Below are 55837 nucleotides of genomic sequence, written 5' to 3'. Positions count from 1 at the left end.
GGATGTCGCTGCAAAAGGCCTATTGGATCACCACCCTGTCCGGCACATTCCAGGCGGTGACCGTCACCTATGCCGTCACTTTGTCCTGGTTCAACACCCCCCATGTGGGCGGCACGTTCTTCACGCTGGCCTATCTGACGGGCGCTGTCATCAATGCCGGGATCGTGCTGCCCTTTCACCCGGCTGTCACCAAGGCCCGGATCGGGGTTTACACGCTCTGTGTCACCGGTCTGTTTTTGCACCGCGCGATTCTTGAACCCCCGGATCCGTTCAGCGTTATTCTCTATGATCTGCTTGGCATGATGATGATGAGCTACATGGCCTACATTTTCATTGCCTATATGGTGCGCGGTTTCGGCCGTCAGCGCCGCAACAAACGCGAAACCCTGCTACGCACCGAGGCTCTGGCCAACGCCTATTCCGAGCTGCGCGAAAAACAGATAGAATCCAGACGCTTATCCCTGGTTGCGCGTCATGCGATGGACAGTGTAATCATGTCTGATGCCGATGGGCGTATTCTCTGGGTTAACGATACGTTTACCAAGGTCACGGGGTATACCGCCCAAGAGGCCGAGGGCCGCACGCCGGGTGAACTGCTGAATGGACCAGACACCAGCCGGGCGGCCTCGGAGGGGATCGCCATCGCCATTCGCGCCGGCCAGCCGCACCGCACTGAAATCCTGAACTACCGCAAGGACGGGCAGAAAATCTGGGTGGAAACAACGCTGGTTCCGGTGCTGGATGACAAAGACCAGGTGGAAATGGTTGTCGCAATCGAACGTGACATCACCCAGGCCCGCGAACACGCTCAGCAACTGGCCGAGGCCAAGATTGCAGCCGAAGAAGGCGCGCGCGCGAAATCCCGGTTTCTGGCCACCATGAGCCATGAGATTCGCACCCCAATGAACGGCGTGATTGGCATGGCGGATCTGCTATGCGACGCAGATCTGCCGCAGGAATATCTGGGCTATGCCAAAACGATCCGCAACTCGGCCGAGGCGTTGCTGTCAATCCTGAATGACATTCTGGATCTTTCCAAGCTCGAAGCAGGGCGTGTCGAGCTGAACCCCGTCGATTTCGCCCCGGCCGCCTGTTTCGAAGGAGTGACACGCCTGCTGCGACCGCAGGCCAAAACCAAGGATTTGACGCTTGAACTCACCTTTCCGCACCCGCCCGATCTGGTCTGGGGGGATGACACCCGATTGCGACAAGTCCTTTTGAACGTCATCGGAAATGCCATAAAATTTACGGAAAATGGCGGGGTTTTTGTGGATGTTGAGGCTCAGAACTCTCCCACCGGATACCTGCTTCATATACGCATTCGGGATACGGGCATCGGCATTCCCGAGGACCGGCTGGACCATATTTTTGACCCCTTCGCCCAAGCCGATGCCGACACAACACGCCGTTTTGGAGGCACCGGGCTGGGCCTGTCGATTTCTCGCAAACTGATGGAGGCAATGGGCGGTTCAATCTCGGTCAGCTCGGCCCCAGGGCAAGGCTCCTGCTTCTGTCTGGAAATGCCGGTCGAAGCCGCAAGGCTGCTCCCCAAAGCCGGGCACAAAGCCAGAGCCCAGGACCTGACCGCAGGCCTGAAGGTTCTGGTCGCCGAGGACAACAACACCAACAGGCTGATAATTAAGAAGTTTTTTCAAAACGCACCTATTGATCTCCATTTTGCCCACGACGGGGAAGAGGCCGTGCAAAAAACCGCCGAACATAAGCCGGACATTATCTTTATGGACATGTCGATGCCTGTGATGGATGGGCTTGCGGCGACCCGGACGATCAGGGCCAGCAACGGCCCGCAACCGCAAATCGTGGCCTTGACGGCGAATGGATTCGCCAGCGACCGCCGCGCCTGCGTAGAGGCGGGAATGGATGGTTTCCTAACCAAACCCGTCAGAAAAGCCGAACTGCTGCAATGCCTGTCTGCGTTGCGCCCCGCGCTGTAGGTGAAAATACTTGGACCGGAAAATTCATTAACGTATCAACGAGAGGCAGCAAAAAAGGACACGTCTCGTGGATATCGCTACCCGAGTTTGGAACCATAAATGGAAAATTGACCCGATTGTCCGCTCGTTGATCGACACGGATTTTTACAAATTGCTGATGTGCCAATCGGTGTTTCGCAACAAACCCGATACGCAGGTCAGCTTTCGCCTGATCAACCGCAGCAGTTCGATTCGCCTGGCTGAGCTGATCGACGAGGGCGAATTGCGCGAACAACTGGATCACATTCGCTCATTATCCTTGACCCGCGGCGAATCTACCTGGCTGCGCGGCAATACTTTCTACGGAAAACGGCAAATGTTCCGCCCCGACTTTATGGAATGGTTCGAAAATCTGCGCCTGCCCGATTATCACCTGGAAAAACGCGACGGACAATTTGAGCTGACCTTCGAAGGCACCTGGCCCGAGGTGATGCTTTGGGAAATTCCCGCTCTCTCGGTTTTGATGGAATTGCGCGGCCGCGCCGTTCTGCACGAAATGGCCCGGTTCGAATTGCAGGTTCTATATGCCCGCGCAATGACCAAGCTTTGGCAGAAAGTCGAGGCTCTGCGCGAAATACCCCAGCTAAAAATCGCAGATTTCGGGACGCGGCGCCGGCATTCATTTCTGTGGCAGGACTGGTGCGTACAGGCCATGTGCGAGGGATTGGGCAAGGCCTTTGTGGGCACCTCAAACTGCCTGATCGCCAAGAACCGCGATCTTGAGGCAATCGGCACAAACGCCCACGAGTTACCGATGGTCTATGCCGCGCTGGCCGAAAACGACGCAGATCTGGCGCAATCGCCCTATCGGGTTCTGTCCGATTGGCAAGAGGAGCACGAGGGCAATCTGCGGATCATCCTGCCTGACACCTACGGCACCGAGGGTTTTCTGCAACGCGCCCCCGATTGGCTGGCCAGTTGGACCGGCATTCGCATTGACAGCGGCGACCCGGCAAGCGGGGCCGAAACCGCGATCAAATGGTGGCAGGATCGCGGCGAGGATCCAACGCAGAAAATGGTAATTTTCTCTGATGGGCTGGACGTTTCGAAAATCCGGGAATTGCAGGAACAGTTCACGGGCCGCTGCCGAATTTCCTTTGGCTGGGGCACGCTTTTGACCAATGATTTCCGAGGCTTGACAGAAGGCGACGCCCTGGCGCCATTTTCCTTGGTGTGCAAAGCCGTCAGCGCGAATGGGCGCCCCACCGTGAAACTTTCGGACAACCCCAACAAGGCGATGGGCCCGGCCTCGGAGATTCAGCGCTACAAGCGCGTCTTTGATGTGGGCACCCAAGAACGCTTCGAGATCGTGGTATAGCGGGCTTGCAATAGGCATTTTCTATGAAATCTGCTTCTTATAAAAGAAAATCATGATCCAAAAACTGGAAATGCTGATTGCCCTGGCGAAAGAGCGGCACTTTGGGCGCGCGGCAGCCAGTCTGGGCATCACGCAGCCCAGCCTGTCGGCGGGCATCAAACAACTGGAAGAACAGCTGGGCGTCAAACTGGTCCACAGGGGATCGCGCTTTGGCGGGCTGACACCCGAAGGACAACGCGCCCTGGAACTGGCGCGCGAAATCATCCGCGACACCCGCCGTCTTCAGGAAGAGATGCGCGTTTCACGCAAAGGCCTGTCCGGAACCGTGCGCCTGGCGGTGATTCCCACCGCGCTGACCTGGGCCTCGGATCTGGCGACGCGGTTCAATGCCGCCCATCCGGATGTCAGTTTCTCGATTATGTCGCGCAGTTCGACCGATATTCTAAAGATGATCGAAAACCTGGAGGCAGATGCCGGAATCTCATATCTGGATAATGAACGGGGCCGCATGGCTGCGCAGCCGCTCTATCAAGAGCATTACACGCTGGTCTGTCATCGGTCTCATCCGTTGGCCACGCGCAAATCGGTGACATGGGCGGACCTGGCCGGGCTGAAACTGTGCCTGCTGTCCCCGGACATGCAAAATCGCCAGATCATTAACCGCAACTTCGCCGAGTGCGGATTGTCTCCGATTGCCATGATCGAATCGAATTCGACCGTGGTTCTGGTCTCGAACGTGGTAAGCGGCGATTGGGTGACAATTCTGCCGGTGGATCTGGCCAATTTTCTGGCCGCAGGCCAACCGCTGACAACGATCCCGCTGACCGGCGGGGCTCCTGCCCACGGTGTCGGCCTGCTGGCCGCGTATCAAGAGCCTCAGACCCCGCTGCTGAGCGCCCTGTTTGCCCTGACGGCGACGCTTGCAGATTGATAGGCCATTCCTATTGGATAACGGAACTTCAATATTGATTGACAATCAATCAGGGCGTAGCACGGTGGCAAAGATACCGAACCGAGGCATCCATGACCCAGACTTCGCCCGCGCCCGGCAAGGACGAGATCCTTGCCATCATCGGCCGCCAGCTACATCTAGAAGGGCCCCTGCTGCCCATTTTACATGACCTGCAAAACACCTATGCGCACATTCCGGAAACGGCCGTACCGCTGATTGCGGATGCTTTGAATATCGGCCGCGCCGAGGTGCATGGGGTCATTAGTTTCTATCATGATTTTAGCGACTTACCTGCGGGCCACCATCGGGTAAAAATCTGCCGCGCCGAAGCGTGCCAAGCTGTCGGAGGTGCCGAAATCGGACAGTATGCGCTGGAAAAGCTGGGGCTTGAATGGCACGGCACCTCGGCCAATGGGCGCGTCACAATCGAGCCAGTCTACTGCCTGGGCCTGTGCGCCTGCGCCCCCGCCGCGATGGTGGACGATACCGTCGTGGGCCGCCTGGACACAGATAAGATCGACTCGATTCTGGCAGAGGTAGGCGCATGAGAATCTATGTTTCCATGGACAGCGCCGCCAAGGCGGTTGGCGCAGATGCGGTGGCGCGGGCCATCGAAATGGCGGCTGAGGCCCGCGGAATGGACGTGCAGATCGTGCGGAATGGCTCGCGCGGGATGATCTGGCTGGAACCACTGGTCGAGGTTGAAACCCCCGCCGGGCGCATCGGCTATGGCAATGTGACGGCAGCAGATGCCGCGGCGGTGCTGGAGGGCTCTTTGCCCGATCTGGGCCTGATCGAGGAAATCCCGTTTTTCGCCCGCCAAACCCGTCTGACCTTTGCCCGATGCGGCCTGACGGATCCTCTGTCGCTGGACGAATACCAGGCGCATGGCGGGCTGGCGGGGCTGCGCCGCGCCCTGGGCATGAACCAGGCCGACATGATCGAAGAGATGAAAACCTCAGGGCTGCGTGGACGCGGCGGGGCGGGGTTCCCGACCGGCATCAAATGGGACACGGTTTCCCAGGCGCAGGCGGATCAGAAATACATCGTCTGCAATGCCGACGAAGGCGATAGCGGCACCTTTGCCGACCGCATGATCATAGAGGGCGATCCCTTCTGCCTGATCGAGGGCATGACCATCGCCGGGCTGGCCACCGGGGCAACCAAGGGCTTTGTCTATCTGCGCAGCGAATACCCCGATGCGATCAAGGTCATGAACCGGGCCGTGGCGATCGCCCGCGCGCAGGGCATTCTGGGGGCCAGCGTCCTGGGCCAGGGCCCGGCTTTTGACATGGAAATCCGCGTGGGGGCCGGGGCCTATGTCTGCGGCGAGGAAACCAGCCTGCTGAACTCGCTTGAGGGTAAACGCGGCACCGTTCGGGCCAAACCGCCTCTGCCCGCGCTGGAAGGGTTTATGGGCAAACCGACGGTGGTGAATAACGTGCTGTCGCTGGCAACCGTGCCGGTGATCTTTGAAAAAGGCGCTGAACATTACGCGGGCTTCGGGCTGGGGCGTTCACGCGGGACGATGCCGATTCAACTGGCCGGAAACATCAAACATGGCGGGCTGTTTGAAACCGCTTTTGGCCTGCCCTTGGGGGATCTGGTGAATGACATCGGAGGCGGCACGGCCTCGGGGCTGCCGGTAAAGGCGGTGCAGGTGGGTGGGCCTTTGGGGGCCTATCTGCCGCCCGATCAGTTCGATACGCCGTTTGGCTATGAAGAGTTCGACGGTCAGGGCGCGCTGATCGGCCACGCGGGTGTGGTGGTCTTCGATGACAGCGCGGACATGCTGAAAATGGCCCGTTTCGCGATGGAGTTCTGCGCGGTGGAAAGCTGCGGGAAATGCACGCCCTGCCGGATCGGCGCGGTGCGCGGGATGGAAACGCTGGACCGGATCGGCCAGGGCGATGCCAGCGCCGTCGAGCTGCTGACCGACCTGTGCGAAACGATGAAAGAGGGCTCGCTCTGTGCGTTGGGGGGCTTCACGCCCTATCCGGTGATGTCCGCACTGACCCATTTCCCCGATGATTTCCCTGTGATGCAGGAGGCCGCAGAATGAAGGACTTGATTATCCCCTGGGATGACCGCGACATGGGCACCCCCGCCAAATCTGGCGCTCCGGTCACGCTGAACATCGACGGGTTCGAGGTCACGGTGCCCGAGGGCACATCCGTCATGCGCGCCGCGGCTGAGGCCGGGATTTCCGTGCCGAAGCTCTGCGCCACGGATTCGATCGAGGCCTTCGGTTCATGCCGCCTGTGTGTGGTGGAAATCGAGGGCCGGCGCGGCACGCCCGCGTCCTGCACCACGCCCGTTTCGCCGGGGATGGTGGTGCACACACAGTCCTCGAAGGTACGCAAAATCCGCAAAGGCGTGATGGAGCTGTATATCAGCGACCACCCGCTGGATTGCCTGACCTGCGCGGCCAATGGCGATTGCGAATTGCAGGATATGGCCGGGGCCGTCGGGCTGCGCGATGTGCGCTATACACCGGGCGAAAACCACTTTGAAACCCGCGCCGGGGACGCCCCGAATGCGCGCTACATCCCCAAGGACGAAAGCAACCCGTATTTCACCTATGATCCGCAGAAATGTATCGCATGTTCGCGCTGTGTGCGCGCCTGCGAAGAGGTCCAGGGCACCTTTGCCCTGACAATGGAAGGCCGCGGCTTTGACAGCCGGATCAGCGCCGGGGCCTCGTTCGATGATTTCCTGTCCTCGGATTGCGTCAGCTGCGGCGCCTGTGTGCAGGCTTGCCCCACGGCGACCTTGCAGGAAAAATCCGTGATCGAAATGGGCGTGCCGGATCGGTCCATCGTGACCACCTGCGCCTATTGCGGTGTGGGCTGTTCCTTCAAGGCCGAGATGCAGGGCGATCAGCTGGTGCGCATGGTTCCGCATAAACAGGGTAAGGCAAACCGCGGTCATTCCTGCGTGAAGGGGCGCTTTGCCTTTGGCTATGCCACCCACAAAGAGCGCATCCTGAACCCGATGATCCGCGACAGTATCGACCAGCCCTGGCAACAGGTCAGCTGGGACGAGGCGCTGGAATTCGCTGCGGCCCGGATGCGCAAGATTCAGGAAAAACACGGTCGGCGCTCGGTCGGGGTGATTACATCCAGCCGCTGCACGAACGAGGAAACCTTTCTGGTGCAGAAACTGACCCGCGCGGTTTTTGGCAATAACAACACCGATACCTGCGCGCGGGTGTGTCATTCGCCCACGGGCTATGGGCTGGGGCAGACCTTTGGCACCAGCGCGGGCACGCAGGATTTCGACAGTGTCGAGCATACGGATGTGGTGATCATCATCGGGGCAAACCCAACCGATGGGCATCCGGTCTTTGCCTCGCGTTTGAAAAAGCGCCTGCGGGCGGGGGCCAAGCTGATCGTCGTGGATCCGCGCCGCACGGATATGGTGAAATCGAACCACATTCAGGCGCAGCATCACCTGGCGCTGCGCCCCGGCACCAACGTCGCCGTGGTGACTGCTCTGGCGCATGTGATCGTCACCGAGGGGCTGTATAACGAGGCGTTCATCCGCGCGCGCTGCGATTGGGACGAATTCCAGGAATATGCCGAGTTTGCCAGCGATCCGCGCCATTCCCCCGAATCTGTCGAGGACCTGACCGGCGTCCCCGCAGACGAGCTGCGCGCCGCCGCGCGTCTGTTCGCCACCGGCGGGAACGGCGCGATTTACTATGGTCTGGGCGTGACCGAACACAGCCAAGGCTCGACCACCGTGATCGGGATTGCGAATCTGGCGATGCTGACCGGCAATATCGGCCGCACCGGCGTGGGCGTGAATCCCCTGCGCGGACAGAATAACGTGCAGGGATCGTGCGATATGGGCAGCTTCCCGCATGAATTGCCCGGCTATCGCCATGTCAAACTGCCCGAGGTTCGCGCCATTTTCGAGGACGCCTGGGGCGTTCAGATTGACCCCGAACCGGGCCTGCGCATCCCCAACATGCTGGACGCCGCCGTGGAGGGCACATTCAAAGGGCTGTATTGTCAGGGCGAGGACATCCTGCAATCGGACCCTGACACCAAACACGTTGCCGCCGGGCTGGCTGCGATGGAATGCGTCATCGTGCATGACCTGTTCCTGAACGAGACCGCGAACTATGCGCATGTGTTCCTGCCTGGCTCGTCCTTTTTGGAAAAGAACGGCACCTTCACCAATGCCGAGCGCCGTATCAACATGGTCCGCAAGGTGATGGCTCCGCTCAATGGCTATGAGGACTGGCAGGTCACGCAGATGCTGGCCAATGCCATGGGCGCGGATTGGAAGTATGAGCATCCCTCTGAAATCATGGCGGAAATCTCGGCCACTACGCCGTCTTTTGCCGGGGTGACCTATGACCGTCTGGAGCAAATGGGCAGCATCCAATGGCCCTGTAATGATGACAACCCGGATGGCACTCCGCTGATGCATGTGGATGGGTTCGTGCGCGGCAAGGGGCGGTTCATCCACACCGAATACGTGGCCACGGATGAACGCACCGGCCCGCGTTTCCCGCTGCTGCTGACCACGGGCCGCGTGCTGTCGCAATATAACGTCGGCGCGCAAACCAGGCGGACGGAAAACGTGGTCTGGCATGATCAGGATCGGCTGGAAATCCACCCTCATGACGCGGAAAACCGGGGTATCAAGGACGGGGATTTCGTGAAACTGGCCTCGCGCTCGGGCGAGATCACGCTGCGGGCGCAGATCACCGATCGCGTCAATCCCGGCGTGGTCTATACCACCTTCCACCACCCCGATACGCAGGCGAATGTTGTCACCACCGATTACAGCGACTGGGCCACGAACTGCCCCGAATATAAGGTGACGGCGGTACAGGTCAGCCCCTCGAACGGGCCAACCGACTGGCAAGAGGATTACGCCGCCCAGGCCGCCCTGTCGCGCCGGATCGAGGCCGCGGAATGAGGCCCCCGGCCCTCTCTCTGCCCGGTCTGTCGGTGCAGCGCGACGGCCAGCGCCGCATCGCGCGCTCTTTACCGCAGGAAGTGCCCGTTGTGCTGGTTTTCAACGGCGAAACGCAGGCTGTCATGATGGCCACCCCCGCCGATCTGGATGATTTCGCCGTCGGCTTTGCAATCGGCGAAGGGATCGTCACCACCCCGGCACAAATCGACAGCTTCGAGATCGTCGAACACGCGCAGGGGATCGAGGCCCGCCTGTTGCTGAAGGACAAGGCCTCCAAGGCCCTGCGCGCCCGTCGCCGTGCCATGACCGGGCCGGTGGGCTGCGGGCTGTGTGGCATCGACAGTCTGGATCAGGCCCAGCAAGATCTGCCGCCCGTTGTCTCGGCCCTGCGCCTGCCGCGTGATCTGGTAGCCCGCGCCAGTGACGCGCTGCGCCAGCATCAGCCGCTGCATGACCAGACGCACGCCGTCCATGCGGCGGGGTTTCTGACCCCCGATCGGGGCCTGATCGCCACCCGCGAAGACGTGGGACGCCACAATGCGCTGGATAAGCTGATCGGCCATCTGGTGCAGACAGGTATCGCCCCCGGCACAGGTGCCATTGTCCTGACCAGTCGCCTGTCCGTTGAATTGGTGCAAAAGGCCGCTCTGGCGGGCTGCCCTGTGCTGATCGCGGTGTCCGCCCCAACCGCGCTGGCCGTGCGCACCGCTGAAACTGCGGGGATTACGCTTGCCGCCTTTGCCCGTGGTGGCGGGTTTGACTTGTATTCTCACCCCGAACGCATCGAAACCGGAGCCTCAGATGTCGCCTGAAAAGATGGTCATGATGGCCAACCAGATCGCCACGTTTTTCAAAACCCAGCCGGGTGACGATCAGGCCGCGCGTGTCGCCGACCACCTGACCGATTTCTGGGAACCTCGGATGCGGGCGCAGCTGCTAAGCTATGTCGAAGCGGGCGGCGCAGGCCTGGAGCCGCTGGTACTGCAAGCCGCTCTGGCGATCAAAGCCAGCGCCTAGGGCGCCGCATATCCCAGCGTCTGCACATCGCGGGCATAGCGGTGGCGCACGATCTCGATCATCTGCGGAGTCCAGTGCGGCCCGGCACCGGGTCTTTGCGGACGGCGCAGATGATTCAGCGGCTGCGCGATGCCCAGCTGCTGAAACAGGGTGTGAACGTCCTGTTCCAACGTCTCGAACCGGCCCAGGAAATGCAGGCAATGGGCGCTGTCTCGGGGCAGGGAAATCCAATCCATCTGCGCCCGGAAATGCGGATAGAGCCGAATAGAATTCCAAATCCGATCAGACTCTAACGCCATGACAAAGCTGGTGAAATCCGGATACTGCGCCAAATTATCAGTCGCCCACCGGACATCCGGCGAGGCATTGATCCCGATCGCGCTATGCAGATAGTGGAAGGCCGAGGCCAGACGCGTCCAGGGGTTACGGACAAACCCCACGCGCAGCGCCCGATCAAACCGCACAGGATCAGCGATCCGATACCGCGAGGCCGGCACATGGCCGTATTTCCATCCCAGCGCCTCGGCCAGGGATGTCCCTGCGGCCTTGGGGACATGCAGGAAAATCAGGGGCTGCGCCCGGTCCGGTGCCAGGTCAAATCGGTAGGGATCGGGCAATCTGGCGGTCAGCCACGCCCGCGCCCAATCCGGCATCGGGCGATGCTCTAGATCGCGCAGCCGCAGCCTGATCCGTTCACGAGGAGTATAGAGTGCCATCGTCCTGCCCTGATCTGCGTACCGCGCAAACGCCCACTGGCGATCCCGGCAGGATTCGAACCTGCAACCTGCCCCTTAGGAGGGGGCTGCTCTATCCAGTTGAGCCACGGGACCGCACCCTTGCGTCTTAGCCCGATGCAAACGCTTGAACAAGTGTCGGGGTTCGCGCTAACACTTATGAACCCGCAATTATCAGGACCCGTGATTTGAACCAAGCCACCAGCCGCCCCCTTACCCTGCGCGACGTGTCCGAGGCCTCGGGCGTGTCTGAAATGACGGTCAGCCGCGTGTTGCGAAACCGCAGCGATGTCAGTGCAGCCACACGGGAAAAGGTGCTGAAAGCCGCGAAACAGCTGGGCTATGTGCCGAATAAGATTGCCGGGGCGCTGGCCAGTCAGCGGGTCAATCTGGTGGCCGTGATCATTCCGTCCCTGTCCAACATGGTGTTCCCCGAGGTCATGGCCGGCATCAGCCGCACGCTGGAAGATACCGGCCTGCAACCCGTTGTAGGGGTCACCGATTACAGCCCCGAAAAAGAGGAAAAGGTTCTCTATGAGATGCTGTCCTGGCGGCCTTCGGGGGTGATCATCGCCGGGCTGGAACATTCCGATGCGGCCCGCGCCATGCTGCGCGCGGCGGGAATTCCGGTGGTTGAAATCATGGACGTTGATGGCGAACCCGTGGACACCTGCGTTGGCATCTCGCATCGCCGCGCGGGCCGCCAGATGGCCGAGGCGATTTTGCAGGCAGGCTATAAACGCATCGGGTTCCTGGGCACGAAGATGCCTTTGGATCACCGCGCGCGCAAACGGTTCGAAGGCTTCACCCAGGCGCTGGCCCGTGGCGGGGTCGAAGTAACCGATCAGGAGTTTTACTCGGGTGGGTCGGCGCTGGCCAAGGGCCGCGAGATGACCGCCGCCATGCTGGAACGCACGCCGGATCTGGATTTTCTCTATTATTCGAATGACATGATCGGCGCGGGCGGGCTGCTGTATCTGATCGAGAAAGGCTATGACGTGCCCGGCCGGATCGGTCTGGCGGGCTTTAACGGGGTCGAGTTGCTGCAAGGTCTGCCCAAACAACTGGCTACGATGGATGCCTGTCGGTCTGAAATCGGGCGCAAAGCCGCCAAGGTGATTCTGAACCGGATCGAAAACCCCGAGCAAGGCTCGCCCAGCCATATCGAGCTGACCCCCACAATCACCCGCGGCGACAGCCTGCGCTAGATCATGCGGATCACGTCCTTATCGACGGCCAGCATGTAACCTTTGCGCGCGATGTTTTTCACCAGCAGCTCGGAAATCATCTGATTGCCCAGCGTGTCGCGCAGGCGCTTGATCCGGGTGGCGCCGGCGGCCTCTTCGCAATCGGCGGCATCACGGCCCGAAACCATCGCCTCGATCTCGGAGCCGGACAGCACATCCTCATCCATCCGGGCCTCGGCCAGAACCGATAGGGTCTCCATCGCTGCGCCGGTCAGCTTGAAGCCCATATTGTTCAGATAAACCGTGTTTTCATCGCGGGAAATCAGCAACGAGGACACCTGAATCCCCGCTTGTTCAATCTGCGCCATGCGGCGGTTCAGCGTCACCAGCATCACCAGGAACACCAGCGCCGCCACCAGCAGCGCGGTGGCAAACACCAGCAGCACGAAAATCACCACCCGGTAGCTGGCCAGCGTGTCGGAAAAGGCCGTGCCGGACTGGGCCAGAATTTCCAGCAGCTTGATTTCCGCCTGGCCGGTCAGCAGGTCGCTCTCGACGAAAATCCGTTCGACCCGCGCGTTAAACGCGTTGGCATCGGGCAGCGTCAGGAACAGCACCACAGCCGCCACCAGCAGAATCGCGACAATCGCCACGATCCCGAACACCACGATCCGCCCGCCCGAACGGCGCATTTCAGAAGCGGAGGTAATACCGTCCTGCACTGTCTTTCCTTTCGCTTAGCCCGTCCCGATCAAAGACAGACAACACGTTCAACAGCACCCACCCTTCGCGGGACAGACGCGCGGCGACCTCGGACCGGGCCGAGGACCGATCACAGGCACCATCCAGTTTCATGACACCGTAGTGCAGACGCAAAGGGCTGTCCTGCTTGGCCTTGTAATCGGCATAACATGGCCCGTCCGCCAAGGCGACGACAGGCAGCAAAACCAGTGCAGACAGCAATATGGCAAAGATCTGTTTCATGGTCTCAGAATGCGCGGGCCGGCGTAGTTATTCAATAACCAAAAGGGTTTGCATCCAATGTTATCCGATAACCGAAGGGCGTTATTGAGCGACTCTGCCCCCCTGGACCAGGGTGATTCCATCACAGCCCGTCTGCACCGCATCGGGCAAATCGGAAGACCAACCCGAACACAGGAGGACACCCATGTCCCGCAAATTTATCGCTTCTGTTCTGGCTGCATCGCTGGCCATCACCTCAATCTCGGCGGCGCCGGCCCGCGCTGACGGTGACGATCTGATGAAATTCCTGGCCGGGGCCACCGCGCTGGTGATCATCGGCAAAGCGCTGGAGGACGATAAGAAAAGCACGCGCGAGGTCTCGCGTCATGATCGTGATCGGTATTACCGGGACGGGCAGCACCGGGACCGCTGGAATGATCATGGGCGCTATGGGCGGGACACGCCTCCGCGTGTTTATTTCGACCGCCGTCATGCCCCCCGCGCCACGCGGGATGCCGAGCGCCGCTACCGTAAAAACGTGCTGCCCGCCCAATGCCGCAGCAGTTTCTGGACACCAGAGGGCCGCCAGAAATACATGGATAACCGTTGCCTGAAGCGGAACTACTCGTTCGCGCATGAGCTGCCGAAAAAATGCAAGATCATGTTCTACGACCGCAATCAGAAAAAACGCGGCTATTCGATCAATTGCCTGAAAGACCGCGGGTATCGCCTGGAACGCGGCTAAGGGCTTGATCCGCCCCTCCGGTTCGGCTTCAACACAGGAATGAGCACACCGGATTATACCTTCGAGCAGTCGGCCCACGCGCAGGGATACCTGCGCGTGGCGGGCGTTGATGAGGTCGGGCGCGGGCCGCTGGCCGGCCCCGTCACCGCCGCCGCCGTCATCCTGGACCCGAATCGCATTCCCGCCGGGCTGAACGATTCCAAAAAACTGTCAGCCAAGAAACGCGCCGCCGTGCTGGAGGAGTTGCTGGACGTCGCGCAGATTTCCGTGGCCCATGCCAGCGTTCAGGAAATCGACACCCATAACATCCTGCGCGCCAGTCATATCGCCATGGTTCGCGCCATTCAGGGCCTGCCGCAACAGCCGGATTTCGCGCTGATCGACGGCAATATGATCCCGCGCGATCTGGCCATTCCGTCTCAGGCCGTGATCAAGGGCGATGGGCTGTCAGTGTCGATTGCGGCGGCCTCGATTGTGGCCAAAATAAGGCGCGATCAACTGATGGTGGAGTTAGCGCAACAGTTCCCCGGCTATGGCTGGGAGAAAAACGCCGGTTATCCGTCCCCCCAACACCGCGAAGCGCTGCAAAACCTTGGTGTGACCCCACACCATAGACGTTCGTTCAAACCCGTCCACAATATCTTGTATCAACAGAAAAATGTAAGTGACTGATTCAAAAAAGAAATTGACGCAGAATCCCATTTGACTCATCTTTGTCTCAAACCAAAGAGCGCAAAAGCGCCGTGGATTTTGAGGCAGAGAATGAACAAGACACACACCAAAAAGGGCGCGCCTGCGCTCCCTCTAAACACGATTCTTGCTGGGGACTGCATCGAAATGATGAACAGTCTGCCCGAGAACTCGATCGATCTGATTTTCGCGGACCCGCCCTATAACCTTCAACTGAAGGGCGATCTGCACCGACCGGACAACTCCAAGGTGGACGCCGTGGATGATGCCTGGGACCAGTTTTCCTCGTTTGCGGCCTATGACAGATTTACCCAAGACTGGCTGGCCGCAGCCCGCCGATTGCTCAAACCCAATGGGGCTATTTGGGTGATCGGCTCTTATCACAACATCTTTCGTGTCGGCGCCGCGATGCAAAACGCGGGCTATTGGATTTTGAACGATGTCGTTTGGCGCAAGTCGAACCCGATGCCGAATTTCCGCGGCAAACGCTTTACCAACGCCCATGAAACCATGATCTGGGCCAGCAAATCCGAGGGTGCGAAATACACCTTCAACTATGAGGCGCTGAAGGCCCTGAACGAGGGCATCCAGATGCGCTCGGACTGGGTGCTGCCAATCTGCAATGGCGGCGAGCGCCTGAAAGACGACAACGGCGAAAAAGCCCACCCCACGCAAAAACCCGAAAGCCTGCTGCACCGTGTGCTGGTCGGATCCACGAACCCTGGCGATGTGGTGCTGGATCCGTTCTTTGGCACCGGCACCACCGGCGCTGTGGCCAAACGCCTGGGCCGCGATTTCATCGGTATCGAACGCGAGGAAGCCTACCGCAAGGTTGCGCAGAAACGCCTGGACAGCGTGCGCAAATTCGACCGCGAGGCCCTGATGGTCAGCGCCTCGAAACGCGCCGCGCCACGTGTGCCCTTTGGCCAGCTGGTCGAGCGCGGAATGCTGCGTCCCGGTCAGGTGCTGACGAACGCCCGCGGCCAGATCGCCAAGGTCCGCGCCGACGGGTCTTTGGTGGCCGATGGGGTGAAGGGCTCGATCCATCAGGTTGGCGCCGCATTGGAAGGCGCGCCCAGCTGCAACGGCTGGACCTACTGGAGCACCCAAAGCGAGGGCAAAACCGTCCCGATTGACGTGTTCCGCCAGCAGATTCGCGCAGAGATGGCGAACTAAGACATATCAAACACCGCCGGTGCCTGTGGCCTGACACGGCACCTGACTTCCCCGCTGGTTCGTCCAGCGGGGCTTTTTGGTTTCACACATGCCGAGGCAGCGGGTTCGTGCCGGCCTTATAGGCGCTCCAATCCTCGATTTCGGGGTAATATTGCCGCCGCCAGGCGCGCACACGCGGGTTCATCATCCGCCGCCAGACCGGCGGGATCGTCGCCAGCGCCGCCATCAGAGGATAGCCATAGGGCAGCTGCGGGGCCTCGGTTTCATCATAGGTTTGCAGCAGCGGAAACCGCCGGTCAGGTTTATAGTGATGATCCGAATGGCGCTGCAAATTGATCAGCAACCAGTTCGTCGCGGTATGCGAGGCATTCCAGCTGTGGTGCGGTTTGACATGTTCGTATTTGCCGTCCCCCAGGTGTTTGCGGGTCAGGCCGTAATGTTCCACATAGTTGGTCAGCTCCAACTGCCAAATCGCGCTGATCGCCTGTAGCAGAAACAAAGCCAGCCCCTGCCAGCCGCCCAGAACGACAGCCAGAACAATCGCGGCCAGTTGCAACGCCCCATAGCGCCAGAACGGATTGCGCAGGCTGGTGACAGGCAGTTTACGGCGGGCCAGCATGATGCGTTCGGCCTGCCAGGCGGATCGGGGGCATTCTTGTAGAACACGCAGGAAAAAGCGGTGGAAATTCTCATTATAGCGCGCCGTCACCGCATCGCGCGGCGTCCCCACATGGCGGTGATGCACCAGCAGGTGCTCGGTCCGGAAATGAGAATAGAGCACCATTGCCAGCAGCAGATCGCCCAGCCAGCGCTCGGACATGTTGGATTGGTGCAGCAGTTCATGCGCATAGACGATGCCGATGGTGCCCGTCAGCACCCCCACGCCAAAGAACAGAACGATCTGTTCCCAGGCCGCCAGATGGCCGGTATGCGTGACATACCAGATCAGCCCGAACACGGTAATCGCCTGCACCGGGAACCACATCATGGTGATCACGCGATACCAGAACAGCTGCGCCTCTTCGGTGTTTGGATCGGGGTTTTCCGTGTTCAGCCCCAGCGCGGCATCCAGTCCGGTGAACACCCACCAGCCCAGCAAAGGCAGCAAGAACACCGTCCAGCCGCCAAAGACGGCTCCGATCCAGGCCAGAGGCACCAGCCCCAGCGACATCCAGAAAGGCGCGGCACGGCGAAACGAGGCAATGGGAACGATAGACATGGGAAGCTCCGGGTAGGGGCGCGTTCAGGGGGTATTGTCGAACTCGGGCCGGGCCAGGTCAAATGCCTTTCGCATCACGGTGGGCAAATCTGACGGGCGAAATGTCGCGAGAGGCCGGAACGCGCCAACCTGTGGGCGCGTATCAGGCGCGGCACGGGCGATCATCACAGTCAGGCGCAAGTGGAAATGGGTAAAGGTGTGGCGCGCCTCGGCCGGGATTTGCTGCCAATCGGCCTGGAAAGGAGGCGCAGGCTGGGGCGCCGCGCTCCAATCCGAACCGGGCCAGCCCAGCATCCCGCCCAGCAGGCCTTTGTCCGGGCGGCGTTCCAGCAGATAGGCCCCATCCGTGCGCTGCGCGATATAGGCAATGCCCAACCGGGTGGGTTTGGGTTTCTTCGGCTCTTTCTTGGGCAGTTCGGCGGCAGTGCCGCGCTGACGGGCCAGACAAGGCGCGCGCCATGGGCAAATCCCGCAGGCCGGATTGCGCGGGGTGCAGATCGTCGCGCCCAGATCCATCACCGCCTGCGCGTAATCCCCCGGACGCTGCGGCGGGGTCAGGGCCTCGGCCAGCGCGGTCAGTTCGGGCTTGGCGCGGGGCAGAGGCGTATGAACATCGTAAACCCGCGCCATGACACGCTCGACATTGCCATCCACCACGGTTTCCGCACGGTCAAACGCGATCGAGGAAATGGCCGCCGCCGTATAGGGCCCGATGCCTGGCAGTTTCAACAGGGCCTCACGCGTGTCGGGAAATATGCCGCCCAAATCGCCAGCCACCACACGGGCGCATTTCAGCAGGTTGCGCGCGCGGGCGTAGTATCCCAAACCCGCCCATTCGGCCATCACGTCCTCATCCGCGGCAGCCGCCAGATCGGCCACCGTGGGCCAACGGGTGGTAAAACGGAGGAAATACTCTTTCACCGCCGCCACGGTTGTCTGCTGCAACATGACCTCGGACAGCCAGACGCGATAGGGATCGGGGCGCTGGCCGGCCTGCCGATCCTGCGGCCCCACACGCCAAGGCATCACCCGCGCGCTCACATCATACCATTCCAGCAAGTCACTGGTCTGATCCATTTTCACGTCACGCAATCTTTATCCCCTGTCAGGTCGTAATCTGCTGGTGTCTTTTCGTCTGGCTACTAGAATAGCGCCAGTCAGAAGGATGCAAGTCATGGCCGCGCGCTATAGCACAACCAAAGGGTTTGCCCGCACCTCGGCCTTGTTGCAATCACGCATTCGCAAGGCCGGAGAATCGCGTGGATTCGCCGTTACCCGCCTGCTGACCCACTGGCCCGAGGTTGTCGGCGAGGATATCGCCGCCATCGCCCGGCCCGTGGATGTGAAATACGGGCGCAGCGGGGGGTTTGGTGCCACGCTGACCTTGCTGACCACCGGCGCGCAGGCTCCGATGCTGGAAATGCAGAAGGATCAGATCCGCCAGAAGGTGAACGGAGTCTACGGCTATAACGCCATCGCACGGATCCGCATCACACAGACCGCGCCCACCGGATTTTCCGAGGGACAGGCCAGTTTCGCCTACCGGCAGAAACCCAAACCAAAGGCCCCCGATCCGGAAATCACCAGCCAGGCCCGCCAGATGGCCGAAGGCGCAACAGATGAAAACCTGCGCCAGGCACTGGAAGCCCTGGCCAGAAATGTTCTATCCAAATCGAAACACTAAGAAAGGTTTTGCAGATGGACCGCAGATATGCACTGGGTGTGATTGGCGCCGCCGCCGTCATCGGAGGCGCCCTGACCCTGACCAAACGCAGCGACGGCCTGCCGCCGATGGCTGCCCTGGCCGAAGGGGAAGGAGTGGACACGTCCTCGGTGGTTGAGATGGCTCTGGGCGCCGAAGACGCCAAGGTGACACTGATCGAGTACGCCTCGTATACCTGCCCGCATTGCGCCACGTTCCACAATGGCCCGCTGAAGAAAATCAAAGAGGAATATGTCGAGACCGGCAAAGTCCGCTTTATCTATCGCGATGTGTATTTCGACCGCCCCGGCCTGTGGGCCGCGCTGGTGGCACGCTGCGATCCGTCCAAATTCTTTGGCATCTCGGACCTGCTGTATGGCGATCAGAAGGCGTGGGTCGGATCGGGCGATCCGGCCGGTATCGTCGAAAACCTGCGCAAGATCGGCCGCATCGCTGGCCTGACCGAGGAACAGCTGGACACCTGCCTAAGCGACGGCACCCGCGCGCAGACCCTGTACACCTGGTTCCAGGATAACGCCAAGGCCGACGACATCGACAGCACGCCCTCGTTGATCCTGAACGGTAAAAAACATTCGAACATGTCGTATACCGATCTGAAAACCTTGCTGGACGAAGCTCTGGAGGCCTGATGACCACCCCACTGGAAGGCGTCAAAGTCGTTGAACTGGCACGGATTCTGGCGGGCCCCTGGGCCGGCCAGGCCCTGTCGGATCTGGGAGCCGAGGTCATCAAAGTCGAGAGCCCGGCTGGCGATGACACCCGCCAATGGGGCCCTCCGTTCATCGAGCGCGAAAACGACAAGACCGCCGCCTATTTCCATGCGTGCAATCGGGGGAAGCGCTCGGTCACCGTGGATTTTCGCACCGCCGAGGGCCAGGAAAAAATCCGTGAACTGGTGCGCGACGCCGACATTCTGATCGAGAATTTCAAGCTGGGCGGGCTGGCCAAATACGGGCTGGATTACGATTCGCTGCGGCAGGTGAATCCGCGGCTGATCTATTGCTCGATCACCGGGTTCGGCCAAACCGGGCCCTATGCGCATCGCGCGGGCTATGACTATATCATTCAGGGCATGTCCGGGCTGATGTCGATTACGGGCGATCCGGATGGACAGCCCCAGCGCGCGGGCGTGGCCATTACCGATGTGTTTACGGGCATGTATTCCGTCACGGGGATTCTGGCCGCGCTTTATCAGCGCGAACGCACCGGAACCGGCCAGCATATCGACATGGCCCTGCTGGATTGCGCGGTGGCCGTGACCGCAAACCAGGCGATGAATTACCTGAGCACCGGGACGCCTCCGGGGCGGACGGGGAACTATCACCCCAATCTTGCGCCCTATCAGGTGTTCGACTGCAAGGACGGGTTCATTATCATCGCCACCGGAAATGACCCGCAATATCAACGACTTTGTAAGCTGTTAGGCCTGGATTGGATGGCCGAGGCCCCCGAGTTCCTGAAGAATGCAGACCGGATTGCCAATCGCGACCGGATGATCGACCTGTTGATGGAAGCGACGCGCGGCTGGACCAAGGCCGAGCTGCTGGATGGCTGCGAGGCGCAGGGAATTCCCGCCGGACCGATCAACGATATGGCCGAAGTGTTCGACGACCCTCAGGTGCAGGCGCGTGGGATGCGGATCGACCTGGACGGTGTGCCGGGGGTGCGGATGCCGATCGTATTCTCGGAGGCTGAACTGAACTTGCAGCGCCCCTCGCCCAGGCTGGGAGAGGACGGGTAAGGGGGGCTTTGCCCCCGCGCCTGGCGGCGCTCCCCCAGAGTATTGGCTAGAGCAAAGAAGGGGTTAGCCGTAGTCGCGGGCCCCGAAAATGGCGGAGCCGACGCGCACATGGGTGGCGCCTTGGGCGATGGCCTTTTCGAAATCATCCGACATGCCCATCGAGAGCTGATCGAGCCCATTGCGGGCGGCGATTTTCTGTAGCAGGGCGAAGTGGAGGCTGGATTCTTCGTCCACGGGGGGGATGCACATCAGCCCCCGAACCGGCAGATCCAGCGCGCGGCATTCAGCGATGAAGCTGTCGGCATCGGCGGGCAGGACGCCTGCCTTTTGTGGCTCTTCGCCGGTGTTGACCTGGATGAACAGATCGGGGCAGTGGCCCAGTTCCTGGGTCAGACGGGCCAGGGTATTGGCCAGTTTGGGACGGTCCAGAGTGTGGATGGCCTCGAAGAGGTGCATGGCCTGGCGCGCTTTGTTGGTTTGCAGCGGACCGATCATGTGGACCTTTACGTCTTTGTACTGAGAGCGGAAATCGGGCCATTTGGCGGCGGCTTCCTGAACCTTGTTTTCCCCAAAGAGGCGGTGACCTTCGTCCAGAACGGCCTGAACCCGCGCATTGGGCTGCACCTTGGAGACAGCAATCAGCTGCACGCTGCCAGCGGGGCGGCCTGCGGCCTGCTCGGCCTTGGCGATACGGGTCTGGATTTCGGGCAGGGACATGGGGCCTCCGGCAATTTTGACAGGGTCATGAAACATGTTTTCCGCAGACAGTCAAAACCCGGCTGCGCAAAAGAAAAGAGCGGGCGCAAGGCCCGCTCTTCCCTATAAGGATCTTCTGGTTCGATTAGAACGCGAAGAAGAAACCAGCCGACAGCAGGGTCACGTCGGTGATGTCGTTCTGGGTCAGGCCAGCTTCGATCGACGCGCCGCCCAGATCGTGGCTGACGCCCAGACCGTAGGTTTCGCCAGCACCGTCTTCCGACGACACCATGCCGTACAGGTAGGTGGCTGCGCCAACATTTGCGCCGCCCGAGATCGACCACTTGTCGACGCCTTCGTTGTCAGCGTAACCGATCTGGAAGTCAGCTGCGCCGATGTTGCCGCCGAAGGTCACAACGGTTTTGTCGCCGATGGTCGACGAGTCTTGCACGGCGATGGCTGCGGTGTAGTCACCGAAGGTGTAGGCCAGAGCCAGAGCGTCCGAGCTGTCCGACGACGACAGGTGAGCGGTGAAGCCGTTTGCCGAGTAGATCACTTCGACGCCGTTCACAACACCGGTGCCGCCCGAGGAGTATGCGTCCCAGGTCCAGAAGCCAGCGCCGTAGGTGTTGGTCACCAGCGAGGTGAAGCCGTTACCTTCCAGGCCCATGCCTGCGGACTTGGTGCCCATGTACAGGTTCGGCATGGCTTCGATGGCGCCCAGGATGTTACCTGCAGCAACGGTCAGGCCGCCGGTGGTCAGGTAGAAGCGTGCGCCGTTACCTGCGCCCATGCCGTTTTCTTCGGTCTGGATACGCTGACGTGCACCGAATTTGATGCCCGACTGGGTTTCAGCCGACACGTCGATCTGGATGCGCAGACGCGAGATGAAGTTGGTGTCATCGGTTGCGTCGTTGTACAGAGCGCCGAAACGGCCGTAGCCCGACAGGTTGATGTCTGCAGCTGCCATGCCAGCGGTGGCGATCAGGGCAGTCGTTGCGAAGAGAACTTTTTTCATAGTTTTTCCCTCGGTTTTCCAATCATGCGCCCCAAAACGGGGAATCCGTATTGGGTATGGCGGTTGTGTCGCTCTTTTCGGGGGTCGTTTGCAAGCGAACCGACATGCCGATGTCACATTGCCCCCGCAGATGGTGCAGCTTTGCCACAGTCCGTCAGGGCCCATTCCGTTCGCGCCCATAGGCCGACCTTTGCGCGCCTCTGGACCGGACGGGACTAAGACCTTGCCCAGACACGGGCGGTTGGATAGGAAGGTTTCCATAATTCTTAAGGGAACTGGGCTTGGCTATGACGTTCACAGGCATCAAAACGAAAGCGGTGGCGCTGGCGGCCGTTCTGGCCCTGGCGGGCTGCGCTGGCGGACCCCCGACCGAAGAGGCCGACGCCTCGAACCTGACCCCGCGCGATCGCGCCTTCCGCACCGAGGGCACCAGCATCTGGGATGCCTTCCGCAAGAAGAACTCGGATGTGAACGTGGCGGTGAACCGCTTTATCTGGAACGCCTCGCTGGAGGTGCTGAACTTTCTGCCGGTCGAATCGGTGGATCCGTTCACGGGCGTGATTGTCATGGGGTATGGCACGCCTCCGGGTGGGGGGCGCGCCTATCGCGCGACGGTTCATGTAAAAGACCCCGCGCTAGAGGCGCGCTCGCTGGTCGTCGCGATGCAGGACAAGGCCGGCCGCCCGATCAGCGCCAGCACCCAGCGCGCGGTTGAAGATGCGATTCTGTCACGCGCCCGTCAGCTGCGGATTTCGGCACGGCGCTTCTGATCGGCGCAATCCCGATGTAAACGCCCCCCCCGAGCGCCCGGCGCCGGGGGTTTTCTTTGGGGCCTTCATTACCGGCATTTTGCCCGTGTGCGCCGATTGTGGCGGGCTATTTCCGCCCCACAGAGCCGCCCGGCACTGCAATTGCGGACCGATCCACCAGAGACCACGGCAACCCCGCGCTGCGAAAAAGGCGTTTGTCCTTGTTCGGGTAATCGCACACGTCATGGGGCAGCCGCTGGCCGATCACCAGACAGCGCAGAGCCGTCTGGCCCGTGTTCACAATCGTATGCGCCAGCCCGCCCTTGCGATAGCCCAGAAAGTCGCCGGGCCCGATAGCGTGTTCCTGATCGCCAATCACAGCGGTCCCGGTGCCGGACAGGATATAGACGCATTCATCCTCGTGGTGGTGCAGGTGAAGTTCGGTGGTTTCATGGCCCGGTTGCACCTCGATCAGATGCACGCCCAGCCCCGTCAGCCCCGTTGCATCGCCCAGAGATTTGTTCAGACGCTGCGCATTCGGGTTCAGGAAATGGGTTTTCCGGGCCCCGTCCATGGCGTCGATCTCTGCGGCGCGCAGCAGGTATGTCTCATTCGTCATGTGTCCCTCCTAACCGGCCACCGCACCCGGAGCCATCTGATACAGACGTTCAATCCAGTCCAACTGCCGGGGCAGGCAGACGGTTTTCAGGTCGTAATTCCGCACGATCAGATCCCGCGCCGCAGCCCCCAGCCGAGCGCGCGCCGCAGGGTCGTCCAGCAGGCCAGAAATTTCACTCACCAGCGCATCCTTGTCAAAGAAATCCACCAGACGGCCGTTCACATCGTGGGTGATGGCCTCGGCCACGGGGGCGGTATCGCTGGCGACGATGGCGGCCTGAGTGGACATGGCCTCGAACAGGGACCAGGACAGCACGAAGGGATAGGTCAGGTAGACATGCACGCGGCTGACCTGCAACAGGCTGATGAACTGATCATAGGGGATGCGGCCTAGAAAATGCACACGGTCCCAATCGGGGGTGGGAATACGGCCGCGCACCTCATCTATGAAAATCTGTTTCCAGGTCTGCCCCTTGGGCGGACGCGCGCCATAGCTGACCTCATCCCCGCCAACGATCAGAACCCGCGCGTTGGGGCGCTCCTTCAGCAGGCGCGGCAGCGCGCGCATGAAGATATGATAGCCCCGATAAGGTTCCAGGTTTCGGTTGACGAAGGTGATCACCTCATCCTCGCGCGTTACGACCGACCCATCGGGCAAAGTCAGCCGCGCACCGGGGTTCTGCACCAGATGATCGGTGTCGATGCCATCATGAATGACGCTGATCTTGTCCTGCCAGTCAGCCGGAAAAGTGCTGGCCTGGAACCTTGTCGGCGACAGCCCCGCATCCGCCACATCAAAATGCATCCGGTTATTGAGGTTCTTGAGCCGTATCCGCATGGGTTCGGCCGGGCCTGTCTTTGACTGAAACTCGGGATCAAAGCCCACATGATCGGGACCGGACAGGTGATACAGCTCGCAATAGAGCCCGATCCGCGCCGAGGGCCACACATCGCGCAGGAACATCGTTTCACCCCAGCCGGGGTGACCGACGATGATATCGGGGGTAAACCCCTGATCGCGCAGCTTGAGCGCGGCGGCGAAACAGGCCTCGGCCCGGATGACCTTGGTGTCGAAATCCTGCACCCAAGGATGAATGCCCGTCCCCTGTTTGCGCGTCAGCCGGTAGGGCAGAACACGCACCCCCTGCCAGGTGCCCGGCTCTTTCACGCGCAGGGTCAGCGCGACGCATTGATGCCCCTGCGCAGCCAAGGCCGGAGCCAGATGTTTGAACTGGCCGGGGAAATTCTGATGGATAAAAAGGATTTTCATGGACGGGCCTGTATGGGTTTTCTTCTTTATACCCCGCAAAACTGCCTCGAACAGGGCTGGTTTTCACGACTTCCCCCTAGACCAGCGGCCCACACATGCCTATCACCCGTTCCGACACGCGACTAAGGAAAGGTCCGCCCGATATGACGCGCTATTCTGCCGGCGAAATCGAAGCCAAGTGGCAAGAAGCCTGGGACAAGGCTGAAACCTTCAAGGCCGTCCGCAGCGACGACAAACCGAAATACTATGTGCTAGAGATGTTCCCCTATCCCTCGGGACGCATCCATATCGGGCACGTGCGCAACTACACCATGGGCGACGTTATCGCGCGCTATAAGATGTCCACCGGGCATAACGTGCTGCACCCGATGGGGTTTGACGCCTTCGGGATGCCGGCTGAAAACGCGGCTATGGCCTCGGGCGGGCACCCCAAGGATTGGACCTACGACAATATCGACACGATGGTCGGCCAGATGAAGCCGCTGGGCTTTGCGCTGGACTGGACCCGGATGTTTGCCACTTGCGATCCGGAATATTACGGCCAGCAGCAGTCGATGTTCATCGACTTCATCGAGAAGGGGCTGGTTTACCGCAAAAACGCCGTGGTGAACTGGGATCCGGTGGATATGACCGTTCTGGCCAACGAACAGGTGATCGACGGCAAGGGCTGGCGTTCCGGCGCGGATGTGGAACGGCGCGAGCTGACGCAGTGGTTCTTCAAGATCTCGGATTTCTCGGGCGAATTGCTGGATGCGCTGGACGGGCTGGATGACTGGCCCGCCAAGGTCAAACTGATGCAGGCCAACTGGATCGGTAAATCGCGCGGGTTGCAATTCAGCTTTGAACGCACCGACGGGGGCGAGATCGAGGTGTACACCACCCGTCCCGACACGCTGATGGGCGCGTCCTTTGTGGGCATCTCGCCCGATCATCCGCTGGCCAAGGAACTGGAGGCTCAGCGCCCCGAGGTCGCGGAATTCTGCGCCGAGGCCCGCAAGGGCGGCACCACCGCCGAGGCCATCGAAACCGCCGAAAAGCTGGGCTTTGACACCGGGCTGACCGTCAAACACCCGCTGGATCCGAATTGGGAACTGCCCGTCTGGATCGCCAACTTCATCCTGATGGATTACGGCACCGGCGCGGTCTTTGCCTGCCCGGCCCATGACGAACGTGACCATGAGTTCGCCACCAAATACGGCCTGCCGATCATCCCGACTTTTGAACCGCTCGAAGGGGATTACCCGGAAAACGCCCCCTATGTGCCGGTAAAATCGGAAAAAGTCCGCTATGTGAAGGGCTTCGCCGGGGCCGAGCTCCAAACCGGGGACGAGGCCGTCGCCGCCGCCGTGGATCATTGCGAATCCAATGGCATCGGCCAGGGCGTGACGAAATTCCGCCTGCGTGACTGGGGCCTTTCGCGTCAGCGTTATTGGGGCTGTCCGATTCCCGTGGTGCATTGCGACACCTGCGGCGTGGTGCCCGAGAAAAAGGAAAACCTGCCGGTCAAACTGCCCGATGATGTCTCGTTCGATATTCCCGGCAACCCGCTGGACCGTCACCCGACCTGGCGGAACTGCACCTGCCCCAAATGCGGTAAGCCTGCGCAGCGCGAAACCGACACGATGGACACGTTTGTGGACAGCAGCTGGTATTTCGCCCGCTTCACCGCCCCGCGCGCCGACACGCCCACCGATCTGGCCGAGGCCGAATACTGGATGAACGTGGATCAGTATATCGGTGGCATTGAACATGCGATTTTGCACCTGCTCTATTCGCGCTTCTTTGCCCGCGCGATGAACATCTGCGGCCACCTGCCCGAGAAATCCAAGGAACCGTTCAACGCCCTGTTCACCCAGGGCATGGTGACTCACGCGATTTACAAAACCACCGGCACCGATGGCCGGCCCGTCTACCACTACCCCGAGGAAGTGACGCTGCGCGACGGCAAGGGTTTCCTGAAGGACGGGACCGAGGTAACCATCGTGCCCTCGGCCAAGATGTCCAAGTCGAAAAACAACGTCGTGGACCCGGTGCAGATCATCCAGCAATACGGCGCCGATACCGCGCGCTGGTTCGTGCTGAGCGACTCGCCCCCCGAACGGGATGTGGAATGGACCGCCGCTGGCGCCGAGGCAGCCGCCAAGCACCTGGCGCGCGTCTACCGCATCGCCAATGACATCGCGGGCATGGATGCCGCCGAGAACCCCAGCGAAGATAAGGCCCTGCTGCGCGCGATGCACAAATGTATCCATGACGTGACCGGCGGGATCGAAAGCTTTGGCTTCAACGCCTCGATTGCGAAGCTCTATGGGTTCACCAACACGCTGGCGAAATCCAAGGCCGGGAAGGGCGCAAAAACCCAGGCCGCGCAGGTTCTGGCGCAGCTGATGTCGCCCATGACCCCCCACCTGTCCGAGGAAATCTGGCAACTGCTGGGCGGCGAAGGCCTGATTGCCACCGCCACCTGGCCCGTCGCGGATGAGGCAATGCTGGTGGACGATGCCGTCACCCTGCCGATCCAGATCAACGGCAAACGCCGCGCGGAAATCAGCGTGCCCAAGGATATGCCCAAGGAAGAGGTTGAAAAGCTGGCGCTGGCGCAGGATGCTGTGATCAAGGCTCTGGATGGGGCCACCCCGAAGAAGCTGATTGTAGTGCCCGGACGCATCGTGAATGTGGTTATTTAACCGTAGAACCCTGATCATCGGACTGACCGTGGCCCTGACGGGCTGCGGCTTTGCCCCTGCTTACGGGCCATCGGGCCCGGCCACGCAGCTGCAATCGGCAATCGCCGTAGATGCGCCGGACACGCGGGACGAACAATTGCTGGTGCAACGGCTGGAAACCCGGCTGGGACGCACCGCGCAGGAACGCTATCAGCTGGGCTATCAGCTGACCTTTGTCGAGGAACGCATGGCCGTATCCGCCGACAACATCACCACGCGGTTCAACATCGTCGGCAGCGCCGCCTACGCGCTGCGCGATGCCGATACCGGCACGGTTCTGACCAGCGGTAAGGTCAACAGCTTTACCGGCTATTCGACGACCTCCAGCACGGTGGCCACCCTGGCCTCAGAGCGCGATGCCCGCGAACGGCTGGCGGTGATCCTGGCCGATCAGATCGTCACGCGGCTGATCGCGGCCTCGCCGGGGCTGGCGGAATGAAGCTCCCCCCGCGCGAGGCGTCCCGCTATTTCGCGAAGCCCGATCCGGCGAAGGCCGGGCTGCTGATTTTCGGCAAGGATGCCATGCGCGTGGCCCTGAAACGCCAAGAGGCCATCGCCGCCCTGATCGGCCCCAATGGCGAAGAGGAAATGCGCCTGACCCGCATTCCCGGCGCCGATCTGCGCAAAGATCCCGCGCAATTGCTGGATGCGGTCAAGGCGATCAGCTTTTTCCCCGGCCAGCGCGTCGCCTTTGTCGAGGATGCAAACGAGACCGCCGCCCCCGCGATTCTGAATGCTCTGACCGATTGGGCCCAGGGCGATGCGCAGATCGTGGTGACGGCGGGCGATCTGAAACCTACCTCGAAGCTGCGCAAAGCGTTCGAGGCGCATCCAAACGCCTTTGCCGCCGCGCTTTATGACGATCCGATGACGCGGGACGAGATCGAGGCCGAGCTGGCCCGTTCCGGCCTGACCCGGCTGGCTGACGGGGCCATGCAGGACCTGACCGCCCTGGCGCGCGATCTGCAACCCGGCGATTTCCGGCAGACGCTGGAAAAACTGGCGCTGTATAAACGCAGCGAGGACACCCCCGTCACCAGCGCCGATATTCAGGCCTGCGCCCCTGCCTCGACCGAGGCGGCGCTGGACGATCTGCTGAATGTCGTGGCCGAGGGGCGTGACAGCGAACTGGACCCGATGCTGAAGAAAATGCAGGCGCAGGGGGCCAATCCCGTCACCCTGTGCATCGGCGCAACCCGGCATTTCCGAACGCTCTATACCATCGCGGCCAATCCCGGTGGGCGCGTGTTCATCCCCGGCAATTTCAAACAAAAAGAGCGCAGCACCCGGCAGGCCCAAACCCTGGGCTCCGAGCGGCTGGAACGCGCGCTGGCCCATATCACCGACACCGATCTGCAACTGCGCTCGGCCGGGCAGAATGCCCCGGCGATGGCTCTGGTGGAACGGATGCTGATCCGCATCGCCCGGATGAACCGGCGCTAAGTTACGCCGTTAGGTTACTCTGGCCTTCTTATGGAATCTGCGCTTTGTTCCCAGCAGGAGACCCCGCAACACGCGGGCGAACAGGGAGAAGATTTTATGTACCAAGTCATTGGCGACACCCAAAGCCGCGCCTTTCGCGTCACCTGGATGCTAGAGGAACTGGGCCAGCCCTATGAGCAGATCAAGGCCAAGCCGCACTCGAAAGAGGCCTATGCCTGCAATGCCTCGGGGAAGATTCCCGCGCTGAAAGAAGGCGACACGATCCTGACGGATTCAACCGCGATCATGACCTATCTGGCCGATAAACACGGCGGGCTGACCTATCCGGCCGGCACGATCGAGCGCGCCCGGCAAGACGGGCTGACCAATATGATCCTGGATGAAATGGATGCGGTGCTGTGGGCTGGCGCGCGGCATGGCTTTATCCTGCCCGAGGACAAACGCGTCCCCGAGGTGAAAACCAGCCTGAAGTGGGAATTCGCACGCAACGCCGAGCGAATCGCCAAATGTCTGGAAGGCCCGTTTCTGATGGGCGAGAAGATGACGATTCCCGACATCATTGCGACTCATTGCCTGAACTGGGCTTATGCCGCGAAATTCCCGTTCGAGAACGAAGCGCTGCTGGCCTATGCCAAGGCGATGCGCGGGCGGGATGCGTTTAAGCGGGCAGTTGCCAACTGAGGCATCTGGGGGCGCTGCCCCCTGTGCCTGCGGCACATTCCCCCGGAGTATTGTCAGAGCAAAGAAGAGGCCAGGAAGCGGGCGGCATTTTCGCCCGCCCATTTGCCCGTGGCCAGGCAGCCGGTGAGCAGATAGCCGCCGGTTGGGGCCTCCCAGTCGAGCATTTCTCCGGCGGCGAAGATGCCGGGGTGTGATTGCAGCATCAGCCCGTCTGTGAGAGCGGTGAAGCGCAGGCCGCCTGCGGTGGAGATTGCCTCGTCCATGGGGAAGGGGGCGGTGACCGGCAGGGGCAGGTTTTTCAATAGTGGCGCGATGTCATTGGGCAGGGGGCGGGCGCATTCGAGCACAAGCGCTTGTTTGACCGGGTCGCGCAGCAGGCGGCGCAGGCGGTTCGGGAGGGATTGTTTGGTGTTCGACAGGCGCGCGCGGATGGTTTCGGTGGGCAGATCCGGCAACAAGTCCAGCGTCAGGGGAGCACCCTGGCGCAAGGGGCGGGAGACGGCGTAGATGCCGCCGCCCTCGACCCCGCGGCGGGTGAGGACAAACTCGGCGCGTATGTGGGTGGGGCCGGCTTTGAGCAGGGTGTTCTTCACCGGCTGGCCGAAGTGTTTTTCCATATGGGGAGACCAGTCCACGTAAAAGCCCATATTGGCGGGCTGGAACGGGGCCAGATCCCTGACCGGCAGGTGGCGCACCCAGTCCGCATCAGAGCCTAACCTGGCCCAGCTGGCACCGCCGCAGGCGAGGATAAGCGCCGCAGGGGTCAGAGTTTGCGGGCCATCGGGCGTATCGAACACCGGATTGCGCAGGCCGGATGTCCAGCGCCAGCGGGTGCGGATTTCGACGCCTTGATCCGAAAGCCGACGCAGCCAGGCACGCAGCAAAGGAGAGGCCTTCATCGCCTTGGGAAACACCCGCCCGGAGGAGCCGGTGAAGATCTCCTGGTCCAGCGCTCTGGCCCAGTCCTGCACCTGAGCGGGGCCGAAAGCGGCCAGCATAGGGCGCAGGGTCGGCGCGGCCTGAAAGAAGTGCGAAACAAAGCGATCCGTGGGTTCGTCTTTTGTCAGGTTCAGGCCGGATTTGCCCGCCATCAGGAATTTGCGCGCCGGTGAGGGCTTGGCCTCGGCCACGATCACCCGGTGACCCGCCGAAGACAGCGCGTCGGCCGCCATCAACCCAGCCGGGCCTGCGCCGATGACCAGTGCATAGCTCATCCCGGCAGGCCGTTCTTGAACTCGATCACACGATGCGGATAGGGGATTTCGATTCCGGATTCTTTCAGCGCATTCCAGACCGCAAACAACACCTGAGAGCTATATTTGTTGCGCCCGTCATCAATGCCATTCACCCAGAATTCCACACAGAAATCTATGCCGGAATCGCCAAAGCCGCGCAGCTCGCAATCGGGGCCTTCGGGGTCATCCAGAACAAAGGGCAGCCTGGCCACAGCCGCCTGAATGACATCGGGCACCTGGTTAATATCCGTGTCATAGCTGACCGAGAAAGCGGCCTCGTATCGGTTGGCGCTGCCCTGATCCGAATAGTTCACAACGCGGGTGGTGATGAAATCCTCGTTCGGCACCACGATCCAGCGCCCATCGAAAGTTTCCAAAATCGCGGCGCGAGCGGTCATTTTCACGATGGTGCCGGCCTCACCGCCATCCAGTTCCACGTAATCGCCAACGGTGGCCTGCCCCTCGACCAGCAGGATCACGCCAGAGATGAAATTCGACGCGATTTTCTGCAAGCCAAAGCCCAGCCCCACGCCAATCGCCCCCGTCAGCACCGCCAAAGAGGTCAGCGGAATCCCCATGATGTTCATGAAAACCAGAAACGCGACGCCGAAAATCCCGATCTCGGCCACTTTGACCGCCAATTGCCGGGTCGCGGGGCGCATGGCCTCTTGTTTCTGGATCAAGGTCGAAGATTGATCGTTCGACCACCGCCCCAGCCAGAAAATCACGCCGCCCACAATCACAAACCGGATCAGATCCAGCATCGAAAACGACAGGTTGCCCAGCGGCACCACTGTTTCTTCCAGCTTGGCCGTCACAAAATCCAGCAGACCCAGCGCATAAACCGCCGCAAGAGGCAGCATCACATAGCGCCCCAGCAGCTTGAAAAACGGATCCTTGATGATCTCGCGGACCAGCAGACGCACGGCCACGAACAGAAAAACCCGCTTGCCAAAGGCAATCACCGCCCCGGAATCAAAGATCGAGCGCACCACGCCTTCGCCGATCCCGGTGAACAGCCAGGCCAGCAGCGGCAGCAAAAGCGGCAGAAATTGCCTCACGAACAGACGCGCCCGCGCGGTATAGCCCGTGTCCTCTTCTGGGGTCAGAAACCGCAGCAGAAAGGGCTGCAACCGCTTGGAGGCAATAACGGCCACGAACCAGGCCACCAGCAGCAGCCCGAACTGAGACCACGCCTGCGGGCTCAGCAGCCACGATTGCGCCAGCTCCCAGATCTGCAAAGCATAGCCCGCCGCCTGCTGTACGATCTCGGGCTGCTCCGATAGATCAAAATCCATTCGCCTGCTCCTTGCGTTCTGGCCCGTTCCGGCCACACTCTACCTGCCGCGCCGGGCCCAATGACACAAGCCACAATACGCCCCGGTCCGATCTGCCCCTCTGCCTCGGTGAAATCCACGCCTCTTTCAGCGCATCCGAACGAGCGCGGGATTTCCAGACGCAACGCTTGCACCAGGCGCCCCCCCGAGGAGAAGGCCAAAGGCCGCCGACGAGACATCCTGCGCGTGCGTCAGAACGCCCCTTCGGATCACGCCCACCTCAGGCGCACAGGGCCTTGATCCCCACCGCGATTTCCGGCTTCGCACCCAGCGTGTCGGCGGCAATCTCTTTCGCAGCCGCCACCACATCGCCGTCAATCAGCCGATCCACCAGGCCAAAGCTCAGCGCCTCATCTGACAGGATTTTCTGCCCGCCCATCAGGATCAGCTTGGTCCGCGATGGCCCGATCAAAGCCGCCATCCGCCCCGGATCCGAAGGCTGCGGCAAATATCCCAGCTTCATCACCGGATAGAAAAACTTCGCCCCCGGCACGGCCAGGCGAATATCACAGGCCAGCACCATCCCGTTCGCACCGCCGGCCAGCGTGCCGTTCAGCGCGGCGATCGTCAGCCCCGGACAGGCGGCCACCGCCCCCGAAAGACGCTCCCACAGACCCGAGGTCGCCAGCCCCGCCCGCGCCTCGTCCAGATCGGCACCGGCGCTGAACACTTTGCCCGCCCCGGTCAGGATCACCACCCGCGCGTCACCGGCGCTTTCATAGATCTCGCACAGGCGTTCCAGCATTCCGGATGTCAAGGAATTCGCCTTGTCGGGCCGGTTGATCGTTACCACCCACAGCCCGTTGTCCTTTTGCAGCTCGATCATGTCAGGCCCACCTCTTTGCGAATATCCTCATTGCGCAGCGATATTTCCTGGCCGCACAGATCATCGCCCGCCGGCCCGCACATCCACATCAGGCAGCGCGCGGGCCATTCGGGGGGGATGTGATCCTCCCATTCCAGCTGCGCGACGGGGTTGATGCCGCTGACCTTGATTTCCTTCTGCATCTGGGTGGCCACGGTGCCGGGCGACAGCCCCATGATCCGCAGGCCCCGCCCGCGTAGTTCCAGATCGGCGTTCCGGGTCAGCATCGCCGCCCCCGCCTTGGAGCTGCAATAGTGGCTCCAGCCCTCCAGCGCGTTATGCGCCGCACCCGAGCTGATGGTAATCACCGTTCCGCCTCCGGCTGCCACCATCACCGGCGCGGCCGCGCGCAGGCCGTAAAAAACGCCCTTAAGGTTAATGTCGATCGCCGCGCCCCAGCCCTCGGGGTCGGCGTCAATCAAGGGCGAGATCGGCTCGATCACACCAGCGTTGTTGATCAGAATATCCAGCCCGCCGAACCGATCCACGGCCAGCTGCACCGCCGCCTGCACATCGGCCCATTTGCTGACATCACCGGGAACGGCCAGAGCCTGCGCCCCGATCTGCTCCGCGATCTGCGCAATCCGCCCTTCAGAGCGGGCCATCAGCACCACATTCGCCCCGGCCTGCGCGAACAGCCGGGCTGCCGATTCACCGATGCCACGGCTGGCGCCGGTGATCATCACTGTTTTTCCAAGAAACTCTGTCATCCTGCCGCCTGCGTTCCTATCTGTTGTGCCTGCATGTGGTAAACCGCCTCTGCCCTCGGGTCCAGTCGCTTGGGCCTTGACCACGCCGGCCAATGAACGGAAGCTACGGCGAAATTATAAGGAAGGTTTGATTATGAAACATTGGACTTTGTTGAATACCAGCGCGGCCACCGCGCTTTGTTTGACGGGATCGGCCGCATTTGCCGACGTGACCGCGCAGGATGTCTGGGGCTCTTGGAAAGAGCAGATGGAGCAATTTGGCTATTCCGTCTCAGCCGACGAATCGATGTCGGGCGGAACCCTGACCCTGTCGAATATCGTGATGAACGTCGTGATACCCGAGGACGAGGGCAAGGTGACCCTCGAACTGGGCACCATGTCCTTTGCCGAAAACGGGGACGGCACGGTTGATATGATCATCCCGGCTGCCTTGCCTATGAAAGCCAAGGTGGATGTCGAAAATGACGACGACGTCGAATTCATCCTGAACCTGACCAGCGCGGGCATGAAGAACACGATTTCGGGCACGCCGGACAACATGACCTTTACCTACAAGGCCGACTCTCTGGGCGTTGAGATGACCAATCTGACCGTCGAGGGTGAGGCCATCGATCTGGGCGCCGCCAAGTTGGAGATGACCGGCGTCAGCGGGCTGTCCAACACCGTTGAAGGCGCGGTGAAAACCGCCAAGCAGTCCTTTGCCGCGCAATCGCTGAACTACCTGCTGGATATGGCTGATCCCGACGGCAAAGAAGGCCGCGTTTTCCTGAAGGGTGCCCTGAGCGGGCTAAGCAGTGACGGCGCGTCCTCGATGCCCGAGGGCGTGGATATGCAGGACATGAACGCCGCGCTGAAGGCCGGTTTCGGGTTCAACGGCGGGTTCACCCATACCGGCGGTCAGACCGAGTTCACCTTTACCAGCCCCGAAGATCAATTCTCGGGCAGCACCAGCACCACGGGCGGCGCGTTTGGCATCGCCATGGATGCGGGGCAGCTGGTATACGAGCTGGCCTCGCAGGGGCTGGCGGTAGATATGTCAGGCTCGGATATTCCGCTGCCGGTCTCGTTCCGGATGCAGCAGGCCGCGATGAAGCTGATGATGCCGCTGGCCAAGTCCGACGCGCTACAGGATTACCAGATTTCACTGACGCTAGGCGATTTCACCATGGCGGATCTGCTGTGGGGCATCTTTGACCCCACGCAGCAACTGCCGCGCGATCCGGCCACCATTGACGTGGACCTGACCGGCCAGGTCAAACTGACCCACGATCTGATGGACGAAAAGGCGATGGCACAGCTGGGCGGCACCCCTCCGGGTGAGCTGCACGCCACGAACATCAACACGCTGACCGTGCGCGCCGCCGGGGCCGAACTGACCGGCAATGGCGGGTTCACCTTCGATAACACGGACCTGACCTCGTTCGACGGGATGCCCCGGCCCGAAGGCACGCTGAACCTGAAACTGATCGGCGGCAACGGGCTGCTGGATAAACTGGTCGCCATGGGCTTTGTCCCCGAAGATCAGGCCATGGGCGCGCGCATGATGATGGGCCTGTTCGCCGTCCCCGGCGCGGGCGAGGACACCCTGACCTCGACAATCGAGGTGAACGAGCAGGGCCACGTTCTGGCCAACGGCCAGCGCCTGAAATAACCCGAACTTAGGCACTCGGGGCCGCGGGCAGCCTTGTCCGCGGCCTTTTCACGCCCGCCGCTTGCGCATTCACCCCGCTGCGTTTACCTGACGACAAACATCAGAACACGGACCTGCATGACACAATCCCTGCCCGACCTGACCCAAGCCCTGCTGGACGCCGCCAAAACCGCCGGCGCCGATGCCGCCGATGCGATTGCCGTCACCGGCACCTCAGTTTCGATTGATGTGCGCGCGGGCAAACTGGAACAGGCCGAACGGTCCGAGGGCACGGATATCGGCCTGCGGGTTCTGGTGGGGCAGCGCCAGGCGAACGTCTCTGCCTCGGACACCCGGCCCGAGACATTGCGCGCGATGGCCGAACGCGCCGTCGCCATGGCCAAAGAGGCCCCCGAGGATCCCTATATCGGCCTGGCCGCGCCGGATCAGCTGGCGACAGGCTGGGATATTGACGCGCTGGAACTGTGCGACCCGGCAGCGGAACCCGACCCCGCCGCCCTGCAATCGGACGCCCAGACCGCCGAGGCCGCCGCGCTGGCCGTCAAGGGCGTGACTCAGGTCAGCGGCGCAACTACGGCCTATGGAAAACGGCAATATCACATGGCCGCCTCGAACGGGTTTGCGGGGGGCTATGACCGGACGGATCGCGCCGTCAGCTGCGTGGCCATCGCAGGCAGCGGCACCGGGATGGAGCGTGACTATGACGGGGATTCGCGCATCTTTCAGGCCGATCTGCGCACGCCCCAGGATGTGGGCCAAACCGCTGGCGAACGCGCCGTTGCCCGCATGGGCGCATCCAAGCCCAAGACCGGCACCTATCCGGTGCTGTTCGATGAACGGGTGTCCTCTTCCTTGATCGGGCATCTGCTGGCGGCGGTGAATGGCAGCGCGATTGCGCGGGGGTCATCGTGGCTGCTGAACGCAAAGGGCAGCCAGGTTCTGCCCGACACGCTGTCGCTGATCGAAGACCCGCACCGCCCGCGCGTCGGGGCCTCGCGCCCTTTCGATGCCGAAGGCCTGCCGACACAGAAACGCACCATCGTCGAGAACGGCACCCTGACCGGCTGGACCCTGGATCTGGCCAGCGGGCGCAAACTGGGGATGCCCTCCACCGCGAACGCGGCCAGCGGCGTGTCGGCCCCGCCTGCGCCCTCGATCTGGAATGTGTCACTGACACAGGGCGATCAGACCCGTGACGACCTGATCCGCGATATGGGCACCGGGCTGCTGGTAAGCTCGATGATCGGCGCGACGATCAACCCCAACACAGGGGATTATTCGCGCGGTGCCGCCGGGTTCTGGGTGGAAAACGGCCAGATCACCCATGCGGTGAATGAGTGCACCATCGCGGGCAATCTGCGCGATATGCTGCTGCGCCTGATCCCGGCCAATGACGCGCGCACGCATCTGTCACGCGTCGTGCCCTCTGTGCTGATCGAGGGGATGACCCTTGCCGGCGACTGATCTGGACCTGTTGATCGAGGCCGCGCGGGAATCGGGCCGGATTGCCACGCGATACTCGGGCAAGACCGCAAAGACATGGCACAAACCCGACGATCAGGGCCCCGTGACCGAGGCCGACCTGGCCGTGAACGAGATGCTGCAACGCGAGCTGCCCGCCGCCCGTCCCGATTACGGCTGGCTGTCCGAAGAAACCGAGGACACCCAGGCCCGGCTGGCGCAGGAAAAGGTCTTTATCATCGACCCGATTGACGGCACCCGCAGCTTTATCGAAGGCGCGGACACCTGGGCGCATTCCCTGGCGATCGCTACGAACGGGCAGGTCACGGCCGCGGCGATCTACCTGCCGCTTCTGGATAAGCTCTATGCCGCCAGCGCCGGACAGGGGGCCACGCTGAACGGGGTGCCGATCCGGGCCTCGGACAGGACGCAGCTGACCGGCGCCAGCATGATCGCGGCCAAGCCGAACCTACATCCGCATAACTGGCGCGGCCAGAAAGTGCCCGAGATCAAACGCGCCTATCGGCCCTCGCTGGCCTACAGGCTGTCCTTGGTCGCCGAGGGACGCTTTGACGCGATGCTGACCCTGCGCGACAGCTGGGAATGGGACATCGCCGCCGGCGATCTGATCCTGCGCGAGGCCGGGGCAATAACCACCGACAAACGCGGCCAGCCGCTGCGCTTTAACAACCCGCATCCGCAGGTCAAAGGCGTGGTGGCCGCCGCCCCTGCCCTGCACTCGGATCTGGCCGGCCGTCTGGCGCAATGGCCCGAGTGACCGGCCGCATTAATCAACGCTTGGATTCGCCCCACCATCTGCCTAGCCTGCCCCAAGGCACACCATAAGGTAAAACCAAGGGGATCATCATGGCTCTGGGCTACAAAGACCTGCTGGCGCGCGCCGATGCGGCCGTCAAATCCTACGAAACCGCAGACGCGCCCGCGCTGATTGAAAACCCCGACGTGGTGCTGGTGGACATCCGCGACCCGCGCGAGCTGGACCGCGAGGGGCTGATCCCTTCGGCCCGTCACGCGCCGCGCGGGATGCTGGAATTCTGGATCGACCCCGAAAGCCCCTATCACAAACCCTATTTCGCCCAGGATAAGGAATTCGTGTTCTATTGCGCCTCGGGATGGCGATCCCTGCTGGCGGCCCAGATCGCGCAAGAAATGGGGCTGCGCAGCGCCAGCCTGCGCGGCGGAATCGGCGATTACAAACGTGCCGGCCACCCGATTGCCGAGCGCGACCGCCACCCCGGCTGAGCCCTCGCCGCCTTGCAGCATCGCGGGCCGCGCAGTAGGGTGCCCCCAGCCTGAAAGGAACCTGACATGACCCAACGCCTGCACCTGGTTTTCGGTGGCGAACTGGTAGACCCCAGTGGAACCGAATTCAAAGACGTCAACGACATTCACCTGGTCGGGATGTATTCCGATTACGCCTCGGCGCGCGACGCATGGAAGGCCGAGGCCCAGCGCACCGTGGACAATGCCCATATGCGCTATTTCGTGGCCCATGTGCACCGCCTGCTGGAAGAGGAACAGGAAGGGTCGGAAACCCAGAAACTGGGTTAACGCCTGCGAATGGCGCGCTCGCTTAGCCTGACGGCCTATCTGGCCCTGACCCGGCGCGCGCCCCGCGCGGTGGCGCAGTTTCCGTGCGAACGTCCGGCGGGCGATCTTCTGTGGGGCCACGCCACCAGCCTCGGCAAAGCCGCCGCGCTACTGCAACTGGCCCAACGCTTGCGGGCGCAGGGCACCAAAGTGACCCTGCTGCTGACAACACCGCGTGAACTGCCGCAGCCGGATCATCTGAAACCCGATGTGATCTGGCAGCCCATCCCCGAGGAATCCGCCAGCGAAATCCGCCGGTTTCTGAAACACTGGTCGCCCGATTTGCTGCTGTGGACGGGGGGGCACCTACAGCCTGCCCTGCTGCACGAGGCCTCTCGGACCGGGGTGCCCATGTTCCTGATCGATGCCGAGGAAACCGGCTTTGATGTGCACAGGTTTCAGTGGCTGCCGGATCTGAGCCGCCAAATTCTGGGCCTGTTCGATCAGATCATGGCCAGCGATACGGCGGCCATCCGCAGATTGGGGCGCCTGGGCATTCCCACCGCTCAGGTCGAAGAAACCGGCCGCCTGCAAGAGGCCGCAACCGCCCTGCCCTGCGATGCGCAGACACGCGACGATCTGGCCGAAGCTCTGGCCGGGCGGGCCGTCTGGCTGGCCGCCATGATGCAACCCGAGGAACTGGATACAATCTTGCAAGCGCACCGCGCGACTTTGCGCTATTCGCATCGGCAACTGTTGATCCTGGTCCCCGATGACGAATCCCGCGGCCCCAATTTTCAGGCCCGGCTGGAGGACGAAGGCTGGCGGGTTGCCACCTGGTCGCATGGCGATCAGCCCGAAGAAGCCACGCAGATTTTGCTGGCCGATACGCGGGGTGAAATGGGATTGTGGTATCGTCTGGCGCCGATCACCTTTATGGGGTCTTCGCTGATTTCCGGCCATGGAGGCCGAGACCCCTTCGAACCCGCCGCCCTGGGGTCGGCAATCCTGTATGGCCCGAATGTCAGCCGCTACTTGCCCGCCTATTCCCGTCTGGCCAGCGCCGGAGCCGCGCGGATCGTGCGCGATGCCGAAACTCTGGCCGGGGCAATCACCCGGCTGTCCGCCCCCGATCAGGCCGCCCTGATGGCCCATGCCGCGTGGGAGGTCAGCTCGGACGGGGCCGAGGCGACAGACCGGCTGATGAATCTGGTTCAGGACGTTCTGGACCTGAAGGAGGCGCTCTGATGCAACCCCCTCGATTCTGGTATCGCCCTGCTGCATGGCAAGCGGTTCTGCTGGCACCTTTGGGCGCGCTCTATGCGGCTCTGACACGCCGCAGATTGGCCAAGGGCACCCCTTACCGCGCGAAAATTCCGGTGATCTGCGTGGGCAATCTGAATGCTGGCGGCACGGGCAAAACCCCCACCACCATCGAAATCGTCCAGCGGTTACAGGCCATGGGGGTGGTGGCTTGTGTCGTGTCACGCGGGTATGGCGGGCGTCTGGAGGGACCGATCGAGGTAGACCCGCGCCAGCACCACGCCGATGATGTCGGAGACGAGCCCCTGCTGATGGCCGCCTTCGGGCCGGTCATCGTCGCCAAGGACCGCGCCGCCGGGGCCCGTCTGGCCGAACAGAAGGGCGCGGATGTCATCGTGATGGATGACGGGTTTCAGAACCCTACTTTGCACAAGGATCTTTCGATCGTCGTGGTGGATGCCGCAAAAGGGTTCGGCAATGGGCGCTGTATGCCTGCGGGCCCCCTGCGTGAACCTGTCCGGCAGGGGCTGCAACGCGCCGACATGGTGCTGTCTATCGGGGATGAGCAGGCTCAGGCAGAGTTTGCCGATACCTGGCGGGACTGGCTGAGCCTGCCTCATCTGACCGGCCACCTGGCCCCTCTGGAAACCGGGATGGACTGGACGGATACGCCGTTTCTGGCCTTTGCCGGGATCGGCCATCCTGAAAAATTCTTTCGGACTCTGCGCGGGCTGGGCGCGCAGGTGATCCGGGCCGAGGCCCTGGACGATCATCAGACCCTGACCCCTGCGTTGATGACCCGCCTGGAGAACGAAGCCAAACTGCGCCGCGCCCAGCTGGTAACGACCGAGAAGGATGCGGTGCGTCTGCCAGGTGATTTCCAGCAAAAAGTGATCACGCTGCCTGTCCGGTTGCAGGTGGATCAGGGGGATTTGTTGGCTCGGGCGTTGCGGGCTTTGTTCTAGGGGGTATGGGGGCGCTGCCCCCGGCCTTGCGGCCTCCCCCGGAGTATTTGAGGAACAAAGAAGCGGGTCAGCGGATGATCAGGCGGCTGTGTGGCCGCAGGTTTTGCGCGATGAAACGCAGGTGCGGGCGGGCGAAGGCCACGCAGCCAGCGGTCGGGCGGCCGGGGCGACGCCATTGGTGCAAGAAGATGGCCGAGCCTTTGTGTGGGGTCGTGTTGGGGTAGTTCCAGTCGGTCACGAGGATCAGATCATACATCGGGTCAGCCCGGCGCATCTGTTCGTGGCTATGCGGATAGGGCGCCTGAACGCGGCTGTTATAGGCCGGATCGGTAGGCGCATCGGACCAGAGATCGCGGGGGCCGATGGGTTTGGCATTGGGGGTTGGGGCTGTGAGGCGGTCAGCGCGGTAGAAGATGTCTACGATACGGTGTGTGCCGCGGGGGGTGGCCCCGTCGCCTTCGGATTTGTCGGAGGTCAGGCCGCCTTGGCCGATGGTACAGGGAAAGCGGCGGTTCAGGAATCGGATATGGGTCGGGGTGAGGACAAGATCGTGAGCATTCATGCCCGCAGTATTGCCGAGGCGCGCGCCCAGGCGCAATCGGGTACAGGCTGATCACGGTGATCCGAGCGGTTTGTAGGTGGATGTCCTGGCGCAGGTGCAGCGGGTCAGCCGGAGCCTAGAGTAAATGGCCCGACTTGGCCGCTTTGGTGGCTAGGTAACCGCGATTGAAATGGGTCTCGCCCACCTTTAGCGGAACGCGGTCTGCCACGGCGATGCCGTTCTTTTCCATCATCGCGATCTTGCGGGGGTTGTTTGTCAGCAGGCGCACGGCGCTGAATCCCATGGATTTAAGGATCTGCGCCCCCAGTTTGAAATCGCGCTCGTCATCCTCAAAGCCCAGGCGGTGGTTTGCCTCGACCGTATCGAACCCCTGATCCTGTAGCGAATAGGCGCGCATTTTATTGGCCAGGCCGATGCCGCGCCCTTCCTGATTCAGATAGAGCAGAACGCCCGCGCCTTCGGTGCCCATCTGATCCAGAGCGGCGTGCAGTTGCGGGCCGCAATCGCATTTCAGGCTGCCCATCACATCGCCGGTAAAACAGGCCGAGTGCAGACGCGCCAGAACAGGTTTGTCCCGCGCAGGCGCACCGATTTCAAAGGCGTAATGTTCCTCGCCGCCGTCCTCGGGGCGGAAGATATGCAGGCGGCCTTGCTCATGCGCCTCGACGGGCAGGCGGGCGCTGACCACCGGATGCGGAACGGGCGAGGCCGCCAGAAGAGGCTCGGCCTGCGTGGTCTGGATCAGCGTCAGCGCATTTTGCGCGGCAAACGCATCGGGATCGGCCAAGGGCAGCATCACCACCGCCGGCAGCAGCAGCGCCGATTTCGCCAGGTTGATGGCCAGACGATGGGGGCGCACCTCGCCGCCGCGCTGGGTGAACAAAGGCCCCTTCATCGGCATCATCAGGTCATCGGCTGGATCGGCCACGCCGGTAATCCAGCCCAGACCCGCATCGGGCGGCAGAATGACCCGCGCCAGATCCACGTCATAGCAGCGCGCCTTCAGGGTTTCGGCGCGGCGGGCGGTGATGGCCAGCACCGGGTCGCCACCCAATGCGCGCAGATCCGCCAGCCGCTGCGCCGACAGGGTTTCGGCCGCGATCACCAGCATCCCCGGCGCGCCGGACAGCACAACAGGCACCCCCATCCGCAGATCGGCGCGGGCGCGAGCCAGGATTTCTGTTACATCTGGGGCAAAACTCATGGGGGCTTTCCGTCAATTTCCCCGAACATGTACGTCTTTTTCATGCGATTTGAAACATTTCGCAGCGGATTCACACGAGCCCGTGAGAGTTTTGCAGCATAACTTGTCGGAACAATCGCGTGACCTCATGTTTTTAGCATGAACCAAGGAGGGTCCGAACATGGGACAACTCAAGAAAATCCTGCTTGTCGATGATGACGAGGATCTGCGCGAGGCGCTAAGCGAACAGCTGATCATGACCGAGGACTTCGACGTCTTCGAAGCAGGCGACGGCACAGGCGCCATGCAGAAAACCAAAGAAGGCCTGTATGACCTGATCATTCTGGACGTCGGCCTGCCCGACACCGACGGGCGCGAGCTGTGTCGCCTGATGCGCAAACAGGGCGTGAAGGCCCCCGTGCTGATGCTGACCGGCCATGACAGCGATGCCGATACCATCCTGGGCCTGGACGCCGGCGCGAATGATTACGTGACCAAACCGTTCAAGTTCCCCGTCCTGCTGGCCCGTATCCGCGCTCAGCTGCGCCAGCACGAACAGTCCGAGGACGCCGTGTTCCAGCTGGGGCCGTACAGTTTCCGCCCGTCGATGAAACTGCTGGTCACCGAGGACGAAAAGAAAATCCGCCTGACCGAGAAGGAAACCAATATCCTCAAGTTCCTGTACCGCTCGACCGAGGGCGTTGTCCCGCGCGATGTGCTGCTGCACGAGGTCTGGGGCTATAACGCCGGTGTCACCACCCACACGCTGGAAACCCACATCTACCGCCTGCGCCAGAAGATCGAGCCTGATCCCTCGAATGCGCGGCTGCTGGTGACGGAATCGGGCGGCTATAAGCTGGTCGCCTGACGACAAAGCCTGAGGTTGAGCCAGATCAAAGAGGCACGCCTGGGCTTTGGCTATCAATCATGCATCCCGTCGCATATGCGGGTGATCATATGCACCTCCCTGTTGGACTGACCCGGGTTTTCGCCCGGGTCTTTTTTTTGTGCGGAATTCCACGCGACGCGGCCTTTCCCCTGCCCGCGCACTGTTCTACCCTGCCCGCAATCGCGAACTCAGGAGACCCCCATGCCCTTCACGCTTGCCACCTGGAACATCAACTCGGTCCGCCTGCGCGAGCCCATCGTCTGCCAGCTGATGGAGCAGGAAATGCCCGATGCCCTGTGCCTTCAGGAATGCAAAAGCCCGGTGGAAAAAATCCCGCTCGAACGGTTCCACGCGCTTGGCTACACCCACATGGTGGCGCGCGGGCAGAAGGGATACAACGGCGTCGCGATCCTGTCCAAACTGCCGATCGAGGATGCCGGGGATCAGGATTTCGCCAGCCTGGGCCATGCGCGCCACGTGGCCGGACGGCTGGAAAACGGAGTGACGATCCACAATTTCTATGTCCCCGCCGGCGGCGACAAACCCGACCGTGAAATCAATGAAAAATTCGGCCAGAAACTGGACTACCTGACCGAGATGCGCGACTGGTTCCATTCGGACGCCCCTGAAAAATCCATCCTGGTGGGCGACCTGAACATCGCCCCGCGCGAAGATGACGTCTGGAACCACAAACAACTGCTGAAAATCGTGTCTCACACGCCCATTGAGGTGAACCACCTGACCGACGTGATGGAGGCCGGCAAATGGGTGGACATCACCCGCCAGGACATCCCCGCCGGGCAGCTGTATTCGTGGTGGTCCTACCGCGCCAAGGACTGGGACGCCGCCGACAAGGGCCGCCGTCTGGATCACATCTGGGCCACCCCCGACATCTCCAACGCCGCCCACGCCAGCCGGGTGCTGCGCGACGCCCGCGGCTGGGAAAAACCCTCGGACCACGCGCCGGTGTTTGCCACGTTCGATCTGTAAGTCTTCGCCCATCGTTGCGTGGCCGACCTCGCCTCACTATTCTTCCCTCAACCAGAGGCGAGAGTAATGAGTGACTTCAACGGAACCGATGCCGCAAACGAACGCTTAGTAGAAGAGGCCATCAAGCATGAATGGCAGCATCTGGATCTTAGCCATCGAAAAATGTCCTGTTTGCCGCCGAACATAGTTGAGGCACACAGCTTACGCCATCTCGATATATCTTTTAATCACTTGGAGGATCTTACTCCGCTGACCGGGCTGAAAAATCTGACAAATCTGTCACTTTACTGCCTCAAATCATTAGAAGATATTTCACCTTTGGCGAAACTGACTTCGCTGCATCATCTAAAACTCGGCGCTACGCGAGTGTCGAACCTTTCCGCATTGGAAGCTCTTAAAAATCTAAACGTATTAGAGCTATTCTATGAACCTGTTAGCGATTTGTCACCGCTGTCCGATCTTACATCTTTGTGGCGACTTCAGCTTTTCGATACGAAAGTAGCTGACATTTCACCCCTCAAGAGACTGAAACGTATAAGAAACCTGAGTATTGAGGCCACTGATGTGGAAAACCTGCGTCCACTTCGCCATCTCTCACTACTCGCCGCTGCTCCAGGAGAGGAGGGCTTGCGATTTCGAGGCTGTCGAGCAGCGCGCCAAGACCCAGAAATCGCACGGATTGCAAAGATCAGAGACCCAGAAGAACGCGCCCAGACCCTGTTTGACTACCTGGAAAACTGGAAGCCGCCCAAGAACACCAAATCTCCGTCATCAACTGGCCAATCGGTTACCTCAGCAGCGAACGCCATCTCTGCCGCGCAACTCCGCGCGCAGTTCCAAGACGATCGCCCGGAATTCTCGTCCCGCCTCGAACATCTCATGGTGCTGGTTCAGCAAGAACAGGCGGTACACAAGCTGATCCCCATCCCCAATGGCGAAGACGCCAAGGCCGAATACGATGCCAAGGCCAGCTTTCTGAACGTGATGGAGGCCGAGTTGATCGCCTTGCAGGATGAACTGCCAGAAAATCACAACCGCCCCCTGACTGAGGCCGAGGCCAAGGGGCTGAAAGACAGGCTCCTTCAACTGGCGAAACTGACTGACAGGTGCATCAAATATCTGGACCACGACCACGGCACCTATGGGGGCCTCTACAAGATCGGACTGATCTCGGCCGTTGGCGGCCTGTTGTCATTGATCCCAGGTCTGAACATCGTTGCCACTACGGGATTGGCAGGCCTGACTTTTGGGGCACAAACTGTTCGCCTGCATATCAGCAAAGACAAAGATTGACGGGTTGTTCCCGGCCCGTGCAGGCCTCATATATGACGCAACGCAATCCGTAAGGACGATCTGACATGCTGGAACTTGGACAAAACGCTGCCCCTGCGGGCGATCTGATCAAGGACGTCACCGAAGAGAACTTCATGGTCGATGTTGTCGAGGCCTCGAATGAGGTGCCGGTGATCGTGGATTTCTGGGCCACCTGGTGCGGGCCGTGCAAAACGCTGGGCCCGATGCTGGAGGACGCGGTGACCCGCGCCAAGGGCGCTGTGAAAATGGCCAAGATCGACGTGGATCAGAACCAGCGGCTGGCGCAGGCTCTGGCCCAACAGGGGCTGCCGCTGCAATCCATTCCCACCGTCGTTGCCTTTGTCAAAGGCCGGCCCACCGATATGTTCCAGGGCGCCGTTCCCACATCCGAGATTGACGCTTTCATCAAACGCGCAATCGAAGCGGCCGGCGGCGATGCCAGCGGTGGGCTGGACGATGCGCTGGCCGCAGCCGAGGAAATGCTGACCGAGGGCGCGCTGGACGATGCCGCTCAGGTTTTCGCGGCCGTTCTGCAAGAAGACGCCGAAAACGCCGAAGCCTTTGCCGGGCTGATCCGGTGCCATCTGGCTGCGGGCGAACTGGACCAGGCCGAGGTTGCCCTGAACGGCGTGCCCGCCACCCTGGCCGCCTCAGCCCCGATCGAGGCCGCCCGCGCGCAACTGGAACTGGCCCGTCAGGCCGCCAACTCCGGCCCTCTGGATGAGCTGCGCACCGCGCTAGAGGCGGACCCGGCCAACCATCAGGCGCGGCTTGATCTGGCGCAGGCGCTGCACGCGAACGGCCAGATCGAGGACGCCGTGGACCAGCTGCTGGAACTGTTCCGCCGGGATCGCGAGTGGAATGACGGTGCCGCCAAGGCCCAGCTGTTCACGATTTTCGAGGCATTGAAACCCAATGACCCCATTGTTTTGAACGGCCGTCGCAAACTTAGCTCGATGATATTTGCCTGATGGCCTTTGCGGGCTACCTTCGTGCACCATGGCACTGAAATTCGACCTTCCTGATATCCTGCCGGTCTTTCCGTTGACCGGGGCGCTGCTGCTGCCCCGCGCGCGCCTGCCGCTGCATATCTTCGAGCCCCGCTATCTGGCAATGCTGGATGACGCGCTGAAAACGCCGGGGCGGCTGATCGGGATGGTTCAGCCCTGCGGCGCCAAAGAGCGGCTGCACCAGATCGGCTGCGCGGGGCGGGTCTCGCAGTTTTCCGAAACCGAGGATGGGCGCTATATGATCACGCTCAGCGGCATTTCCCGGTTCCGGATTCTGAACGAGATCGAGGGATTCACCCCCTATCGCCGGTGTCAGGTATCCTGGCAGGGGTTCAGCCGCGATCTGGGCCCCGAGGAACAGGACGAACGCTTTGACCGGCCCGAGTTCCTGAATGCCTTGTGCAACTATTTCACCCAGCGCGGGCTGGAAACCGATTGGGAAACGCTGGAAGGCGCGGATGACGAATTCCTGATCAACTCTTTGTCTATGCTGCTGGATCTGGATCCCGAGGACAAACAGGCCCTGCTTGAGGCCCCCTGCCTGTGCACCCGCCGCGAAACGCTTGTCACCCTGATCGAATATGCGCTACGCGGCGGCGACGCCGAGGAACCGATACAATGACCGACACACCTGCCTTTGACCGCCGTATGCTTGAGGCGCTGATCTGCCCGCTGACACAGGGCCCGCTGGACTATGACGCCGACGCCCAGGAACTGATCAGCAAATCCGCCAAACTGGCCTTTCCCATCCGCAATGGCATCCCGGTGATGCTGGTGGATGAAGCCCGGACGTTGGACTAACCCAGGTAATCCCGCAGCGCTTTTGGTGGATCAGCAAAGGTCTGCTGTGTGTCCAGCGGCCCCTGCGCCGCACCATCGGCCACCAGAATTGTCTGAGGCGCGATACGCTTGGCATCCTCGGGGTCATGGGTCACCAACAACAAAGTCGCGCCGGTTTCCCCCAAAAGCTGTTGTAGCAGATCCAGCATTTCGGCCTTCATCGCGGGGCCCAGGGCGGAAAACGGCTCGTCCAGCAGCACCAGAGGCCGATCCTGCACCAGCACCCGCGCCAACGCGACGCGGCTTTGCTGTCCTCCGGACAATTGCGCCGGTTTGCGCGCCTCAAGCCCTTGCAGGCCAACGCGCTGCAGCGCCTGATGCACTTGCGTCTTCTGCGCCGCGGTCAGGCGCAGGTCAGGCCGCAGCCCCAGCCCCACATTCTGCGCCGCCGTCAGATGCGGGAACAGGTTGTTATCCTGAAACAACACCGACAGAGGCCGCCGCCCCGGAGGCACTTTCGTCACCTCCTGCCCAGCCAGAAAAATACGCCCCGCAGAGGCCGCCTGAAACCCGGCGATCACGTTCAGCAGCGTGGATTTCCCAGCGCCTGACGGCCCGATCACAGCCACGCGGGCCCCGTCGGGCACCTCCATGTCTGCCCACAGCTGGAACCCGTCATGCTCAACGACGATCCCTTCAAGCTTCAGCATTTCCGCGTCCTCCCTGATCCATGATCCAGAACAGCGACAGGCTGGCCGCCAGCAACAAAAGCGCCGCGCCAGCCGCTGCCTCCATCTGATAGGCGCCCATCAGCCGGTACATCTGCAAGGGCAAAGTCGCCTGCGTCGGATCCGCAAACAGGGCAATCACCCCCAGATCCCCCATCGACATCGCCGCCGCCAGCCCCGCCGCAAACCCGATGGACCGGCGCACGCGCGGCAGGATCAGAAACCGGAACCGCGCCCAGCCACGCATATCCAGACTGTCAGCCAGATTGCCGAAATCGTGCTCGATGCTCTGCAAGGCCGGGCTCAGGACGCGCAGCGCAAAAGGCAGCACCATCACCGCATTCACCAGTGCCGTCACCACAAAAGCCAGCGCCGAGGGGCTGGCCCACGGGGTGATGATCAAAAACAGCCCGGTGCCCAGAACCAAAGGCGATGCCGCAAAGCCCATCATTCCCAGCACATCCGCCCAGCCAACCCGCACCGCCGCCGTTGCGATGGTCAGCGCCAGCCCCACACCCAGACTGGTCGAGGCCACCGTGACCATCAGCGAATTGCCCAATGCCCCCCAGACCGAAACCGGCATGACCGCCAGTCCGGGCACGCCCTTCACCACGATCACCCCCAACGGCACCAGCAAAAACCCCGAGGCCAGCAGCAACACCAGCCCATCCTGCACCCGCAGCCACACCCCATCGCCAGAGCTTAGCCCGATGACCCGATCCAGCCCGACAGTATCCGCCTCGTGCCGGCTGATGCGCAGGCCGACCCACACGACCGAGCCCACCAAAGCCGCCTGAATAGCGGCCAGCGTCGCGGCCCGGCCCAGGTCGAAATCAAAACGAAAGGCCTGATAGATCGCCAGCTCCAGCGTGGTGGCTTTGGGGCCTCCGCCCAGCATCAGCACCACGGCAAAACTGCTAAGACACAGGCCGAAAACCGTCAGCAGGGCACTGGGCAGAACCCGGCGCAACATCGGCCATTCCAGAAAGCGCAGCACCTGCCCCGGCCCCATGCCCAGGGTCGCCGCCAGGCGGAAACGCTCGGCCGGGATGTCCTGCCAGCCTTGCAGGATCAGACGCGTCGCCAAAGGCAGGTTGAAAAAGACATGGGCCAGCAACACCCCATGCAGCCCATAGATGGACAGCGGCGGCAGCCCCACCACCCCAAGCAGATTGGACAGCACTCCATTGCGGCCGAACACCGCCAGCAGCCCCAGAACGGCCACAATCACCGGCAGAATGAACGGCGCCCCCAGCAGCGTTATCAACACAGAGCGCCCCGGAAATGCCCGCCGCGCCAGAGCGCGCGCCACCGGAATGGCCAGCCCGACGCTGCACAACGCGGACAAAGCCGCCTGCATCACGGTGAACCGCAGCGCGGCCCAATCGCCAGGGCCGGGCATTCCACCGCCCCCTGCGAACCACAGCACCGCTCCGACTGCGCACAGCACGAAGGCCGCGACAGAAATCGCGGCCAACACTCCGGGCAGAACCCGGCTTATTTCGACAGGGCGCGCAGCCATTCCTCAAGCGCCTGATCGCGCACGGTATCGGCCATATCCGCCGGAACGATCAGGGCCTTTTCCGGCTGGATCAGGGTCTCGAATCCCTTGGGCAGGCCCGCTGCGGGCGTCACCGCCGGGTACATCCAGTTCGTCGTCGGAATGATAGATTGGAAAGCGTCCGAAACCATGAAGGCCAGGAACTGATCCGCCAGCTCTTGCTGATCCGAGGCAGCCAGTTTCGCGGCCACCTCGATCTGCATGTAGTGCCCCTCGTCAAAGCGGGCCGCAGCCTTCGAGCCATCCTCTTCGGCGATCAGGTGATAGGCCGGCGAGGTGGTGTAGGACAGGACCATATCGGCCTCGCCTTCCAGAAACAGGCCATAGGCCTCGGACCAGCCCTTGGTGACGGTGACGATATTGTCCGACAGGCCTTCCCAGATCGCGGGGGCCTCGTCGCCATAGGCGGTTTTTACCCACATCAGCAGGCCCAGACCGGGGGTCGAGCTGCGCGGATCCTGAATGACAATCTTCAGATCGCTGTCAGCCAAGGCCAGAAAATTCGCGGGCCCGTCCTGATCCGCGTTCTTGACGAAAGCGAAATAACCCCAATCGTAGGGCACGAAATGCGCGTCCTCCCAGGTGATGGGCAGATCATAGTCCACGCTGACGCCATGTGCGGCAAACAGCCCCGTCGCCGCCGCATCCGCCGTCAGCGAGGTATCCAGCCCCAGCACGATGTCGGCCTTTGTCCGCGCGCCTTCCAGTTTCAGCCGTCCCAGCAGCGCCGCGCCATCGCCCGCGCCCACGAATTGCAGATCGCAGCCGCATTCGGACTCGAACGCCTTTTCCACGGCCGGGCCGGGGCCCCAGTCCGACACAAAGCTGTCATAGGTATAAATCGTCAGAACGGGTGTTTCGGCCACAGCAGCGGTGGCGGCAAACAATCCCGAGGCAAGCGCAAGATACTTCATCGTATCCTCCTCATTGCGACGGGCGGAGCAGTCGGGAAATGATCCAAACCTTCCCTCCGCCGGTCTTAACCGGGTCAGGTTCAACGGGTTCGCATCACGCATCTCAGCCCACCGTTGCTTGCGCCGGGCACCCCGAGGTGATGTCACAGCTAGCGCCTTGCCCCCTTGCCTTCAAGGCAAAACCGCTTGTTCTGCGCGCCCGGCCCCGGTATTCCACCCCCAAAGGAGCGCCCCATGAGCATGAATTCTTTCGGTCATCTTTTCCGCGTCACCACCTGGGGCGAAAGCCACGGGCCGGCCCTGGGGGCCACTGTGGACGGGTGTCCTCCGGGGGTGGCGCTGACGGCTGACATGCTGCAACACTGGCTGGATCTGCGCAAACCGGGCACCAGTAAATACACCACCCAACGACGCGAGCCCGATCAGGTGAAAATCCTGTCCGGCATGTTCGAAGGCCAGACCACCGGCACTCCGATCCAGCTGATGATCGAAAACACCGATCAGCGATCCAAGGATTACGGCGACATCGCGGAAAAGTTCCGCCCCGGCCATGCCGACATCACCTATTGGCAGAAATACGGCATCCGCGATTATCGCGGCGGGGGTCGGTCCTCGGCCCGTGAAACCGCGGCGCGCGTGGCCGCCGGTGGCGTCGCCCGCGAGGCAATCAAGACCCTGGTGCCGGGTGTGGAAATCACCGGCTACATGACCCAGATCGGCCCGCATAAAATTGACCGTTCCCGCTTCGATTGGGATCAGATCGACCAGAACCCGTTCTGGTGTCCCGATGCCACCGCCGCAGCCGACTGGGCCGATTACATGGACGCGCTGCGCAAATCGGGCAATTCTGTCGGGGCCGTGGTGGAAATCGTCGCCAAGGGCGTCCCCGCCGGCCTGGGGGCCCCCGTCTATGGCAAAATCGACACCGATCTGGCCGCCGCGATGATGTCCATCAACGCAGTCAAGGGCGTGGAAATCGGCGAAGGCATGAACGCCGCCTGCCTGACCGGCGAGGAAAACGCCGATGAGATTTTCATGGGCAATGACGGCCAGCCTGTCTATTCGTCAAACCACGCGGGCGGCATTCTGGGCGGCATTTCCACCGGGCAGGATCTGGTCGTACGCTTCGCGGTGAAACCGACTTCCTCAATCCTGAAAACCCGCCAGACCATCACCAAATCCGGTGAGGCCGCCGAGATCATCACCAAAGGCCGCCACGACCCCTGCGTCGGCATCCGCGCCGTTCCCGTGGGCGAGGCAATGATGGCCTGCGTGATCCTGGACCATCTGCTGCTGCATCGCGGGCAGATCGGGGAAAACCGGGGCAAAATCGGGTGAGCACCCCCCTGCGCCACAAGCTCCGCCAGATCGCGGCCGAGGAAATGGCGCAGGACGCAGCCCATGATCTGGCGCATCTGGATCGGGTGTGGCTGACCTGCGTGGATATCGCCCAGACGCTGCCGGTCGACACTGTGCCCCTGATGGCAGCCGCTTACCTGCATGATCTGGTGAACCTGCCCAAGGACGCCCCGAACCGCGCGCAGGCCTCGGCCCTGTCCGCCAGGGCCGCGCAGCCGCATCTGCGCGCGCTTGGCCTGTCCAGTGCGCAGATCGCACAGGCCTGTCACGCCATCACGGCACATAGCTTTTCCGCTGGAATAGAGCCTGAATCAGACACTGCGCGCATCCTGCGTGATGCTGACCGGCTGGACGCTTTGGGGGCAATCGGCATAGCCCGCAGTTTTGCTGTCTCGGGGCAGTTGGGGCGGAGCTTCTATGACCCCCAGGATCCGTTTGCCACGACGCGCGATCCGGACGACACGCTATTCGCGCTGGATCACTGGCCGATAAAACTGCTGCGCCTGCCCGACGGAATGCTGACAGATCGCGGACGCGCAATTGCGCAGGAACGCGTCTTGCGTATGCGCGATTTTCTGGCCCATTTCGCATCAGAAATCGGCGCGCCCCCGCCCACCCACTGGAGCTGACATGCTGGATATCCTGACCATCACCTTTCCCATTTTCGCGGCCATCGGGCTGGGCTATGCGGCGGTGAAATACCGTGTTTTCGCCCAATCCGAGATGCGCACCCTGGGCAAATACGTCTTGAACGTAGCCTTGCCCGCGCTGCTGTTCAGCGCAGTGGGGCGCCGCGATCTGTCCGAGGTTCTGAACTTCAGCTACATGACTGTCTTTCTGTTTGGCGGGCTGGCCACAATTGCCCTGACCTATACGATCCTGTGGGTCCAAGGCGTGGGGCCTGCGCGGCGCGGCATCGGGGCCATGGGCGCCTCGAGTCCCAATTCGGGCTATGTGGGCTATCCGGTGATGCTGTTGCTGTTCCCGGATCAGGCGGGTGTCATCCTGGCGCTGAACTTCGTGATCGAGAACTTCTTTATCATCCCCATCTGTCTGGTCCTGCTGGAACTGTCCCGCAAAGAAGAGCACGCCTCGGTGGGCCGTATGCTGGGGAACCTGTTCCTGTCGGTGATCAAACGGCCGATGGTGCTGGGGCTGCTGGGCGGCTTTGCGCTGATGCTGTCTGGGATCGAGCTGCCCTCGGGGGCGGATCGGTTGCTGGATATGCTGGCGGCCTCGGCCTCGGCGCTGGCGCTGTTCGTGATCGGAGGCTCGCTGGTGGGCCTGCCCATGCGCGGCAATACCGGGCTGGCCGCTCAGATCATGGTGGGCAAGCTGATCCTCCACCCCGCGATGGTGTTTGCCGCCGCAATGCTGGTTCCGTTGCTGGGCCTGCCCACGCTGGGGGCTGATATGCAAACCGCCGTTATCCTGTCAGCGGCCATGCCGATGTTTGGCATCTACACGGTGCTGGCGCAGGAATACGGGCACGAGGGCGTGGCCTCGATCGCGCTGCTGGGGGCCACGTTCGGCGCGTTCTTTACCCTGTCAGCCCTGTTGGCCATTCTTTAGGCGGGGCGCTGTTTGGATAGCTGAACCGCCAGAATCCCCAACGCAATGGCCGCAACGCCAACCACGTCCAGCAGCCCCAGGCTTTCGCCCAGCAGCAGCGCCGCAATGGCCACCCCAAAGAACGGGTTCAGGAAATGGAAGGTCGAGGCCTTCACCGCCCCCACATGATTCACCAGCCAGAACCACACCCAGGTTGCCGTCAGGCCCGGCACCAGCGTGGTATAGAAAAATGCGACAACCAGCTGCCAGTTCAGCGTCACTGTCATATCCTCCAGCAGCGCGGCCGGCACCGCCAGGATCGCCGAACCCACCAGCATCTGTAGCCCGACAATCATCATCACATTCCCCCCCGAGGACGCCCCGCGCACCGAAAGCGTGGCGATGGTCAGGGCAACCGCACCGATAAAGCACAGCGACAGACCGAAACGGTCCACTTCGGCCTCAAGCCGGGCCCCCATGATGATCACCACGCCGATGACCCCCAGCAGCAGCCCCAGAACACCGATTTTCGGCAAGCGATCCTTGAAAATCACCCAGCCGGCCAGCGCCACCATCAGCGGCATGGTCGAGGCAACAATCGAGGCCAGGCTGGCCTCAATCGTTTGCATCGCGACAAAGTTCAGCCCCAGATACAGCGCATTCTGACACAGGCCGAACAGGATCGTCGCCCGCCATTGGGCGCGCGTCAGGCGAAAGCTCTGCCCCAGCGCCAGCGCAATCGCCACGCCAATCAGACCCGACAGAAGGAACCGCAAAGACAAGGACGCCATGGGCGGCGCATATTGCACGATCACCCGCGCCGAGGTGAAGGCCGAGGACCACATAAGCGCAAAGGCCATGCCCATGCCGATTGCCTTGATATCCACCCGATGACTCCTGCAAATGAAAAGGGCCGCCCCAATGGGACGACCCTTTCCGAAACTTTGATCAAATGCAAGATCAGGCGTTCACGCTGTCCTTCAGCGCTTTGGCGATGGTCATTTTGACCACCTTGTCGGCCTCTTTCTTGATCTGCTCGTTGGTGGCGGGGTTACGCACCATACGCTCGGGGCGTTCGCGGCAGTAGATCTTGCCGACGCCGGGCAGGGTCACGGCACCGCCGCCGGACACTTCGCGGGTGATGATGGTGGTCACAGCTTCCAGAGCAGCGGCAGCAGCTTTTTTCTCGGCGCCCATTTCCTCGGCCAGTGCGGCAACCAGTTGAGTCTTGGTCAACGGTTTGGTCATTTTTTTGTTCTCCTTCATTTGCCCGATTGCTTGGGCCTCATTGCGCGGTATTTAACTGTATGTCGTGGGGGAACACAATAAATTGTGGGCCTGACCCCTTAAAAACATGCAGTTTGCGGGGCCTGACCCAAGGTCAGAGAAACGCAGTTTCATCAAAACTACGCAGTTTCCGACTGTGGATCCGCTCCAGAGGCATGTCTCTTAACCGCTCCATCGCCCGAATGCCAATCAGCAAATGCCGCGAAACCTGGGTTTTGTAAAAATCGCTGGCCATGCCCGGAAGTTTCAGTTCGCCATGCAGCGGTTTATCGCTGATGCACAAGAGCGTGCCATAGGGAACACGGAACCGGAACCCGTTCGCGGCGATGGTGGCGCTTTCCATATCCAGGGCCACCGCGCGGGACTGGGAAAGCCGCTGCACCGGGCCAGTATGATCGCGCAGCTCCCAGTTTCGATTGTCCAGGCTGGCGACGGTCCCCGTGCGCATCACCCGTTTCAGATCATATCCTTCCAGCGCGGTTTCATCGGCCACGGCGCTTTCCAGCGCGATCTGGATCTCGGCCAGCGCGGGCACGGGCACCCAGACGGGCAGATCATCGTCCAGCACCTTATCCTCGCGCAGATAGGCATGGGCCAGCACGAAATCCCCCAGGCTCTGCGAGGACCGCAGCCCCGCACAATGCCCCACCATGATCCACGCATGAGGCCGCAGCACCGCGATGTGATCCGTCGCGGTTTTCGCATTCGACGGCCCCACCCCGATATTCACCAGCGTAATCCCGGCGCCGTGTTTGCGCTTCAGGTGATAGGCCGGCATCTGAGGCATCTTGTCGTTGGGCGGCAGCGGATCGTCGGGGCCGGTGATCTCTGTATTGCCGGTGCTGACAAAAGACGTATAGCCGCTGCCCGGATCGGCCAGCATCCGGCGGGCGTAGGCTTCGAATTCGCTGACATAGAACTGGTAGTTGGTGAACAGCACATGATTCTGGAAATGCGCGGGGTCGGTGGCCGTGTAATGCGACAACCGGGCCAGGGAATAATCCACCCGTTGCGCGGTGAACGGTGCCAGCGGACGAGTGCCATCGGCGGGCAGGCCATAGGTGCCATTCACGATG

At 61.7% G+C, this 55837-nt stretch carries 57 protein-coding genes, 1 tRNA gene and 1 riboswitch (2 of these 59 only partly in view); of the genes, 36 read left to right on the top strand and 22 right to left on the bottom strand.

Annotated elements, in window-relative coordinates:
• The 8 genes from ACP15O_RS10430 to ACP15O_RS10395 form a co-directional block, all read left to right on the top strand.
• Positions 1 to 1955, top strand: partial view of a PAS domain-containing hybrid sensor histidine kinase/response regulator gene (locus ACP15O_RS10430; protein WP_425096036.1) — the 3' portion only. Its footprint begins 250 nt before the window's first position; only the last 1955 of its 2205 coding nucleotides appear in the window; the start codon falls outside the window, past its left edge; the stop codon is at positions 1953 to 1955.
• A gap of 67 nt (positions 1956 to 2022) precedes the next feature.
• A complete protein-coding gene (gene pncB, locus ACP15O_RS10425; RefSeq protein WP_425096035.1) occupies positions 2023 to 3312 on the top strand; it encodes a nicotinate phosphoribosyltransferase in 1290 nt (429 codons plus the stop codon).
• Positions 3313 to 3364: 52 nt separating this feature from the next.
• Positions 3365 to 4243: a LysR family transcriptional regulator gene (locus ACP15O_RS10420; RefSeq protein WP_425096034.1), complete on the top strand. Its 879-nt coding sequence runs from the start codon at positions 3365 to 3367 to the stop codon at positions 4241 to 4243.
• A gap of 92 nt (positions 4244 to 4335) precedes the next feature.
• Positions 4336 to 4812 carry a formate dehydrogenase subunit gamma gene (locus ACP15O_RS10415; protein WP_425096033.1) on the top strand — a complete coding sequence of 159 codons (477 nt, stop codon included), beginning with the start codon at positions 4336 to 4338 and terminating at the stop codon, positions 4810 to 4812.
• Positions 4809 to 6326, top strand: a complete 1518-nt coding sequence (locus ACP15O_RS10410) for a formate dehydrogenase beta subunit (RefSeq protein ID WP_425096032.1) — start codon at positions 4809 to 4811, stop codon at positions 6324 to 6326. The genes ACP15O_RS10415 and ACP15O_RS10410 overlap by 4 nt, the downstream gene beginning before the upstream one ends.
• The gene (gene fdhF, locus ACP15O_RS10405) at positions 6323 to 9199 is read left to right on the top strand and encodes a formate dehydrogenase subunit alpha (protein ID WP_425096031.1); all 2877 of its coding nucleotides are present in this window, start codon (positions 6323 to 6325) and stop codon (positions 9197 to 9199) included. The genes ACP15O_RS10410 and fdhF overlap by 4 nt, the downstream gene beginning before the upstream one ends.
• The gene (gene fdhD / locus ACP15O_RS10400) at positions 9196 to 10011 is read left to right on the top strand and encodes a formate dehydrogenase accessory sulfurtransferase FdhD (protein ID WP_425096030.1); all 816 of its coding nucleotides are present in this window, start codon (positions 9196 to 9198) and stop codon (positions 10009 to 10011) included. Before fdhF ends, fdhD begins: the two co-directional genes overlap by 4 nt.
• Positions 10001 to 10216: a formate dehydrogenase subunit delta gene (locus ACP15O_RS10395; RefSeq protein WP_425096029.1), complete on the top strand. Its 216-nt coding sequence runs from the start codon at positions 10001 to 10003 to the stop codon at positions 10214 to 10216. The genes fdhD and ACP15O_RS10395 overlap by 11 nt, the downstream gene beginning before the upstream one ends.
• On the opposite strand, the gene ACP15O_RS10390 is transcribed toward ACP15O_RS10395, so the two are convergent.
• Entirely contained in the window at positions 10213 to 10932 is a 720-nt protein-coding gene (locus ACP15O_RS10390; protein ID WP_425096028.1) for a sulfotransferase family 2 domain-containing protein, read from the bottom strand. The two genes, ACP15O_RS10395 and ACP15O_RS10390, sit on opposite strands and share 4 nt — an antisense overlap.
• A gap of 37 nt (positions 10933 to 10969) precedes the next feature.
• Positions 10970 to 11046: transfer RNA gene (locus tag ACP15O_RS10385), tRNA-Arg, on the bottom strand.
• 92 nt (positions 11047 to 11138) lie between these two features.
• On the opposite strand from ACP15O_RS10385, the gene ACP15O_RS10380 reads away from it, so the two are divergent.
• On the top strand, positions 11139 to 12158 hold the full coding sequence (locus ACP15O_RS10380) for a LacI family DNA-binding transcriptional regulator (RefSeq protein ID WP_425096027.1): 1020 nt from the start codon (positions 11139 to 11141) through the stop codon (positions 12156 to 12158).
• On the opposite strand, the gene ACP15O_RS10375 is transcribed toward ACP15O_RS10380, so the two are convergent.
• Together ACP15O_RS10375 and ACP15O_RS10370 are read right to left on the bottom strand one after the other, a co-directional pair.
• Positions 12155 to 12829, bottom strand: coding sequence for a winged helix-turn-helix domain-containing protein (locus ACP15O_RS10375; protein WP_425096285.1), 675 nt, complete (start codon positions 12827 to 12829; stop codon positions 12155 to 12157). The genes ACP15O_RS10380 and ACP15O_RS10375 overlap by 4 nt on opposite strands.
• A 1-nt stretch (position 12830) precedes the next feature.
• Positions 12831 to 13121, bottom strand: a complete 291-nt coding sequence (locus ACP15O_RS10370; protein WP_425096026.1) for a hypothetical protein — start codon at positions 13119 to 13121, stop codon at positions 12831 to 12833.
• A gap of 184 nt (positions 13122 to 13305) precedes the next feature.
• Here ACP15O_RS10370 and ACP15O_RS10365 point away from each other — a divergent pair, with 184 nt between their 5' ends.
• The 3 genes from ACP15O_RS10365 to ACP15O_RS10355 all read left to right on the top strand — a co-directional run bounded on the left by ACP15O_RS10365 (position 13306) and on the right by ACP15O_RS10355 (position 15711).
• Positions 13306 to 13845, top strand: a complete 540-nt coding sequence (locus ACP15O_RS10365; protein ID WP_425096025.1) for a hypothetical protein — start codon at positions 13306 to 13308, stop codon at positions 13843 to 13845.
• 39 nt (positions 13846 to 13884) lie between these two features.
• A complete protein-coding gene (locus ACP15O_RS10360; RefSeq protein WP_425096024.1) occupies positions 13885 to 14517 on the top strand; it encodes a ribonuclease HII in 633 nt (210 codons plus the stop codon).
• Between the two features lie 90 nt (positions 14518 to 14607).
• Positions 14608 to 15711, top strand: a complete 1104-nt coding sequence (locus ACP15O_RS10355) for a site-specific DNA-methyltransferase (protein ID WP_425096023.1) — start codon at positions 14608 to 14610, stop codon at positions 15709 to 15711.
• An 82-nt stretch (positions 15712 to 15793) separates the two neighbouring features.
• Here the strand turns inward: ACP15O_RS10355 and ACP15O_RS10350 are convergent, their stop codons facing one another.
• On the bottom strand, positions 15794 to 16930 hold the full coding sequence (locus tag ACP15O_RS10350) for an alkane 1-monooxygenase (RefSeq protein ID WP_425096022.1): 1137 nt from the start codon (positions 16928 to 16930) through the stop codon (positions 15794 to 15796).
• A gap of 24 nt (positions 16931 to 16954) precedes the next feature.
• Positions 16955 to 18007: an A/G-specific adenine glycosylase gene (gene mutY, locus ACP15O_RS10345; protein ID WP_425096283.1), complete on the bottom strand. Its 1053-nt coding sequence runs from the start codon at positions 18005 to 18007 to the stop codon at positions 16955 to 16957.
• Between the two features lie 97 nt (positions 18008 to 18104).
• On the opposite strand from mutY, the gene ACP15O_RS10340 reads away from it, so the two are divergent.
• From ACP15O_RS10340 to ACP15O_RS10330, 3 genes are read left to right on the top strand one after another with little or no spacing between them, the layout of a single operon-like run.
• Positions 18105 to 18614: a DUF721 domain-containing protein gene (locus ACP15O_RS10340; protein WP_425096021.1), complete on the top strand. Its 510-nt coding sequence runs from the start codon at positions 18105 to 18107 to the stop codon at positions 18612 to 18614.
• 14 nt (positions 18615 to 18628) lie between these two features.
• Positions 18629 to 19282, top strand: a complete 654-nt coding sequence (locus ACP15O_RS10335; protein WP_425096020.1) for a DsbA family protein — start codon at positions 18629 to 18631, stop codon at positions 19280 to 19282.
• Positions 19282 to 20394, top strand: a complete 1113-nt coding sequence (locus ACP15O_RS10330; protein ID WP_425096019.1) for a CaiB/BaiF CoA transferase family protein — start codon at positions 19282 to 19284, stop codon at positions 20392 to 20394. The genes ACP15O_RS10335 and ACP15O_RS10330 overlap by 1 nt, the downstream gene beginning before the upstream one ends.
• A 63-nt stretch (positions 20395 to 20457) precedes the next feature.
• Here ACP15O_RS10330 and ACP15O_RS10325 read toward each other — a convergent pair whose 3' ends face one another.
• The gene (locus ACP15O_RS10325; RefSeq protein WP_425096018.1) at positions 20458 to 21111 is read right to left on the bottom strand and encodes a YggS family pyridoxal phosphate-dependent enzyme; all 654 of its coding nucleotides are present in this window, start codon (positions 21109 to 21111) and stop codon (positions 20458 to 20460) included.
• A gap of 124 nt (positions 21112 to 21235) precedes the next feature.
• Complete coding sequence (locus tag ACP15O_RS10320; protein ID WP_425096017.1) at positions 21236 to 22108, bottom strand: porin; 873 nt, start codon at positions 22106 to 22108, stop codon at positions 21236 to 21238.
• 287 nt (positions 22109 to 22395) lie between these two features.
• Between ACP15O_RS10320 and ACP15O_RS10315 the strand changes: the two genes are divergently transcribed.
• Positions 22396 to 22878 (top strand): DUF3576 domain-containing protein, encoded by a 483-nt coding sequence (locus ACP15O_RS10315; protein ID WP_425096016.1) that lies wholly within the window; start codon positions 22396 to 22398, stop codon positions 22876 to 22878.
• 106 nt (positions 22879 to 22984) lie between these two features.
• On the opposite strand, the gene ACP15O_RS10310 is transcribed toward ACP15O_RS10315, so the two are convergent.
• Together ACP15O_RS10310 and ACP15O_RS10305 are read right to left on the bottom strand one after the other, a co-directional pair.
• Entirely contained in the window at positions 22985 to 23476 is a 492-nt protein-coding gene (locus ACP15O_RS10310; RefSeq protein ID WP_425096015.1) for a cupin domain-containing protein, read from the bottom strand.
• Positions 23477 to 23485: 9 nt separating this feature from the next.
• Positions 23486 to 24745: a glycosyltransferase family 4 protein gene (locus tag ACP15O_RS10305; RefSeq protein ID WP_425096014.1), complete on the bottom strand. Its 1260-nt coding sequence runs from the start codon at positions 24743 to 24745 to the stop codon at positions 23486 to 23488.
• 143 nt (positions 24746 to 24888) lie between these two features.
• Between ACP15O_RS10305 and leuS the strand changes: the two genes are divergently transcribed.
• From leuS to ACP15O_RS10285, 4 genes are all read left to right on the top strand, one after another.
• Positions 24889 to 27432 carry a leucine--tRNA ligase gene (gene leuS / locus ACP15O_RS10300; protein ID WP_425096013.1) on the top strand — a complete coding sequence of 848 codons (2544 nt, stop codon included), beginning with the start codon at positions 24889 to 24891 and terminating at the stop codon, positions 27430 to 27432.
• Positions 27419 to 27910: an LPS assembly lipoprotein LptE gene (gene lptE, locus ACP15O_RS10295; RefSeq protein WP_425096012.1), complete on the top strand. Its 492-nt coding sequence runs from the start codon at positions 27419 to 27421 to the stop codon at positions 27908 to 27910. The genes leuS and lptE overlap by 14 nt, the downstream gene beginning before the upstream one ends.
• Positions 27907 to 28914: a DNA polymerase III subunit delta gene (gene holA, locus ACP15O_RS10290; protein ID WP_425096011.1), complete on the top strand. Its 1008-nt coding sequence runs from the start codon at positions 27907 to 27909 to the stop codon at positions 28912 to 28914. Before lptE ends, holA begins: the two co-directional genes overlap by 4 nt.
• Before the next feature lie 96 nt (positions 28915 to 29010).
• The gene (locus tag ACP15O_RS10285; RefSeq protein WP_425096010.1) at positions 29011 to 29595 is read left to right on the top strand and encodes a glutathione S-transferase family protein; all 585 of its coding nucleotides are present in this window, start codon (positions 29011 to 29013) and stop codon (positions 29593 to 29595) included.
• A gap of 53 nt (positions 29596 to 29648) precedes the next feature.
• Here ACP15O_RS10285 and ACP15O_RS10280 read toward each other — a convergent pair whose 3' ends face one another.
• From ACP15O_RS10280 to ACP15O_RS10265, 4 genes are all read right to left on the bottom strand, one after another.
• Complete coding sequence (locus ACP15O_RS10280) at positions 29649 to 30809, bottom strand: TIGR03862 family flavoprotein (protein ID WP_425096009.1); 1161 nt, start codon at positions 30807 to 30809, stop codon at positions 29649 to 29651.
• Positions 30806 to 32128 (bottom strand): mechanosensitive ion channel family protein, encoded by a 1323-nt coding sequence (locus ACP15O_RS10275; RefSeq protein WP_425096008.1) that lies wholly within the window; start codon positions 32126 to 32128, stop codon positions 30806 to 30808. Before ACP15O_RS10275 ends, ACP15O_RS10280 begins: the two co-directional genes overlap by 4 nt.
• A 259-nt stretch (positions 32129 to 32387) precedes the next feature.
• On the bottom strand, positions 32388 to 32993 hold the full coding sequence (locus ACP15O_RS10270; protein ID WP_425096007.1) for an enoyl-CoA hydratase/isomerase family protein: 606 nt from the start codon (positions 32991 to 32993) through the stop codon (positions 32388 to 32390).
• Complete coding sequence (locus ACP15O_RS10265; RefSeq protein ID WP_425096006.1) at positions 32990 to 33742, bottom strand: SDR family oxidoreductase; 753 nt, start codon at positions 33740 to 33742, stop codon at positions 32990 to 32992. The genes ACP15O_RS10270 and ACP15O_RS10265 overlap by 4 nt, the downstream gene beginning before the upstream one ends.
• Before the next feature lie 133 nt (positions 33743 to 33875).
• On the opposite strand from ACP15O_RS10265, the gene ACP15O_RS10260 reads away from it, so the two are divergent.
• The 7 genes from ACP15O_RS10260 (at position 33876) to lpxK (ending at position 40633) form a co-directional block, all read left to right on the top strand.
• Positions 33876 to 35393, top strand: a complete 1518-nt coding sequence (locus ACP15O_RS10260) for a DUF2125 domain-containing protein (RefSeq protein WP_425096005.1) — start codon at positions 33876 to 33878, stop codon at positions 35391 to 35393.
• 117 nt (positions 35394 to 35510) lie between these two features.
• Positions 35511 to 36857: a TldD/PmbA family protein gene (locus tag ACP15O_RS10255; RefSeq protein ID WP_425096004.1), complete on the top strand. Its 1347-nt coding sequence runs from the start codon at positions 35511 to 35513 to the stop codon at positions 36855 to 36857.
• On the top strand, positions 36844 to 37632 hold the full coding sequence (locus ACP15O_RS10250; protein WP_425096003.1) for an inositol monophosphatase family protein: 789 nt from the start codon (positions 36844 to 36846) through the stop codon (positions 37630 to 37632). Before ACP15O_RS10255 ends, ACP15O_RS10250 begins: the two co-directional genes overlap by 14 nt.
• Before the next feature lie 89 nt (positions 37633 to 37721).
• Entirely contained in the window at positions 37722 to 38117 is a 396-nt protein-coding gene (locus tag ACP15O_RS10245) for a rhodanese-like domain-containing protein (RefSeq protein ID WP_425096002.1), read from the top strand.
• Between the two features lie 66 nt (positions 38118 to 38183).
• Positions 38184 to 38426, top strand: coding sequence for a DUF4170 domain-containing protein (locus tag ACP15O_RS10240; protein ID WP_425096001.1), 243 nt, complete (start codon positions 38184 to 38186; stop codon positions 38424 to 38426).
• A 9-nt stretch (positions 38427 to 38435) separates the two neighbouring features.
• The gene (locus tag ACP15O_RS10235; protein ID WP_425096000.1) at positions 38436 to 39653 is read left to right on the top strand and encodes a 3-deoxy-D-manno-octulosonic acid transferase; all 1218 of its coding nucleotides are present in this window, start codon (positions 38436 to 38438) and stop codon (positions 39651 to 39653) included.
• The gene (gene lpxK / locus ACP15O_RS10230; RefSeq protein ID WP_425095999.1) at positions 39653 to 40633 is read left to right on the top strand and encodes a tetraacyldisaccharide 4'-kinase; all 981 of its coding nucleotides are present in this window, start codon (positions 39653 to 39655) and stop codon (positions 40631 to 40633) included. The genes ACP15O_RS10235 and lpxK overlap by 1 nt, the downstream gene beginning before the upstream one ends.
• Before the next feature lie 67 nt (positions 40634 to 40700).
• Here lpxK and ACP15O_RS10225 read toward each other — a convergent pair whose 3' ends face one another.
• The gene (locus ACP15O_RS10225) at positions 40701 to 41195 is read right to left on the bottom strand and encodes a L,D-transpeptidase family protein (protein ID WP_425095998.1); all 495 of its coding nucleotides are present in this window, start codon (positions 41193 to 41195) and stop codon (positions 40701 to 40703) included.
• A 115-nt stretch (positions 41196 to 41310) separates the two neighbouring features.
• The gene (gene ribA, locus ACP15O_RS10220; protein ID WP_425095997.1) at positions 41311 to 42399 is read right to left on the bottom strand and encodes a GTP cyclohydrolase II; all 1089 of its coding nucleotides are present in this window, start codon (positions 42397 to 42399) and stop codon (positions 41311 to 41313) included.
• Between the two features lie 160 nt (positions 42400 to 42559).
• Here ribA and ACP15O_RS10215 point away from each other — a divergent pair, with 160 nt between their 5' ends.
• From ACP15O_RS10215 to ACP15O_RS10190, 6 genes are all read left to right on the top strand, one after another.
• Complete coding sequence (locus ACP15O_RS10215; RefSeq protein WP_425095996.1) at positions 42560 to 43246, top strand: response regulator transcription factor; 687 nt, start codon at positions 42560 to 42562, stop codon at positions 43244 to 43246.
• Positions 43247 to 43468: 222 nt separating this feature from the next.
• Entirely contained in the window at positions 43469 to 44257 is a 789-nt protein-coding gene (locus tag ACP15O_RS10210) for an exodeoxyribonuclease III (RefSeq protein ID WP_425095995.1), read from the top strand.
• A 66-nt stretch (positions 44258 to 44323) separates the two neighbouring features.
• Positions 44324 to 45550, top strand: coding sequence for a leucine-rich repeat domain-containing protein (locus tag ACP15O_RS10205; protein WP_425095994.1), 1227 nt, complete (start codon positions 44324 to 44326; stop codon positions 45548 to 45550).
• A 65-nt stretch (positions 45551 to 45615) separates the two neighbouring features.
• Positions 45616 to 46542 (top strand): tetratricopeptide repeat protein, encoded by a 927-nt coding sequence (locus ACP15O_RS10200; protein ID WP_425095993.1) that lies wholly within the window; start codon positions 45616 to 45618, stop codon positions 46540 to 46542.
• Positions 46543 to 46570: 28 nt separating this feature from the next.
• On the top strand, positions 46571 to 47203 hold the full coding sequence (locus ACP15O_RS10195) for an LON peptidase substrate-binding domain-containing protein (RefSeq protein ID WP_425095992.1): 633 nt from the start codon (positions 46571 to 46573) through the stop codon (positions 47201 to 47203).
• The gene (locus ACP15O_RS10190; protein WP_425095991.1) at positions 47200 to 47382 is read left to right on the top strand and encodes a Trm112 family protein; all 183 of its coding nucleotides are present in this window, start codon (positions 47200 to 47202) and stop codon (positions 47380 to 47382) included. Before ACP15O_RS10195 ends, ACP15O_RS10190 begins: the two co-directional genes overlap by 4 nt.
• Here ACP15O_RS10190 and thiQ read toward each other — a convergent pair.
• Genes thiQ through thiB form a run of 3 tightly spaced genes read right to left on the bottom strand, consistent with a single transcriptional unit; the run spans position 47379 to position 50564 of the window.
• Positions 47379 to 48071 (bottom strand): thiamine ABC transporter ATP-binding protein, encoded by a 693-nt coding sequence (gene thiQ / locus ACP15O_RS10185; protein ID WP_425095990.1) that lies wholly within the window; start codon positions 48069 to 48071, stop codon positions 47379 to 47381. The genes ACP15O_RS10190 and thiQ overlap by 4 nt on opposite strands.
• Positions 48058 to 49611, bottom strand: a complete 1554-nt coding sequence (locus tag ACP15O_RS10180) for a thiamine/thiamine pyrophosphate ABC transporter permease ThiP (protein ID WP_425095989.1) — start codon at positions 49609 to 49611, stop codon at positions 48058 to 48060. The genes thiQ and ACP15O_RS10180 overlap by 14 nt, the downstream gene beginning before the upstream one ends.
• A complete protein-coding gene (gene thiB / locus ACP15O_RS10175; protein ID WP_425095988.1) occupies positions 49587 to 50564 on the bottom strand; it encodes a thiamine ABC transporter substrate binding subunit in 978 nt (325 codons plus the stop codon). The genes ACP15O_RS10180 and thiB overlap by 25 nt, the downstream gene beginning before the upstream one ends.
• A 34-nt stretch (positions 50565 to 50598) precedes the next feature.
• A riboswitch (TPP riboswitch) is annotated at positions 50599 to 50709 on the bottom strand.
• 89 nt (positions 50710 to 50798) lie between these two features.
• On the opposite strand from thiB, the gene aroC reads away from it, so the two are divergent.
• The 3 genes from aroC to ACP15O_RS10160 are packed head-to-tail and all read left to right on the top strand — an operon-like array spanning position 50799 to position 53495.
• Positions 50799 to 51902 carry a chorismate synthase gene (gene aroC / locus ACP15O_RS10170; protein WP_425095987.1) on the top strand — a complete coding sequence of 368 codons (1104 nt, stop codon included), beginning with the start codon at positions 50799 to 50801 and terminating at the stop codon, positions 51900 to 51902.
• Positions 51899 to 52552: an HD domain-containing protein gene (locus tag ACP15O_RS10165; RefSeq protein WP_425095986.1), complete on the top strand. Its 654-nt coding sequence runs from the start codon at positions 51899 to 51901 to the stop codon at positions 52550 to 52552. The genes aroC and ACP15O_RS10165 overlap by 4 nt, the downstream gene beginning before the upstream one ends.
• A gap of 1 nt (position 52553) precedes the next feature.
• Positions 52554 to 53495: an AEC family transporter gene (locus ACP15O_RS10160; protein WP_425095984.1), complete on the top strand. Its 942-nt coding sequence runs from the start codon at positions 52554 to 52556 to the stop codon at positions 53493 to 53495.
• Here the strand turns inward: ACP15O_RS10160 and ACP15O_RS10155 are convergent.
• The 3 genes from ACP15O_RS10155 to ACP15O_RS10145 form a co-directional block, all read right to left on the bottom strand.
• On the bottom strand, positions 53492 to 54361 hold the full coding sequence (locus ACP15O_RS10155) for a DMT family transporter (protein WP_425095983.1): 870 nt from the start codon (positions 54359 to 54361) through the stop codon (positions 53492 to 53494). The two genes, ACP15O_RS10160 and ACP15O_RS10155, sit on opposite strands and share 4 nt — an antisense overlap.
• A gap of 73 nt (positions 54362 to 54434) precedes the next feature.
• The gene (locus ACP15O_RS10150; protein ID WP_425095982.1) at positions 54435 to 54722 is read right to left on the bottom strand and encodes an HU family DNA-binding protein; all 288 of its coding nucleotides are present in this window, start codon (positions 54720 to 54722) and stop codon (positions 54435 to 54437) included.
• A gap of 133 nt (positions 54723 to 54855) precedes the next feature.
• Positions 54856 to 55837 carry the 3' portion of an AMP nucleosidase gene (locus ACP15O_RS10145; RefSeq protein WP_425095981.1) on the bottom strand. It continues 500 nt past the right edge of the window, so only the last 982 of its 1482 coding nucleotides appear in the window; its start codon lies beyond the right edge, outside the window; it ends in the stop codon at positions 54856 to 54858.

This window comes from Youngimonas ophiurae (nom. illeg.), assembly GCF_049803795.1.
Lineage (GTDB): Bacteria > Pseudomonadota > Alphaproteobacteria > Rhodobacterales > Rhodobacteraceae > Thalassobius.
This window is presented reverse-complemented; position numbering and strand designations above follow the sequence as displayed.

Coding starts and splice junctions, on each gene's coding strand:
- ACP15O_RS10420 (WP_425096034.1), top strand. CDS start 3,365: ATGATCCAAAAACTGGAAATGCTGATTGCCCTGGCGAAAGAGCGGCAC.
- ACP15O_RS10350 (WP_425096022.1), bottom strand. CDS start 16,930: ATGTCTATCGTTCCCATTGCCTCGTTTCGCCGTGCCGCGCCTTTCTGG.
- ACP15O_RS10225 (WP_425095998.1), bottom strand. CDS start 41,195: ATGAATGCTCACGATCTTGTCCTCACCCCGACCCATATCCGATTCCTG.
- ACP15O_RS10265 (WP_425096006.1), bottom strand. CDS start 33,742: ATGACAGAGTTTCTTGGAAAAACAGTGATGATCACCGGCGCCAGCCGT.
- ACP15O_RS10280 (WP_425096009.1), bottom strand. CDS start 30,809: ATGAGCTATGCACTGGTCATCGGCGCAGGCCCGGCTGGGTTGATGGCG.
- ACP15O_RS10190 (WP_425095991.1), top strand. CDS start 47,200: ATGACCGACACACCTGCCTTTGACCGCCGTATGCTTGAGGCGCTGATC.
- ACP15O_RS10255 (WP_425096004.1), top strand. CDS start 35,511: ATGACACAATCCCTGCCCGACCTGACCCAAGCCCTGCTGGACGCCGCC.
- ACP15O_RS10150 (WP_425095982.1), bottom strand. CDS start 54,722: ATGACCAAACCGTTGACCAAGACTCAACTGGTTGCCGCACTGGCCGAG.
- ACP15O_RS10180 (WP_425095989.1), bottom strand. CDS start 49,611: ATGGCTGCGCGCCCTGTCGAAATAAGCCGGGTTCTGCCCGGAGTGTTG.
- ACP15O_RS10360 (WP_425096024.1), top strand. CDS start 13,885: ATGAGCACACCGGATTATACCTTCGAGCAGTCGGCCCACGCGCAGGGA.
- aroC (WP_425095987.1), top strand. CDS start 50,799: ATGAGCATGAATTCTTTCGGTCATCTTTTCCGCGTCACCACCTGGGGC.
- ACP15O_RS10395 (WP_425096029.1), top strand. CDS start 10,001: ATGTCGCCTGAAAAGATGGTCATGATGGCCAACCAGATCGCCACGTTT.
- ribA (WP_425095997.1), bottom strand. CDS start 42,399: ATGAGTTTTGCCCCAGATGTAACAGAAATCCTGGCTCGCGCCCGCGCC.
- mutY (WP_425096283.1), bottom strand. CDS start 18,007: ATGGATCAGACCAGTGACTTGCTGGAATGGTATGATGTGAGCGCGCGG.
- ACP15O_RS10330 (WP_425096019.1), top strand. CDS start 19,282: ATGACCACCCCACTGGAAGGCGTCAAAGTCGTTGAACTGGCACGGATT.
- ACP15O_RS10235 (WP_425096000.1), top strand. CDS start 38,436: ATGGCGCGCTCGCTTAGCCTGACGGCCTATCTGGCCCTGACCCGGCGC.
- ACP15O_RS10340 (WP_425096021.1), top strand. CDS start 18,105: ATGGCCGCGCGCTATAGCACAACCAAAGGGTTTGCCCGCACCTCGGCC.
- ACP15O_RS10315 (WP_425096016.1), top strand. CDS start 22,396: ATGACGTTCACAGGCATCAAAACGAAAGCGGTGGCGCTGGCGGCCGTT.
- ACP15O_RS10390 (WP_425096028.1), bottom strand. CDS start 10,932: ATGGCACTCTATACTCCTCGTGAACGGATCAGGCTGCGGCTGCGCGAT.
- ACP15O_RS10200 (WP_425095993.1), top strand. CDS start 45,616: ATGCTGGAACTTGGACAAAACGCTGCCCCTGCGGGCGATCTGATCAAG.
- ACP15O_RS10370 (WP_425096026.1), bottom strand. CDS start 13,121: ATGAAACAGATCTTTGCCATATTGCTGTCTGCACTGGTTTTGCTGCCT.
- ACP15O_RS10210 (WP_425095995.1), top strand. CDS start 43,469: ATGCCCTTCACGCTTGCCACCTGGAACATCAACTCGGTCCGCCTGCGC.
- ACP15O_RS10320 (WP_425096017.1), bottom strand. CDS start 22,108: ATGAAAAAAGTTCTCTTCGCAACGACTGCCCTGATCGCCACCGCTGGC.
- leuS (WP_425096013.1), top strand. CDS start 24,889: ATGACGCGCTATTCTGCCGGCGAAATCGAAGCCAAGTGGCAAGAAGCC.
- thiQ (WP_425095990.1), bottom strand. CDS start 48,071: ATGCTGAAGCTTGAAGGGATCGTCGTTGAGCATGACGGGTTCCAGCTG.
- ACP15O_RS10410 (WP_425096032.1), top strand. CDS start 4,809: ATGAGAATCTATGTTTCCATGGACAGCGCCGCCAAGGCGGTTGGCGCA.
- ACP15O_RS10270 (WP_425096007.1), bottom strand. CDS start 32,993: ATGATCGAGCTGCAAAAGGACAACGGGCTGTGGGTGGTAACGATCAAC.
- ACP15O_RS10160 (WP_425095984.1), top strand. CDS start 52,554: ATGCTGGATATCCTGACCATCACCTTTCCCATTTTCGCGGCCATCGGG.
- ACP15O_RS10365 (WP_425096025.1), top strand. CDS start 13,306: ATGTCCCGCAAATTTATCGCTTCTGTTCTGGCTGCATCGCTGGCCATC.
- ACP15O_RS10240 (WP_425096001.1), top strand. CDS start 38,184: ATGACCCAACGCCTGCACCTGGTTTTCGGTGGCGAACTGGTAGACCCC.
- ACP15O_RS10245 (WP_425096002.1), top strand. CDS start 37,722: ATGGCTCTGGGCTACAAAGACCTGCTGGCGCGCGCCGATGCGGCCGTC.
- fdhF (WP_425096031.1), top strand. CDS start 6,323: ATGAAGGACTTGATTATCCCCTGGGATGACCGCGACATGGGCACCCCC.
- fdhD (WP_425096030.1), top strand. CDS start 9,196: ATGAGGCCCCCGGCCCTCTCTCTGCCCGGTCTGTCGGTGCAGCGCGAC.
- ACP15O_RS10195 (WP_425095992.1), top strand. CDS start 46,571: ATGGCACTGAAATTCGACCTTCCTGATATCCTGCCGGTCTTTCCGTTG.
- ACP15O_RS10310 (WP_425096015.1), bottom strand. CDS start 23,476: ATGACGAATGAGACATACCTGCTGCGCGCCGCAGAGATCGACGCCATG.
- ACP15O_RS10375 (WP_425096285.1), bottom strand. CDS start 12,829: ATGCGCCGTTCGGGCGGGCGGATCGTGGTGTTCGGGATCGTGGCGATT.
- ACP15O_RS10335 (WP_425096020.1), top strand. CDS start 18,629: ATGGACCGCAGATATGCACTGGGTGTGATTGGCGCCGCCGCCGTCATC.
- ACP15O_RS10275 (WP_425096008.1), bottom strand. CDS start 32,128: ATGGATTTTGATCTATCGGAGCAGCCCGAGATCGTACAGCAGGCGGCG.
- lptE (WP_425096012.1), top strand. CDS start 27,419: ATGTGGTTATTTAACCGTAGAACCCTGATCATCGGACTGACCGTGGCC.
- ACP15O_RS10325 (WP_425096018.1), bottom strand. CDS start 21,111: ATGTCCCTGCCCGAAATCCAGACCCGTATCGCCAAGGCCGAGCAGGCC.
- ACP15O_RS10285 (WP_425096010.1), top strand. CDS start 29,011: ATGTACCAAGTCATTGGCGACACCCAAAGCCGCGCCTTTCGCGTCACC.
- ACP15O_RS10355 (WP_425096023.1), top strand. CDS start 14,608: ATGAACAAGACACACACCAAAAAGGGCGCGCCTGCGCTCCCTCTAAAC.
- lpxK (WP_425095999.1), top strand. CDS start 39,653: ATGCAACCCCCTCGATTCTGGTATCGCCCTGCTGCATGGCAAGCGGTT.
- ACP15O_RS10415 (WP_425096033.1), top strand. CDS start 4,336: ATGACCCAGACTTCGCCCGCGCCCGGCAAGGACGAGATCCTTGCCATC.
- ACP15O_RS10305 (WP_425096014.1), bottom strand. CDS start 24,745: ATGAAAATCCTTTTTATCCATCAGAATTTCCCCGGCCAGTTCAAACAT.
- ACP15O_RS10205 (WP_425095994.1), top strand. CDS start 44,324: ATGAGTGACTTCAACGGAACCGATGCCGCAAACGAACGCTTAGTAGAA.
- holA (WP_425096011.1), top strand. CDS start 27,907: ATGAAGCTCCCCCCGCGCGAGGCGTCCCGCTATTTCGCGAAGCCCGAT.
- ACP15O_RS10215 (WP_425095996.1), top strand. CDS start 42,560: ATGGGACAACTCAAGAAAATCCTGCTTGTCGATGATGACGAGGATCTG.
- thiB (WP_425095988.1), bottom strand. CDS start 50,564: ATGAAGTATCTTGCGCTTGCCTCGGGATTGTTTGCCGCCACCGCTGCT.
- ACP15O_RS10260 (WP_425096005.1), top strand. CDS start 33,876: ATGAAACATTGGACTTTGTTGAATACCAGCGCGGCCACCGCGCTTTGT.